Origin of the sequence: Streptomyces sp. NPDC059169 (assembly GCF_042755225.1) — a bacterium.
Classification (GTDB): Bacteria; Actinomycetota; Actinomycetes; order Streptomycetales; family Streptomycetaceae; genus Streptomyces.
This window is the reverse complement of the sequence record NZ_JBHZCF010000004.1, coordinates 292677-349708: the sequence shown is the minus strand read 5'-3', so window position 1 is coordinate 349708 and position 57032 is coordinate 292677. Positions and strand designations below refer to the sequence as shown.

The 57032-nt window shown below is 70.2% G+C and carries 48 protein-coding genes and 1 tRNA gene (2 of these 49 cut by a window edge); 18 read left to right on the top strand and 31 right to left on the bottom strand.

Annotated features, from left to right (window positions below):
- A protein-coding gene (locus ACFXOM_RS10100; protein ID WP_384934308.1) for a class I SAM-dependent methyltransferase crosses the window boundary here: on the bottom strand, positions 1–595 show its 5' portion. The gene continues 119 nt to the left of window position 1, outside the view; 595 of the gene's 714 nt are visible here — the first part of the coding sequence; it begins with the start codon at positions 593–595; its stop codon lies beyond the left edge, outside the window.
- A 222-nt stretch (positions 596–817) separates the two neighbouring features.
- Positions 818–1129 (bottom strand): DUF5955 family protein, encoded by a 312-nt coding sequence (locus ACFXOM_RS10095; protein ID WP_384934305.1) that lies wholly within the window; start codon positions 1127–1129, stop codon positions 818–820.
- Between the two features lie 820 nt (positions 1130–1949).
- Here ACFXOM_RS10095 and ACFXOM_RS10090 point away from each other — a divergent pair.
- Both ACFXOM_RS10090 and aceB read left to right on the top strand, forming a co-directional pair.
- A complete protein-coding gene (locus ACFXOM_RS10090) occupies positions 1950–2561 on the top strand; it encodes an NTP transferase domain-containing protein (protein ID WP_384934302.1) in 612 nt (203 codons plus the stop codon).
- A gap of 378 nt (positions 2562–2939) precedes the next feature.
- Positions 2940–4562, top strand: a complete 1623-nt coding sequence (gene aceB, locus ACFXOM_RS10085; RefSeq protein WP_384934299.1) for a malate synthase A — start codon at positions 2940–2942, stop codon at positions 4560–4562.
- A 346-nt stretch (positions 4563–4908) separates the two neighbouring features.
- Here aceB and ACFXOM_RS10080 read toward each other — a convergent pair whose 3' ends face one another.
- Both ACFXOM_RS10080 and ACFXOM_RS10075 read right to left on the bottom strand, forming a co-directional pair.
- The gene (locus ACFXOM_RS10080) at positions 4909–7194 is read right to left on the bottom strand and encodes a bifunctional polysaccharide deacetylase/glycosyltransferase family 2 protein (protein ID WP_384944352.1); all 2286 of its coding nucleotides are present in this window, start codon (positions 7192–7194) and stop codon (positions 4909–4911) included.
- 19 nt (positions 7195–7213) lie between these two features.
- Positions 7214–7516, bottom strand: coding sequence for a hypothetical protein (locus tag ACFXOM_RS10075; RefSeq protein WP_384934293.1), 303 nt, complete (start codon positions 7514–7516; stop codon positions 7214–7216).
- 406 nt (positions 7517–7922) lie between these two features.
- On the opposite strand from ACFXOM_RS10075, the gene ACFXOM_RS10070 reads away from it, so the two are divergent.
- The gene (locus ACFXOM_RS10070; protein ID WP_384944350.1) at positions 7923–8939 is read left to right on the top strand and encodes a chitinase; all 1017 of its coding nucleotides are present in this window, start codon (positions 7923–7925) and stop codon (positions 8937–8939) included.
- 414 nt (positions 8940–9353) lie between these two features.
- Here the strand turns inward: ACFXOM_RS10070 and ACFXOM_RS10065 are convergent, their stop codons facing one another.
- Complete coding sequence (locus ACFXOM_RS10065) at positions 9354–11468, bottom strand: hypothetical protein (RefSeq protein WP_384934288.1); 2115 nt, start codon at positions 11466–11468, stop codon at positions 9354–9356.
- 236 nt (positions 11469–11704) lie between these two features.
- Between ACFXOM_RS10065 and ACFXOM_RS10060 the strand changes: the two genes are divergently transcribed.
- Positions 11705–12304 (top strand): TIGR03086 family metal-binding protein, encoded by a 600-nt coding sequence (locus ACFXOM_RS10060; RefSeq protein ID WP_384934285.1) that lies wholly within the window; start codon positions 11705–11707, stop codon positions 12302–12304.
- Positions 12305–12985: 681 nt separating this feature from the next.
- Positions 12986–13807 carry a chitosanase gene (locus tag ACFXOM_RS10055; RefSeq protein ID WP_384934282.1) on the top strand — a complete coding sequence of 274 codons (822 nt, stop codon included), beginning with the start codon at positions 12986–12988 and terminating at the stop codon, positions 13805–13807.
- Positions 13808–14252: 445 nt separating this feature from the next.
- Here the strand turns inward: ACFXOM_RS10055 and ACFXOM_RS10050 are convergent, their stop codons facing one another.
- The 6 genes from ACFXOM_RS10050 to ACFXOM_RS10025 form a co-directional block, all read right to left on the bottom strand.
- Complete coding sequence (locus tag ACFXOM_RS10050) at positions 14253–15644, bottom strand: 8-oxoguanine deaminase (RefSeq protein WP_384934279.1); 1392 nt, start codon at positions 15642–15644, stop codon at positions 14253–14255.
- A 422-nt stretch (positions 15645–16066) separates the two neighbouring features.
- Positions 16067–17014, bottom strand: coding sequence for a factor-independent urate hydroxylase (gene pucL / locus ACFXOM_RS10045; RefSeq protein WP_384934276.1), 948 nt, complete (start codon positions 17012–17014; stop codon positions 16067–16069).
- Positions 17015–17019: 5 nt separating this feature from the next.
- Positions 17020–17418, bottom strand: coding sequence for a hydroxyisourate hydrolase (uraH, locus tag ACFXOM_RS10040; protein ID WP_384934273.1), 399 nt, complete (start codon positions 17416–17418; stop codon positions 17020–17022).
- The gene (uraD, locus tag ACFXOM_RS10035; RefSeq protein ID WP_384934270.1) at positions 17415–17927 is read right to left on the bottom strand and encodes a 2-oxo-4-hydroxy-4-carboxy-5-ureidoimidazoline decarboxylase; all 513 of its coding nucleotides are present in this window, start codon (positions 17925–17927) and stop codon (positions 17415–17417) included. The genes uraH and uraD overlap by 4 nt, the downstream gene beginning before the upstream one ends.
- Before the next feature lie 156 nt (positions 17928–18083).
- Positions 18084–18404, bottom strand: coding sequence for a helix-turn-helix domain-containing protein (locus ACFXOM_RS10030; RefSeq protein WP_384934525.1), 321 nt, complete (start codon positions 18402–18404; stop codon positions 18084–18086).
- A gap of 59 nt (positions 18405–18463) precedes the next feature.
- Positions 18464–18712 (bottom strand): hypothetical protein, encoded by a 249-nt coding sequence (locus ACFXOM_RS10025; RefSeq protein WP_384934522.1) that lies wholly within the window; start codon positions 18710–18712, stop codon positions 18464–18466.
- A gap of 642 nt (positions 18713–19354) precedes the next feature.
- Between ACFXOM_RS10025 and ACFXOM_RS10020 the strand changes: the two genes are divergently transcribed.
- The 3 genes from ACFXOM_RS10020 (at position 19355) to ACFXOM_RS10010 (ending at position 22930) form a co-directional block, all read left to right on the top strand.
- On the top strand, positions 19355–20215 hold the full coding sequence (locus ACFXOM_RS10020) for a TIM barrel protein (RefSeq protein ID WP_384934267.1): 861 nt from the start codon (positions 19355–19357) through the stop codon (positions 20213–20215).
- A 70-nt stretch (positions 20216–20285) separates the two neighbouring features.
- Positions 20286–21209, top strand: coding sequence for a 2-hydroxy-3-oxopropionate reductase (locus ACFXOM_RS10015; RefSeq protein WP_384934264.1), 924 nt, complete (start codon positions 20286–20288; stop codon positions 21207–21209).
- A 254-nt stretch (positions 21210–21463) separates the two neighbouring features.
- Positions 21464–22930: a catalase gene (locus ACFXOM_RS10010; protein WP_384934261.1), complete on the top strand. Its 1467-nt coding sequence runs from the start codon at positions 21464–21466 to the stop codon at positions 22928–22930.
- A gap of 1056 nt (positions 22931–23986) precedes the next feature.
- Here the strand turns inward: ACFXOM_RS10010 and ACFXOM_RS10005 are convergent.
- Both ACFXOM_RS10005 and ACFXOM_RS10000 read right to left on the bottom strand, forming a co-directional pair.
- On the bottom strand, positions 23987–24499 hold the full coding sequence (locus ACFXOM_RS10005) for an SMI1/KNR4 family protein (RefSeq protein WP_385037601.1): 513 nt from the start codon (positions 24497–24499) through the stop codon (positions 23987–23989).
- A 20-nt stretch (positions 24500–24519) separates the two neighbouring features.
- Complete coding sequence (locus ACFXOM_RS10000) at positions 24520–24903, bottom strand: hypothetical protein (protein WP_385037598.1); 384 nt, start codon at positions 24901–24903, stop codon at positions 24520–24522.
- A gap of 296 nt (positions 24904–25199) precedes the next feature.
- Between ACFXOM_RS10000 and ACFXOM_RS09995 the strand changes: the two genes are divergently transcribed.
- A complete protein-coding gene (locus tag ACFXOM_RS09995; protein ID WP_384934253.1) occupies positions 25200–25598 on the top strand; it encodes a hypothetical protein in 399 nt (132 codons plus the stop codon).
- A gap of 155 nt (positions 25599–25753) precedes the next feature.
- Here ACFXOM_RS09995 and gcl read toward each other — a convergent pair whose 3' ends face one another.
- Positions 25754–27541 carry a glyoxylate carboligase gene (gcl, locus tag ACFXOM_RS09990; RefSeq protein ID WP_384934250.1) on the bottom strand — a complete coding sequence of 596 codons (1788 nt, stop codon included), beginning with the start codon at positions 27539–27541 and terminating at the stop codon, positions 25754–25756.
- Positions 27542–27802: 261 nt separating this feature from the next.
- On the opposite strand from gcl, the gene ACFXOM_RS09985 reads away from it, so the two are divergent.
- Positions 27803–28747, top strand: coding sequence for a hypothetical protein (locus tag ACFXOM_RS09985; RefSeq protein WP_385037595.1), 945 nt, complete (start codon positions 27803–27805; stop codon positions 28745–28747).
- Between the two features lie 163 nt (positions 28748–28910).
- Here the strand turns inward: ACFXOM_RS09985 and ACFXOM_RS09980 are convergent, their stop codons facing one another.
- Together ACFXOM_RS09980 and ACFXOM_RS09975 are read right to left on the bottom strand one after the other, a co-directional pair.
- Positions 28911–30515 carry an AMP-binding protein gene (locus ACFXOM_RS09980; protein WP_384934244.1) on the bottom strand — a complete coding sequence of 535 codons (1605 nt, stop codon included), beginning with the start codon at positions 30513–30515 and terminating at the stop codon, positions 28911–28913.
- Positions 30512–32188, bottom strand: a complete 1677-nt coding sequence (locus ACFXOM_RS09975; RefSeq protein ID WP_384934242.1) for an AMP-binding protein — start codon at positions 32186–32188, stop codon at positions 30512–30514. The genes ACFXOM_RS09980 and ACFXOM_RS09975 overlap by 4 nt, the downstream gene beginning before the upstream one ends.
- A gap of 104 nt (positions 32189–32292) precedes the next feature.
- Here ACFXOM_RS09975 and ACFXOM_RS09970 point away from each other — a divergent pair, with 104 nt between their 5' ends.
- Entirely contained in the window at positions 32293–33141 is an 849-nt protein-coding gene (locus tag ACFXOM_RS09970; protein WP_384934240.1) for a response regulator transcription factor, read from the top strand.
- 99 nt (positions 33142–33240) lie between these two features.
- Here the strand turns inward: ACFXOM_RS09970 and ACFXOM_RS09965 are convergent, their stop codons facing one another.
- The gene (locus ACFXOM_RS09965) at positions 33241–34392 is read right to left on the bottom strand and encodes a winged helix DNA-binding domain-containing protein (RefSeq protein ID WP_384944346.1); all 1152 of its coding nucleotides are present in this window, start codon (positions 34390–34392) and stop codon (positions 33241–33243) included.
- A gap of 150 nt (positions 34393–34542) precedes the next feature.
- Here ACFXOM_RS09965 and ACFXOM_RS09960 point away from each other — a divergent pair, with 150 nt between their 5' ends.
- The 3 genes from ACFXOM_RS09960 to ACFXOM_RS09950 all read left to right on the top strand — a co-directional run bounded on the left by ACFXOM_RS09960 (position 34543) and on the right by ACFXOM_RS09950 (position 40131).
- Positions 34543–35703, top strand: a complete 1161-nt coding sequence (locus ACFXOM_RS09960) for a magnesium and cobalt transport protein CorA (protein WP_384944344.1) — start codon at positions 34543–34545, stop codon at positions 35701–35703.
- 190 nt (positions 35704–35893) lie between these two features.
- Positions 35894–37546: an alkaline phosphatase D family protein gene (locus tag ACFXOM_RS09955; RefSeq protein WP_384934231.1), complete on the top strand. Its 1653-nt coding sequence runs from the start codon at positions 35894–35896 to the stop codon at positions 37544–37546.
- 1109 nt (positions 37547–38655) lie between these two features.
- Positions 38656–40131: a LuxR C-terminal-related transcriptional regulator gene (locus tag ACFXOM_RS09950; RefSeq protein WP_384944342.1), complete on the top strand. Its 1476-nt coding sequence runs from the start codon at positions 38656–38658 to the stop codon at positions 40129–40131.
- A gap of 124 nt (positions 40132–40255) precedes the next feature.
- Here ACFXOM_RS09950 and ACFXOM_RS09945 read toward each other — a convergent pair whose 3' ends face one another.
- From ACFXOM_RS09945 to ACFXOM_RS09895, 11 genes are read right to left on the bottom strand one after another with little or no spacing between them, the layout of a single operon-like run.
- Positions 40256–41794, bottom strand: a complete 1539-nt coding sequence (locus ACFXOM_RS09945) for an MmgE/PrpD family protein (protein ID WP_384934225.1) — start codon at positions 41792–41794, stop codon at positions 40256–40258.
- A gap of 41 nt (positions 41795–41835) precedes the next feature.
- On the bottom strand, positions 41836–42384 hold the full coding sequence (locus ACFXOM_RS09940; protein WP_384934222.1) for a flavin reductase family protein: 549 nt from the start codon (positions 42382–42384) through the stop codon (positions 41836–41838).
- Positions 42381–43325, bottom strand: coding sequence for a diacylglycerol/lipid kinase family protein (locus ACFXOM_RS09935; RefSeq protein ID WP_384934219.1), 945 nt, complete (start codon positions 43323–43325; stop codon positions 42381–42383). The genes ACFXOM_RS09940 and ACFXOM_RS09935 overlap by 4 nt, the downstream gene beginning before the upstream one ends.
- Positions 43322–44743 (bottom strand): cytochrome P450, encoded by a 1422-nt coding sequence (locus ACFXOM_RS09930; protein ID WP_384934216.1) that lies wholly within the window; start codon positions 44741–44743, stop codon positions 43322–43324. The genes ACFXOM_RS09935 and ACFXOM_RS09930 overlap by 4 nt, the downstream gene beginning before the upstream one ends.
- Entirely contained in the window at positions 44740–46101 is a 1362-nt protein-coding gene (locus tag ACFXOM_RS09925) for an NAD(P)/FAD-dependent oxidoreductase (protein ID WP_384934213.1), read from the bottom strand. The genes ACFXOM_RS09930 and ACFXOM_RS09925 overlap by 4 nt, the downstream gene beginning before the upstream one ends.
- Complete coding sequence (locus tag ACFXOM_RS09920) at positions 46098–47267, bottom strand: flavin-containing monooxygenase (RefSeq protein ID WP_384944340.1); 1170 nt, start codon at positions 47265–47267, stop codon at positions 46098–46100. Before ACFXOM_RS09920 ends, ACFXOM_RS09925 begins: the two co-directional genes overlap by 4 nt.
- 12 nt (positions 47268–47279) lie before the next feature.
- A complete protein-coding gene (locus ACFXOM_RS09915) occupies positions 47280–47756 on the bottom strand; it encodes a hypothetical protein (protein WP_384934208.1) in 477 nt (158 codons plus the stop codon).
- A gap of 13 nt (positions 47757–47769) precedes the next feature.
- A complete protein-coding gene (locus ACFXOM_RS09910) occupies positions 47770–48288 on the bottom strand; it encodes a type II toxin-antitoxin system RatA family toxin (RefSeq protein WP_384934205.1) in 519 nt (172 codons plus the stop codon).
- Positions 48281–49561, bottom strand: coding sequence for an aspartate aminotransferase family protein (locus ACFXOM_RS09905; protein ID WP_384934202.1), 1281 nt, complete (start codon positions 49559–49561; stop codon positions 48281–48283). The genes ACFXOM_RS09910 and ACFXOM_RS09905 overlap by 8 nt, the downstream gene beginning before the upstream one ends.
- A 6-nt stretch (positions 49562–49567) precedes the next feature.
- Positions 49568–50704: an acyl-CoA dehydrogenase gene (locus ACFXOM_RS09900; protein ID WP_384934200.1), complete on the bottom strand. Its 1137-nt coding sequence runs from the start codon at positions 50702–50704 to the stop codon at positions 49568–49570.
- Positions 50691–52322 carry an aldehyde dehydrogenase family protein gene (locus tag ACFXOM_RS09895; protein WP_384934197.1) on the bottom strand — a complete coding sequence of 544 codons (1632 nt, stop codon included), beginning with the start codon at positions 52320–52322 and terminating at the stop codon, positions 50691–50693. The genes ACFXOM_RS09900 and ACFXOM_RS09895 overlap by 14 nt, the downstream gene beginning before the upstream one ends.
- A gap of 183 nt (positions 52323–52505) precedes the next feature.
- Between ACFXOM_RS09895 and ACFXOM_RS09890 the strand changes: the two genes are divergently transcribed.
- The 4 genes from ACFXOM_RS09890 to ACFXOM_RS09875 all read left to right on the top strand — a co-directional run bounded on the left by ACFXOM_RS09890 (position 52506) and on the right by ACFXOM_RS09875 (position 54443).
- Entirely contained in the window at positions 52506–53510 is a 1005-nt protein-coding gene (locus ACFXOM_RS09890) for a bifunctional lysylphosphatidylglycerol flippase/synthetase MprF (protein ID WP_384934195.1), read from the top strand.
- Between the two features lie 41 nt (positions 53511–53551).
- Positions 53552–53636: transfer RNA gene (locus ACFXOM_RS09885), tRNA-OTHER, on the top strand.
- Between the two features lie 80 nt (positions 53637–53716).
- Positions 53717–54202, top strand: coding sequence for an SRPBCC family protein (locus ACFXOM_RS09880; protein WP_385037593.1), 486 nt, complete (start codon positions 53717–53719; stop codon positions 54200–54202).
- Positions 54203–54257: 55 nt separating this feature from the next.
- A complete protein-coding gene (locus ACFXOM_RS09875) occupies positions 54258–54443 on the top strand; it encodes a hypothetical protein (RefSeq protein ID WP_384934189.1) in 186 nt (61 codons plus the stop codon).
- Between the two features lie 432 nt (positions 54444–54875).
- On the opposite strand, the gene ACFXOM_RS09870 is transcribed toward ACFXOM_RS09875, so the two are convergent.
- The 3 genes in view from ACFXOM_RS09870 to ACFXOM_RS09860 are tightly spaced (each overlapping or abutting the next) and all read right to left on the bottom strand, a layout consistent with a single transcriptional unit that may run on beyond the window.
- Positions 54876–55841 carry an alpha/beta hydrolase gene (locus ACFXOM_RS09870; protein ID WP_384934186.1) on the bottom strand — a complete coding sequence of 322 codons (966 nt, stop codon included), beginning with the start codon at positions 55839–55841 and terminating at the stop codon, positions 54876–54878.
- Entirely contained in the window at positions 55838–56701 is an 864-nt protein-coding gene (locus ACFXOM_RS09865; RefSeq protein ID WP_384934183.1) for an SDR family NAD(P)-dependent oxidoreductase, read from the bottom strand. The genes ACFXOM_RS09870 and ACFXOM_RS09865 overlap by 4 nt, the downstream gene beginning before the upstream one ends.
- Positions 56698–57032: the end of a flavin-containing monooxygenase gene (locus tag ACFXOM_RS09860; protein WP_384934181.1), read on the bottom strand. Its footprint extends 1213 nt past the window's final position; 335 of the gene's 1548 nt are visible here — the last part of the coding sequence; the start codon falls outside the window, past its right edge — the gene reads right to left on this strand; it ends in the stop codon at positions 56698–56700. The genes ACFXOM_RS09865 and ACFXOM_RS09860 overlap by 4 nt, the downstream gene beginning before the upstream one ends.

Here is a 57032-nt window from a genome sequence, read left to right as displayed (position 1 = left end):
CCTCGCGGAGCGCGAAGGTGCGGTAGTACATGACGAAGGGGGGCCGCCACAGCAGGTTGCGCACGCGCATCGCCGTGTCGAACCCGAGCGTCGCCCAGTACCCGGGGGATCCGGGGCGGGGCGGGGCGCCGACCGGGAAGGCGAACAGGCCGCCCGGCCGCAGCGCCGCGTGCACCTGCGCGAAGAGCCCGGGCCGCTCCTTCGGCAGGAAGTGCCCGAACGCCCCGAAGCTCACGGCCAGGTCGAAGCACGGCCGGAACGGGAGTGACCGTACGTCGGCCCGCACCCAGTCCGCCGACGGGTGCGCGGACCGGGCCTCGGCGAGCATCCCCGCGCTGAAGTCGACGCCGACGACCCGCCCCGTGCACAACCGGCCCAGAACACCAGTGCCCGCACCCGTCCCGCAGCACAGGTCGAGCCCCGCGACGAACGGCCCGGACGGCTGCAGCGCGCCGACGAACTCGTCGAGGATCCGCTCAGGCGTACGGAAGGGAGTCTGGTCGAACTTCGGTGCGAGAAGGTCGTAGCCGTGCTCGACCGATGACAGCGCCTGAACGGCGAGTTCGCGAAGGGTGGGTCCCTGGGAGGTGAACATCGCCTCCAGCGTAGCCACGGGGCGAGCCGTGCGGTGATGCCGTTCGTCTCTTCCGCGACGGTCGCGTGACCGGCCGGCATGCGAACGCGCGCGCACGCCGGCACCGGATCGCGCCGCGGACCCTGGGCCCGCAGCCCCGGCTTTCGCCGGGCGGCGACGGGCCGTACGGAGCTCGCGGGCGGCCGTCGTCCGGAGCTGCCGTCCGGCGTGCAGGAGCCGGGGTCAGGACCTCGGCTCGCCGAACAGTTCCACCGCCTTCCTCACCTTCGACAGTCCGCCCGCCAGTGCACTCACCGAGCCGATGGATCCGGCGACCAGCAGGAGCGAGCGGCTGAGGCGCCGGATCTCCGGCATCCCGCTCACCGCCATCTCGGCCATCGCCGCGAGCTCGTCCTCCGCGATCCCGCGGTCGGCGAACTCGGACGGAAGACCCGCCAGTTCACGGCGGAGCCGGGAGACGGCAGCGCGCAGCTCCGTCACCCTCGGGTCCTCACCGCTTTCCGTCACCCGTGTCTGCCCCACGCTCCGCAGCAAGCTTCTCCCCCCTCGCTCGTCGTAGTTCCGCCTGGTGCGCGACCCGCGGGAAAGTGGTCGATTCCCCGGGGGCGCACGCGAGTTGCGGGTCAGTTAACGTCATGGCGTAGCCGCTTCGCTACTCCGCGGTACGAAATTCAGTTGGTCGTGTCCACTTCCCACGCCTGCCGCCCGAGCCGTGGGGTCGAGCACCACGTACCTGGTGGGGCCGGATGCGTCGCGGAATGCCCCCACCGCGAAGAGCCCGGCGCGCCCGGCGTTCGTCAGCACGAGGAGACGGGATTTGGCGGCAATCGTGCCCCAGCGGACCTACGTCGCGGAGGGTGTCTGCGACGTGCAGGTGTCGGACGACCCCGGTCGCCCGCCGTGAACAGCAGGGCCCCGGCCGCCGCCGGTCGCGAAGCCCGGGCGGTCACCGGATGTCGCCGTCCGCCCCTTCGTCCCGACCGGATCACCATCGAGCGGCTGCCGTACCGGTCCGCCAGGTCGACACCCCCGGCGCCGGCACCGGGCTCCCCGGGCGGCGCGGAACCGCGGGACGGGGACGAGACAGAGGCGGGAGGCGACGCCTCGGCGGAGACGGGCCCGGGCGCACGGTCGCGGGGCCGCGACCCGGCGGCGGGGCCACCCGAGTCGTGCGGCGATCAGGTAAACGGCGACCGGCTGCGGTTCGTCACCCTCCAACGGCGGGAAAGTGCCGTCGGGTTCCGGCGACGCCGACCGTGCGCACGAGGTCCCCCGTAGTGAACTCCGATATCGGAACGGCACCCTGCCCTAGGTCATCACCCCATCCGGCGGCTCGATGGGGTAAGCAGGGTACATGGCTCACACTTCACAAAAACCGCAGGTGGCTGGGCTGGTTCTGGCAGCGGGCGGGGGCCGGCGCCTGGGTGGCCGTCCGAAGGCCCTGCTGGAGCACCGCGGCCGCCCGCTGGTGGAGAACGCGGTGCGGGTCCTACGGGCGGGCGGCTGCCGGTCCGTGCACGTCGTCCTCGGGGCGGCGGCCGACGAGGTGCTACGGCTGGCCGACCTGTCGGGCTGCGTGGTCTCCGTCAACCCCGAATGGGAAGAAGGCATGGGCTCGTCGCTGCGCGCGGGGCTCGACTCCCTGACGGCGGCGGGCGGCGGTCCGGACGCCGTGCTGGTGTACCTGGTGGACCAGCCGGGCATCGGTGCCGCGGCCGTGGCCCGGGTGGTCGCGGCCTGTGACTCCTCGTCGGCCCTCGTGTCCGCGGCGTACCGGGGCGAGCGGGGCCATCCGGTGCTGTTCGGCTCGCGGCGCTGGGACGCCGTGGCGCGCAGCGCGTCGGGGGACCGCGGCGCCCGGGACTACCTTCGGGAGCACGAGAAGGACATCGTGCTCGTCGAGTGCGGGGACGCGGCCGAGCCGTACGACATCGACACCCCCGAGGACTTGGCGCACCTGGAGTGAGTCCGAGTCGCCCCGCGGGGGCGGCTCCCCGGGGGACCCGGTGATCGGCTGCCCACTCCCGCCACCCTGGATCCGGCCCCTCTCCCCCGCACCCCGGCCCCCTCTGCCGGTCGTCCGGTGCAGCAGCCACCACCACACACTCGCGGGGCGTGAACGGGCTGGCACCGAGCGCCACGATATGTCGACTCGGAGATTCTCGACATCAACAAACCATTGAACTTCCACTATGCGGTAACTATTATCCACAGATCAGAAGCGCACCCAGACGACAAGGCGCCCCCGGCCACATCCCGGAGCCCATGGCACCGAGTGCCGATCGACGAAGACCGGCGGCCGTCCGGCACCGACCGCGAAGCTCGCTGAAGGAAGTGACAGCTCATGTCCGCACCAGCGCCGTCCCCGCTGGCCACCGTCGAAGCCGACCCGCTGCCGCGGCAGGACGAGGTCCTCACCGACGCGGCCCTCGCCTTCGTGGCCGAGCTGCACCGGCGGTTCACGCCCCGGCGCGACGAACTCCTCGCCCGCCGGGTGCAGCGCCGCACGGAGATCGCCCGCACCAGCAGCCTGGACTTCCTTCCGGAGACCGCCGGGATCCGCGAGGACGAGGGCTGGCGGGTCGCGCCCGCGCCGGCCCCCCTCGACGACCGCCGCGTCGAGATCACCGGTCCGACCGACCGCAAGATGACCATCAACGCCCTGAACTCGGGTGCGAAGGTCTGGCTTGCCGACTTCGAGGACGCGTCCGCCCCCACCTGGGAGAACGTCGTCCTCGGCCAGCTCAATCTGATCGACGCCTACGAACGGCGCATCGACTTCACCGATGCCCGCACCGGCAAGTCGTACGCCCTCAGGCCCTCCGAAGAACTGGCGACGGTGGTGATGCGGCCCCGCGGCTGGCACCTCGACGAACGCCACGTCCGTGTCGAAGGACGCGCCGTCCCCGGCGCGCTCGTCGACTTCGGCCTCTACTTCTTCCACAACGCCCAGCGATTGATCGACCTCGGCAAGGGACCGTACTTCTACCTCCCGAAAACCGAATCCCACCTGGAAGCCCGCCTCTGGAACGACGTCTTCGTCTTCGCACAGGACTACGTGGGCGTCCCCCAGGGCACGGTCCGCGCCACGGTCCTGATCGAGACGATCACGGCGGCGTACGAGATGGAGGAGATCCTCTACGAGCTCCGCGACCACGCCTCAGGACTCAACGCGGGCCGATGGGACTACCTCTTCTCGATCGTCAAGAACTTCCGTGACGGCGGCACCAAGTTCGTCCTCCCGGACCGCAACGCGGTCACCATGACGGCCCCGTTCATGCGCGCGTACACCGAGCTCCTGGTCCGCACGTGCCACAAGCGCGGCGCCCACGCCATCGGCGGCATGGCGGCCTTCATCCCGTCCCGGAAGGACCCCGAGGTCAACAAGGTGGCCTTCGAGAAGGTCAAGGCCGACAAGGACCGCGAGGCCGCCGACGGCTTCGACGGCTCCTGGGTGGCCCACCCCGACCTGGTCCCGATCGCCATGGCCTCCTTCGACGCCGTCCTCGGCGACCGCCCCAACCAGAAGGACCGCCTGCGCGAAGACGTCTCCGTGGCCCCCGGAGACCTGATCGCGATCGATTCGCTGGATGCGAAGCCCACGTACGAGGGGCTCCGCAACGCCGTCCAGGTCGGCATGCGGTACATCGAGGCATGGCTGCGCGGACTCGGCGCCGTCGCCATCTTCAACCTGATGGAGGACGCGGCCACGGCCGAGATCTCCCGCTCGCAGATCTGGCAGTGGATCAACGCGGGCGTCGTCTTCGAGAACGGCGAACGCGCCACGCCCGAGTTGGCACGCGAAGTCGCCGCCGAGGAACTGGCGGCGATCCGGGAGGAGATCGGCGAGGACGCCTTCGCGGCGGGCAGCTGGCAGCAGGCCCACGACCTGCTGCTCCACGTGTCCCTGGACGCTGACTACGCCGACTTCCTGACCCTCCCGGCGTACGAACAGTTGGTGGACTGACCGTCTGCCCACGGCCCTCGGTTCCCCCCGTCCGCCCCCGGTACCGCCGCACAGCGCCGGGGGCGGATCGCCGCCCGCCCGCCGGGACCGGTACCGACGACCGCGCGACCGTCGCATTTCGTTGACGCCAACGGGTGAACGGCGGGTGCGCGGTAGTTGATCTCCCCGCCACACCTGTCCACCGGTGACCTGCTCGGCGGCGGTCTCCCGTCCCCGCCGTGTTTCCCGTGCCCATGTCTTCCAGTCCCCTGTGTCGCTGTCCACGAGCGCTGTCAACCACCTCGCCGGCCTGCTGCGGCGCCCCCTGCCCCCGCTCGGCCTCGACTCGCCTCCGACGGAGCCCTCTTCAGCCCGACTTCACCGGCGACCCCACTTCACCGGTGCGCTTGAGCTTCTGCCAGCGCAACCGGCCGCCGGAAAGCGCGGTGACGCAGGAGTGGATGAGGACGAGGTACATCATCTGGCGGTAGGCCAGTTGCTGCAGCGGCATCATCAGCAGATAGCGGTACTGCTCCCGATCCAGGCGGAACGCGTAAGCGGCGCACGTCATCTGGACGGTCAGCACCGCCAACCACGCCAGCAGGGCGGCCCGGAAGTCCACGAAGATCATCGAGTAGACGGTGAAGACGTCGATCAGCGGGGCGAAGACCGGTGTGACGATCTGGAAGAGGACCACGAGAGGCATGCCCACCCGGCCGAATCGGCCCGAGGCGCCTTTGTCCGTCAGGCATCTGCGGTGCTTCCACAGGGCCTGCATCGTCCCGTAGGACCACCTGTACCGCTGCGACCACAGCTGCCTGAGCGAACCCGGCGCCTCCGTCCAGGCCCTGGCGTGCTCCTGATAGACGATCCGCCAGCCCGCGCGGTGCATCGCGATGGTGATGTCGGTGTCCTCGGCGAGCGTGTCCTCGCTCATGCCGCCCACGCCGAGCACCGCGTCCCGGCGGAACGCGCCGATCGCGCCCGGGATCGTCGGCATGCAGCGCAGCAGGTCGTACATGCGCCGGTCCAGGTTGAAGCCCATCACGTACTCGATGTGCTGCCAGGCACCGATGACGGTCCTGCGGTTGCCGACCTTGGCGTTGCCCGCGACCGCGCCCACCTCAGGATCGGCGAAGGGCTGCACCAGGAGCCGCACCGTGTCCGGCTCGAAGACGGTGTCGCCGTCCATCATCACGACGATGTCGTGTCGCGCACTGCGCACGCCGTTGTTCAGCGCGGCCGGCTTGCCCGCGTTCTCCTGGCGGATGACGCGCACGTTCGGAAGCCCGAGGCTCTCGGCGATGTCCGCGGTGCCGTCGGTCGAGCCGTCGTCGACCACGATGATCTCGATCGGATGAGTGCTCCGGGCGAGGGAGCGGAGCGTGTTGGCGATGCATTCCTTCTCGTTGTACGCGGGCACGATCACGCTCACCGGCCGGGTCACCGGTGACCCCCAGGTGAATCGGCGGCCGTTGCGGCTTCTGTCGTGGCGGCGGGCCAGGACCAGCATCATCGCGAACCGGCCCAGCACGGCGACCCCGACCACCGCGAGACCCGTCGCGAGGACCGGCACGGTACGGTCGGCGACGGCGACCGCCCATACGAGGGCCTTGCCTTCGTAGAGCATGACGCCGGTGGCGGTGCGGTGCGCGGCCTGGGCGGCCGTTCGGCCCGGCCCCGCCCGATGGACACCCCCGCCACCCGGCGCGGCATCCTCGGCCGGCTGCGTGCCGGTTGTGGCCCCGAGGTCTCCGCCGGCCCCCCTGCGTGCACCGGTCTTGGCGAGGGCACCGCTGATGGTGGTGAAGGTGTACCCCTTCTCCTTCATCATCTCGATGTACCGCGGCAACGCCTCGATGGTCTGCGAGCGTTCCCCACCGGCATCGTGGAAGAGGACCGAGGCACCCTTCCCCTCCTCTGGCGTGGCCCCTTCGATGATCTTCGAGACGCCGGGTCGCTTCCAGTCGCCGCTGTCATTGTCGATGAAGGCACTGGTGTAGCCCTGCTCGCCCAGTTCCTTGTAGACGGGCCAGCTGTAGTCGTCGATGGCGTCCGGTCGTGAGGAGTACGGCGCACGGAACAGGGTCGTGGTGATGCCGGCCGCCCCCGCGAGGGCGAGCTGCGTCTGCTCCATCTCGCGATGGATGCGGCTCGCGCTCTGATACGACAGGTCCACGTGGGAGAAGGTGTGAACACCCACCTCGTTACCCTGCTCGACCATCGTCCGCACGATGTCCGGATACCGCGAGACCATGGTGCCGGTCACGAAGAACGTGCCCGGGACGTCGTTCTCCCGGAGGATCTCCAGGACCTGGGGTGTCCACGTCGGTGTGGGCCCGTCGTCGAAGGTGAGTGCGATCGTCTTGTCGGGCAGGGACCGTGCCACTGCCTCTCCGTCCCGGAAGGTGAGGACGGGACCTCCGTCCAGTACCGCGTCAGGGACGGTGTCGGAGTCCGCGCCGGTGCGCACACGCTGATCACCTCCCACCTCCGCTCGTAGATAGCCGTGGAGCAGCATCACGCTGGTCAGGGCAAGCAGGATCATTCCTGCCAGGGCGACTCGTGGCTTCTGGATCGCGGCGGCCCTGCCCGCGGCTCGCTCGATCCTCGAGGGAGCACGTCGGCGGCCTTTGGTGGAGGTCTTCGTCATGACTGTGTCCGCGCTCCGGTCAGCCGGCTTCGGAGGCGGACACGGACGCGGACAGGGACGGGGAGGAAGACGGGGGCGCGTTCGGAGGCCTGGTGGCGGCGGGCTTGCCGGCCGGCCTGACCTTGCCGAGGTGGCCCCGGGGGCCGTGGCCACCCTCGGGAGTGCTCTTCTCGCCCTGGACCGGCAGTACCGACGACGGGGCGAGCCACGTGCCCCAGCCGAGGAACACCAGGCCGAGTACGGCCGCGTATCCGAGGCAGAGAACTCCGACGAGGATGCCGGCCCGGCGCAGGGTCTTGGCCCTGCGTCCGGAGGCGTCCACGAACACGGGTCCCTTCGCGGCCCTGCGTCCACGCCTGCGGCGGCGACCCTGAGCGGCAGCTGGGGAATCAACGCTTTTTTCGATGACGGTTCGGGATGGCATTCCCCGGATGCTAGTGGTGCTTCATAGAGGAACCTCTCGTTTTCCTGTGGGCCACCTATGAGAAACGCGCGAAGCTGTGAAGTTGCTGAGATTTTCCCCGAGGGGCTGCACAGCACGGCCTGACCATAACGCCCGGAAATGCCTGACATTCCGCATCGCAATGCCCCTTATACCCCCTTCCTCTGGGGTGTGCATGGACAATATCGCCGACAGGAAACACATCCTGAATGTGTTTCCTTTCTTGCCGGAAAACACCTTCGACCTCCGCCCTCGACGGGACGTCTCGAAAGCAGGTGCATGTGCAATGAGGAGTTTCCTGAGGCCGATGGTCGGGCTCATCTGCCTGTCCGCCCTGGTCGCCACGGGCTGTTCGCCGGCCATCGGCAGCTCCTCGAACGCGGCATCGTCGGTCCCGTCGGCGAAGCCGTCGGCAACGGCACTGTCGACCGCCTACCAGCCCTACGTGAGTGCCACGGATTCCTCGGCAACGGACACGGCCGGCTCACCGTCGGTGTACAACCTCGCCTTCGTGATCTCGGACGGCACCAGCTGCACTCCGAAGTGGTACGGCAGCGAGGCCGTGGACGACCCGGCGGTGACGGCCCGTATCGCGGCGCTCACAAAGGACGGCGCGTCGGTGCGGGTCTCTTTCGGGGGCGCCTCGGGAGAGGAGCTGGCGTCGGTCTGCGGCAGTCCGAGTACGCTGGCGGCCGCGTATGCGAAGGCACTGGACACGGCGGGCTCCGCCCAGGCCGACTTCGACGTGGAGGGCAGCCAACTGGCGGATCCGGCCTCGGTCGCGTTGCGCTCCGAGGCGATCGCCCTGTTGCAGCGCGAGCGCGCCGGCCTGGAGGTGTCGTTCACGCTGCCTGTGATGCCCTCGGGCTTGGACGCCCACGGCAGGGCGCTGCTGGAATCGGCGAACGACCACGGGGTGCGGGTCTCCACCGTGAACATCATGACGATGAACTACGGAGAGTCGTACGCCGGGGACATGGGCGACTACGCGATCACCTCTGCCGAAGCGACCCATGACCAGCTCGCTGAACTCTTCGGTCTGAGCTCCCAGGGTGCGTGGCAGGGGATGGCGCTGACCTCGATGATCGGCGTGAACGACGTCCCGGGCGAGACGTTCACCCTCTCCGACGCCGCCCAGGTGCGGTCGTTCGCGGAGGCGCGGGGACTGTCCTGGGTGTCGATGTGGTCGACGTTCCGCGACCGGCAGTGCGCGGACGACGACCCCTCAGGCGGCGACGCGGCGACGAACTGCAGTGGCGTGCAGCAGGGACCGGGAGCGTTCGGACGGGCGCTTGCGGGCTGAGGTGCCGGCGCCGGTGCACGGCCGCGGTTCCGTCACTGAGTCTCCGCCATCCTGATTGCGGCTGGTCACGGCCGCGTCGAGCAGCTTCGTCCGGACGTGCTCCTGCAAGACCCAACAGCGCATGGTGGCCGCCCCACCGTCCGGAGTCCTCACCGGGACGTCGGCGGCCCGGCACATCGCGCTGGGCGAGTGCGCCGGACATGTGGGCGGGATCGACGACATGCCGTCCCGGGCGTACCGGGGTGCCCCGACCGTCCGGCCGGAGCCCCGGTGCCGTGCGGCGACCGGTCGGTGCGAGTCGTTGCCGGGGTGGCACGGGCCGCAGTCGGCGGCGTCCGCCCGCAGCGACGGCTCATCTTCCCGCACCTGGCGGGAAGGCGTGGCGTACACCGTCCGTGCGTACGGCAAGACGGTTCAGCGGCGGCGCCTGGCCCGGCCTCCCGACCGCACCGAGGCGGCTGCGCGAGCCGCCAGATCCGCCACCCGGCTGTCCGGATGACGGTCCCTCAGTGCATCGAGGACGCGGCGAGCGAGGGACGGGTCGGCGGCTGCGAGGGCGGGGAGCAGGGCGGCGGCACCACCCGGCCAGCCGGCGGCGGCCGCGTCGAAGGCGGCGGGGAGGGACGCGGGAGCGGGCCCGTGCTGCGCGGCGGCGGTATCCGGAGAGACGCGCAGGTCCTCGCTCGCACGGGTCGCCAGCTCGTCGAGGACCAGTGCTGCCCGGGCCGTCAACGGCACGTGGTCCTCGGGAACGTGTTCGCCTCGGGCCAGGAGCACCCTGCGGGCACAACCGCCGGTCTTGGGATCGTTGAGGGCGGCGCGCAGGACGGGTACGGGAACGGCGGCACGGCCGAGGTGGGCGAAGAGCACCGGGGCGGACGTGGCCGGGAGGGCGGTGGAGACCGCGGCGACGAGCTCGCTCCAGGACGCATCGGTGGCGCCGCGTGCTGCTGCCCAGTGGCTGAGGGACGCTGCCGCGATGTCCGGCGGCCAGTGTTCGGCCGCGGCCACGATCTGCGCGGCGTCCCAGCCCGTCACCGTCTCCCCGTCGGGCGCGGCGACGTGCCCCACGGACAGCGCGTGGCGCACGACGGCGTTGCCGAGCGGCGTGAGGCCGTAGGCGTCGCCGGTGCGGAAGACGCACCCGGTCGGCGCCAGCCGATCGAGGACCGCGGCGAGGGCGAGGGCGTGGCTGTCGAGGTCCGCGCGATCGGCCTCGGTCAGGCCCGGCAGTCCGAGCAGGTCGGACAGCTCGGCCGGAACGGGGGTGGTGTACGCGGCAGGGGCCGTTTCGGGGACGGGGACGGGAGCGTCCTCGAGTTCGGGGGCGATCTTCCAGTCGGCGTGGTCCGCGGCTTTGCGAGCCACCGAGTCGGGGGTGCCGCCGCGCTCGTACAGCGCGTAGAGCACGTGCGCGGCATCGAGCGCGTACTCCTCGTCCGGGCCGGAGCCGGAAGCGATCCGTTCGACGACCGCGGCCAGCACGTCGGCCCCGAGTTCGAGGAGTTCCCCGGGCGTCCCGTCCGTCCAGACGGCGTCGGCGGGCCCGGGGAATCCGCACTGTTCGGCGAGCTCCCGCACGTCGTCCGCCTGTGCCGCGAGGGCTGCGGGCAGCGGCGCGCCGTGGAGTAGGCCCTTGATGTCGCCGGGGTCGGGAAACGCGGCGGGGGGAGGCAGGGGTACGGCGGGGTCGCCGTAGTAGTCGAGGTGTTCGTCGAGGAACCTGTCCGCGAGGACGACGTGGGGCAGGGCCTCCGGCCCCGGGGCGAGTCCTTCGTGGGGGCCCGCCAGGGCCGCACTGAGGCCCTCGGCGGTCCAGCGGTCGGTCAGGTCGGCGGCGAGGTCCTCCAGCTCGGCGGTGAGGGCCTCCTCCGGGCGGGCGGCGGACAGGGCGGGCGTCGCGGGCAGCAGCGGACCGGTCGACGACGGGCCCTGGACGTCGCGGGCGAAAGCGGCCAGCAAGGCTTCGGTGAGCCGGACGCGTGCCGCGAAGGTGCAGGCCGTGACATCGGAGCGGTGCAACGGTTCGGGGAGCACGGGGCGGTCGGCGCGCGGTGCGGCGTCCAGCGCGCCGAGCCACTCCCGTACGGCCCCGGCGTCGTCGGCGTCGACGCCGTCGGCGCGGAGCAGCGACGCGTACCAGCGGGGCCACGTCAGGTTGCGGGGGTCGTTCATGGCCCGCTCGAACTCCGGCATGGCGTCGTCGACGGCCGCGGCGAGCCGCGCCTGCCGCTTGGCATTGAGACGCCCCGCGGTGCGCACGTAGTCCGCGAGCGCGGTGAGCACGCCCGGCACCGCGGCGAGCTCGGTCGGACTCGCCCAGAGCAGGATCGGCAGGTCCTCGACGAGGACCCGACGCAGCAGCTCCGGGGTCGGTTCGGGCACGCCGGCGCGGCGGTCGGCACCGCGCAGGGCCAGCAGCGCGAGGAGTGCGTCCGCGGGCCGTGCGGGCAACGCGGCCCCCCGCTCCTTCTGCGCCCAGGCGAGGAAGTCGTCACGTCCGGTGTTCAGGGCAGTGGTACGGGTCACCCCGGGAGCGTATGGTCGCCCCGCGCGGGGCACCGGCCTTGCCACGGACGGAAGGCCCGATCGGGCGATCGGCCGAACGGTGCACGTCTCGACGTGCCGTCGGGTCCGGGGCCCGTGCCCGCGGGCCCCGAGGGGTCGCACGGGGCGGCTTCCCCCGGCAGACGGGGCATGGTGTCGCCGGGGCCGCGGTGCCGGGCGACCGATGAGTTTCCGGCTCCGGACGAGTCCGCACGGTCATGGAGACGAACACAGGAGGAATGCCGGACCTGGGGCCCGTGGCCGCAGGCATGGCCCGGCTCGCACGACACGTCGACGACGCCCGGCTGGGGGACCCGACTCCCTGCCCCGAGTACGCCGTACGGGAGCTGCTCGCTCATGTCGTCGGGCTCTCCGCAGCCTTCCGCGACGCCGCGCGCAAGGACTTCGGGGCGACGACGGACAAGGACCCCGGCACGGTCACATGGGTGCTCGGGGAGGACTGGCGGTCACGACTGCCCGAGCTCCTCGACGACCTGGTGGCGGCCTGGCGCCACCCGGAGGCGTGGGACGGCGACACGCGTGCCGGGGGCATCGCGCTCCCGGCCGCGCTCGCGGGCCGGGTCGCCCTCAACGAGCTGCTGGTGCACGGCTGGGACCTGGCCCGTTCCACCGGGCAGTCCTACGATCCGGACGAGCGGGAACTCCGGGTGTCGTACGCCCTGATGGCCCCGGCGGCTCAAGACCCGGGGCGGGGCGGCATGTTCGGCCCGGTGGTTGCGGTACCGGATGACGCGCCGCTGCTCGACCGGGTGGTGGCACTGAGCGGCCGGCGCCCGGACTGGACGCCCGGACCCTGACGCCCGCCGGGCGCGTGCCGACGCCCCGACCGGCCGGCCCGGCAGGCGGCCGGCACGGGCGGGGTGACCTGGTGTGCGGTGGAAGATCCGCACACGGAAGCCTTGGTGGGCGGGCTGGTCGCGAGTCGTACCGGATGCGGCTGACCGAGCCGGGGTGAGCCCTCAGACAGTGCCGAGCCGGGGTGAGCCCCCAGCACAGTGCCGAGCCCGCGAACAGGCCGAAAGTCTCGGAGTGATCCAACGACCTGGGAGATCATTTTGTTAGGAGTTCTTGCTGAACGCCAAGGTGAAAAAGATTCCCCCACCCCGCACGGCAGGCTCCATCGCAGGCCGTTTGCCGCGCCGGAGCAGCCGATGAACAACGCAATGAACACTCCGGTCGCGATAGCTACCCGAACCACCTGAGAAAGAGTCAGATATCGAACGACCCCTTCGCTCAACCGGATAGACGGTCGCTTCACTTGTCTCTCCACTCATGTGGTCACCTCGAAGCCCATTCGCGTGACCTCTGGCTGACGTTTCCTCCACCTGACCATGAGCTATGCACCCCGAACGCCGACAGAAACAGCCACGTCCGCAGCCGGCGGCGCCTCCTGCGCCGACGGCGACAATTGCCGCGCATCCCCCATCAGATCGCTCACACCCCCCAACGCCCCAGAGCCAACAGTTTATGATCAACAGGTGCATCCTCACCGAAGCGTCACCGCACGGCTCTCGGCCCTCGCCGCGGCGGTGCTCGGGCTCGCCGGCAACGCCCTGTCGGACACCGCGGGCGGGGCCGAAGCCCCCTACTCCGCGGGACTCGACTCCCCGGCCAAGAAGGAGATCGCCATGAAGCTGGTCTCCAGTGCCGAGAACTCCTCGCTGGACTGGAAGGCCCAGTACGCGTACATCGAGGACATCGCCGACGGTCGCGGGTACACCGCGGGCATCATCGGCTTCTGTTCCGGCACCGGTGACCTGCTCGACGTCGTCGAGCGCTACACCGACCGGAGACCGGGCAACGTCCTCGCCCCGTACCTCCCCGCCCTGCGCCGGGTGAACGGAACCGCGTCGCACGAGGGGCTCGACCCGCAGTTCCCCGCGGATTGGCGTCGGGCTGCCCGGGACGCGGAGTTCACCAGGGCGCAGGACGACGAACGCGACCGCGTCTACTTCGACCCCGCCGTGAGCCGCGCGAAGGGCGACGGCCTCGGCGTGCTGGGACAGTTCGTCTACTACGACGCCTTCGTCATGCACGGTGACGGGGATGACAGCGCGAGTTTCGGCAGCATCCGCGGGAGGGCGGTCTCCCGGGTCAGGCCACCGGCCCAGGGCGGCGACGAGGTCGCGTACCTCCACGCGTTCCTCGACGCCCGGGTGTGGGCGATGAAGCAGGAGGCAGCTCACGAGGACACCAGCCGCGTCGACACCGCTCAACGGGTCTTCCTCGAACGGGGCAACCTCGGGCTGGACACCCCGCTGGACTGGGCGGTGTACGGAGACCGTTACCGCATCGAATGACCCGGCGTCGCGAGGCGGATCGGACGGCGTCCCGTACGACACCTGCGGTCCTGGTGCCGCACGGGACGCCCCTCGCGTCAGTGGACGGCGGCGGGCTGTGCCTCCTGCACGGTCGGCTCCGGACTGCGGCTGCCACCGAGGTGGTCGAAGGCCAGGTTCAACACGATCTCCTCTCGGCTGCCACGGCGGTTCCTCCGGACGGTCGACACGTCGGCGGAGACGTGAATGTCAGGGAGGCGCTGCGGAACGGTGCGTGATGCAGGTTGTTGTGGTGCGTCGTGCGCCCGAGAACCGTGTGCCGTTGGGGTGGCCGCACACTCACACCGCCCCGGGAGGTTCGTACGCCGTTGCGTACGCACCTCCCGGCGACGGCTGCCGTGGACCCCGCTCGGGTCCGCGGCGGCCGGTCGAGGGCCGTCCCCCTCGGCCGGACTCCTTGGGGGGGTCAGGCCCGCGCCGCGATCCGGGCGAGGCGCTGGGCCTCCTCCCGGGTGGCACGGGCGATGGCGTCCTCGTCGGCGTGCAGCAGTCGGCCGTGCTCGACGACGGGCCGCCCGTCGACCAGGGAGAGGGTGACCGGCGCGGCCGCGCCGAACACCAGGGCCGTCACCGGATCGGCGATGGAGGCGTGGGCCAGGGTGTCCATCTTCCAGAGCACCAGGTCGGCGAGCTTGCCGGGTTCCAGCGACCCGATCTGGTCGGCCCGCCCGAGGACCTGGGCGCCGCCGTAGGTGCCGAGTCGCAGGGCCTGACGTGCGTTCAACGCGGCTTCGCGGTGTACGGGACTCAGCCGGTTGATCAGCAGTGCGTTCCGCAGTTCGGTGTGCAGTTCGCCGGATTCGTTGGAGGCCGTGCCGTCGACGCCGAGTCCGACCGGGACGCCGGCCTTCAGCATGTCGGGGACGCGTGCGATGCCGGCGGCCAGGCGGGCGTTGGAGGACGGGCAGTGGGCGACACCGGTCTTCGTCCGGGCGAAGGCCTCGATGTCGGAGTCGTTCATGTGGACGCAGTGGGCCATCCACACGTCCTCGCCGAGCCAGCCGGTGGAGGCGAAGTAGTCGGTCGGGCCCATGCCGAACAGTTCGTGGCAGAACTTCTCCTCTTCCACGGTCTCACTGCCATGGGTGTGCAGGCGCACGCCCTTGCGCCGCGCCAGCTCGGCACCCTGCTTGAGCAGTTCGGTCGAGACCGAGAACGGGGAGCAGGGGGCGACGGCGATCTGCGTCATCGAGTCGAACGACGCGTCGTGGTGCTCGTCGATGGTCGCCTCGGTGGCGGCGAGCGCGCCTTCGAGGGTTTCGACGGCGAAGTCCGGCGGAAGCCCGCCGTCCTTCTCGCTCCGGTCCATGGAGCCCCGGGCGAGGGTGAAGCGCACTCCCATCCCGGAGGCGGCCCGGATGATGGCGCCGGACAGGTCACCGGAGCCCTGGGGGAAGACGTAGTGGTGGTCCATCGCGGTGGTGACGCCGCCACGGGCCATCATCGCGAGCGAACCCTGCGCCGCGGAGTGCACCATCTGCTCGTCGATCCGCGCCCACGTCGGGTACAGGGCAACGAGCCACTCGAAGAGGTTGTGGTCGGTGGCGAGACCGCGGGTGATCCACTGGTAGAAGTGGTGGTGCGTGTTGACCAGGCCCGGGGTGACCAGGTGACCGGTGCCGTCGATGCGGCGGGCCACGTTCTCCAGGTTCCCCGGTGCCCTGCCCGCGCCGACCGCCTCGATCCTGTTGCCGGCGACGACGACGTACCCGGAGGCGTACTCGGTGTCGTCGGCGTCCACTGTCGCGATCGCGCAGTTCTCGATGACGATGCGCTGGGCTGCTGCCGGTGCTGCCATGGCGGTGCGTCCTTATGTCTGGTGGCGGGAATTCCCCCGGGAGGGGCTCGCGGGGGCCGTCGCGTACGACGGTCTCGCAGCTTCCTCGGGGGAGGGCACGGCAGGACCCTGGGATGTTTTGAGTGCCACAGCCGCACTGCTGTGGGTGCCGAAGTGGTGTGGGTACGGGGGGACCGGGACCGCGGCGCGCGCCGGTGCCGTCCGGGAGGCGGGCGCGATAGGCGCGCCCGACGTGGTGTCAGAGGGACGGGGACAGGAGCACCGCGCCGCGGGGGTGCCGGGAGCGTCCGGGCCCGCCGGCCGGTGCACGGTGTTCGGGGTGGGGGTCCCGGGGCCCCGGGGTGCGGGCTGTCCCATGGTGGTTCCCTCCGGTCCGGGCGGCTCCGCCCGCGTGGGGCGGACGGGGCCGTCACCGGTCCGCGTCAGAGGTTGGTCAGGTCGACCGGGATCTTCGGCTCGACGCCGTCCCGCAGGATGGTGGCCTCGATCAGGCCGTACGGGCGGTCGGCGGCGAAGTAGACCTCGTTGTCGTTCTTCAGGCCGAAGGGCTCCAGGTCGACGAGGAAGTGGTGCTTGTTCGGCAGGGAGAAGCGGACCTCGTCGATCTCCGCGCGGTTGTTGATGATGCGCGCGCCCATCTGGTAGAGCGTCTGCTGCAGGGACAGCGAGTACGTTTCCGCGAAGGCCTGGAGCATGTGCTTCCTGACCTGCTCGTAGGACTTGTCCCAGTGCGGCATGCGCTGCTCGTCGTCCGTCCAGTTGAACCGCCAGCGGCCGGAGACCTCAGTGGCCAGGATCCGGTCGTAGGCCTCGGGCAGCGTCGTGTACTTGTCCTTGACGTAGCCCCAGAACTCGGAGTTCGTCGAGTTCATCACGACCAGGTCCTTCAGGCCGGAGACGACCTCCCACGACGTGCCGTCGTAGGTGATCTGGGTGACGCGGGTCTCCTGGCCCTTGCGGACGAAGGAGTGCTGCACCTCGTCGGCGCCGATGAACTTGGAATGGGCGTCGGCGGCGGCGATGCGCTCCCAGGAGTACTCCTCGATGCGGATGCGGGCCCGGTGGATCGGCTCCTGCGAGGTCACGAAGTGACGAGCGAGATGGATGCCGAACTGCTCGGCGGACTCGATGCCGTGCTCCTTGGCGAACGCGAACACCGTGTTCTTGGTGGTGTCGGTCGGCAGGACGTGGGCGTTGGAGCCTGAGTAGTGGACGTCGTCCATGTCGCCGGAGAGCGCGACCGAGACGTTCAGGTCCTTGATGTGGTGGGTGTCGCCGTCCCGCGTGATCTTTACGACGCGGTTCTCCGCCTTGCCGTACTGGTTCTGTCCGAGCAGCACGGGGCGGCCGGGTCGGGAACGATCTGTCATGTCTGCTAGCTCCCTCGGTAAACGGAGTAGCCGAACGGGTTGAGCAGCAGCGGTACGTGGTAGTGCTCGCCCGGCACGACGGCGAACGTGATCGCCACCTCGGGGAAGAACACACTGGCCGCATCGCTGTCCCGATTCGCGGGGGCGTCCTGCTGCGCATCGGCTTGCTTCTTGGAGAAGTACGCCTCGGTCTCGAATTCGAGGCGCACGTGGGTGGTGCCCTGCGGCAGTGCCGGCAGGTCCTTGCAGCGCCCGTCCTGGTCGGTCGCCGATCCCCCGAGGGCCGCCCACGGTGCGTCGGGCCCGCTGCGCGCCGCCAGGGAGACGGGGACGCCTTCCGCGGGGCGCCCGATGCTGGTGTCCAGGATGTGGGTGGACACGGACGCGGTGGTTGCGGTGCTCATGCGTTCACTTCTTCCACGAGACGGCTCAGCCGGATGCGGTTGATCTTGCCCAGTTCGGTGCGGACGATCTCCCGCTCCTGTTCGGGGGTGTTGTCGAACCGCTCGCGGACGGCGTCCCTCATCTGCTCTCCGGTTCGGCCGGTCGCACAGATCAGGAAGACGTGACCGAACTTCTCCTGGTAGGCCAGGTTGAGTTCGAGCATCTCGGCCTTGAGCTCGGCGGTGGCTCCGGCCATTCCCCGCTGCTCGCGGGAGGAGGTCGGGTCGCCGGGCTTGGGCCGGCCGATCGGCGGGTGACCCGCCATCGCTTCGGCCAGGTCGTCTGCGGACAACGCGGCGGTCGCCGCATCGCCCGCGGCGAGCAGGGCTTCCACGGTGGTGTACGGGCGCTGGGCGAGGAGTCGATTGCCCCACGCCGCGCTGGCGCACACCTCGTGCAGCGCGGCCTGGGCCTCGCTGTCCTCAAGGGTGTTGAACCGGGTGAGGCCCGGAACGGAAGACGAAGTCACGGGAGCCTCCGTGGCTGTGCTGCAAGGTGCGTCGGACGGGCTGCGGATAGCTAACGCCCTCTACCACCACTCCGTCAACACTTTGTTGAATTCCGCTCGGATACAGGAGTCGTCGTCCCGGCATCCGGACGGTGGCCACCCGCGTGGAGCCACCGATCACTCACCCTTCGTGGCGTTCTCGCGGTTCAGGTAGTTGTAGACGGTGAAGCGGCTGACGCCGAGGGCCCCGGCGACGGTCTCCACGCCGTGTCGCACGGAGAAGGCCCCGCGCGCCTCCAGCGTACGCACGACCGACTGCTTGAGCTTGCGGTCCAGGGCGGACAGCGGCATGCCGTGCTGGCGCTCCATGGCGGCCAGGATGTGGTCGAGGGAGTCCCCGAGCTGAGGCAGCCGTACGGCGATGACCTGCTCGCCCTCCCAGGCGAGCACGACGTCATCGGGCTTCGCCTGCTCCGGCGGCAGCACCTGCGCACCCATCGCGTCGACCAGCGGCTTCACCGCAGCGATCAAGGGGTGCTCCCCGGACCCCAACCCCGTCACAGCTCCTCCCCGATCACGTTGACCTGCAACGAGACCCGGGTGGCACCCGCGCCCAGCGCTTGGCGCAGCAGCAGGTCGACCGCCGTGAGCACGGCGTCGGCGGAGCCCTCCGCCGTGTTGCCGAACGGCCCCACGTCCACGGCGTCCAGGTCGGCGGCCTGGATGACCTCGCGGGCGACCAACGCGTGCGCCGGCGCCTCGTCGAGGTCGAACGGCTCGGTCGTGAACTCCACTCTCAGTCGCACCATGCCCCCACGTTAGCCGTGCCCTTCCCCTCGCCCGAGACCCTCCCCGCGGGACGGGACCCGCCCGCCCGGGACGCACCGGACGCCCGGGGAGTCCCGAGCCCGTACGGCGCGACGCAGGAACGGACTCGCCGCGCAGCACCGCAGCCGGAAAGGGGACTGCATCATGACAGGACGGGATCACGACGGGGCAGGGCGGGGCACATCGAGGCGAGGGGCGCGAGGCGGGGCGGGCCCGTGGCGGCGCCGGCCCCGCACCCGGCGTGACGGTCGCACGCACCCCGACCGACAGGGGACCCGCGCCCCGCTGGACGCGTCCGGCCACCGCCGCCCGTCCCACGCGGCCTTGGGCACCCCCGGCCTCCGCGGCCAATCGGCCGACCCGGCAACGGCGAGGCCGTCGCCAGAGCCCGTAGCGGAGGGAGCGTCGGACGTCAGTCGACCGGTAGGCGCGCCACGACCCCCTCGCGGCGAGCCGGCGAGCATCGCCCGGGCGGCGACGGCAGCGTCCTGAACAGGGCTTCTGACCCCAACACGGGAGGTGCTCCGTTTCGAGGTCGCCCTTGACAGCCCGAACCACCACAGGCATTCTTCCATCAAGCAGAAATTAACTTCCGCAATACGGAAGGAGCGTCCCTCCTGATGGCCCCTCCCTTCACCCACAAGCGCGGCACGGACCAGCGCTTCGACGTGAACCTCTCGATCCTCTTCACGGAACTCCCACTGCTGGAGCGACCCGCCGCCGCTGCTGCCGCGGGATTCGCCGCGGTCGAGCTGTGGTGGCCCTGGATCGAGACGCCCACCCCGCCGCAGGCCGAGCTCGAAGCCCTCCGGAAGGCGCTCGACGACGCGGGCACCCAGCTCGTGGGCCTGAACTTCTACGCCGGACGGCTACCGGGACCGGACCGCGGCGCGCTGTCCGTACCCGGCGGGGAGTCGGAGCGGTTCCGCGCCAACATCGAGGTGGCGACCGAGTTCGCGGCCTCCGTCGGCTGCACGGCGCTCAACGCGCTGTACGGCAACCGCATCGAGGGCGTCGACCCGGCGTCCCAGGATGCACTCGCCCTCGAGAACCTGGCCCTGGCGGCCGAGGCGGCACACCGGATCGGGGCCACCTTGCTCGTCGAAGCGCTCAACGCGCCGGAGTCCCCGCACTACCCGCTGGTGAGCGCCCCGTCCGCGATCGAGGTCGTGGACAAGGTGAACGAGGCGACCGGCCTCGACAACGCCAGGTTCCTGCTCGACGTCTACCACCTGTCGATGAACGGCGAGGACGTCAGCCAGGTCATCGAGGCGTACACCGCGAAGACCGGCCACGTCCAGATCGCCGACAACCCGGGCCGCGGCGCACCGGGCACCGGAGCACTGCCGCTGGAGCAGCTGCTCGACGAGCTGCGGAAGGCCGGCTACGACGGCTGGATCGGCCTGGAGTACAAGGCCGGCGACCGCCCGAGTGCGGAGTCCTTCGACTGGCTCCCGGCCGAAGCCCGCGCGGCCCGTTGAACCCGCTCGACCCGTTGAACCCGCTCGGCCCAACCCGCTGACGCACCACAGCCGTGAGGAAGGCACCCCCATGAGCACCACTGACTCAACCCGCCCCACCCTGCCGGACCTTCCCAGGGTCGCCTGGATCGGGCTCGGCATCATGGGCTCCCCCATGTCCGAGAACCTCCTGAAGGCCGGCTACCACGTCACGGGCTACACCCTGGAGCAGGACAAGCTCGACCGCCTGGCGGCGGCGGGCGGCACCACTGCCGGCTCGATCGCCGAGGCCGTCAGGGACGCCGACGTCGTGATCACGATGGTCCCCGCCTCACCGCAGGTCGAGGCGATCGCGTACGGCCCCGACGGCATCCTGGAGAACGCCAGGCCGGGGGCGCTGCTCATCGACATGTCCTCGATCACCCCGCAGACCTCGATCGACCTGGCGAAGGCCGCCGCCGAGAAGGGGATCCGGGTCCTCGACGCCCCGGTCTCCGGGGGCGAGGCCGGCGCCGTCGAGGCGGTACTCTCGATCATGGTCGGCGGCGGCCAGGAGGACTTCGACGAAGCCCTGCCGCTCCTCGGAGCGCTCGGCAAGACCATCGTGCTCTGCGGCCCGCACGGTTCGGGCCAGACGGTGAAGGCCGCGAACCAGCTGATCGTCGCCGTCAACATCCAGGCGTGCGCCGAGGCCGTCGTCTTCCTCGAGAAGTCCGGCGTGGACCTGCGGGCCGCACTGGACGTCCTGAACGGCGGTTTGGCCGGCTCCACCGTCCTGACCCGCAAGAAGGACAACTTCCTGGCACGGGACTTCGCCCCGGGCTTCCGCATCGACCTGCACCACAAGGACATGGGCATCGTCACCGACGCCGCCCGCAACGTCGGAGCCGCACTGCCCGTCGGAGCCGTGGTGGCCCAGCTGGTGGCCTCCCTCCGGGCCCAGGGAGACGGCGGCCTGGACCACTCCGCCCTGCTGCGCGCGGTGGAGCGGCTGTCCGGCCACCAGTCGGCCTGACACAAGTCCCCACAGACCCCGCTCTCCGGTCCCACCGGCCGGACGACTGAGGTCCGCACCCCCATGAACGTCCGGGCCGTGGCTGCGCCGACACCTGTCCTGTCGCGCCCAGGCGCAGCCGCGGTCCGGATCCCCCTCCACTTCAACAAACTGTTGACGTTTTCTCCGGGGCGAACCTACGCTCCAGACACTCCCCCAGCTACCGCTGGGAGGTGCCCCGGCAGCTCCCGCACGGAAGGCCAGACCCGCCACCCATGACACAGCGCGTGCTTACGACCGAGTCCGGCGCCCCGGTCGCCGACAACCAGAACTCCGCCGCCGCCGGTGTCGGCGGCCCGCTCCTCCTCCAGGACCAGCACCTCCTGGAGAAGCTCGCCCGGTTCAACCGTGAGCGCATCCCCGAGCGCGTGGTCCACGCCCGGGGGTCCGGCGCCTACGGCTACTTCGAGGTGACCGACGACGTCACGGGCTTCACCGGTGCCGACTTCCTCAACGCCATCGGCAAGCGCACCGAGGTCTTCCTGCGTTTCTCGACGGTGGCCGACTCGCTCGGCGGTGCGGACGCCGTCCGCGATCCGCGCGGCTTCGCCGTGAAGTTCTACACCGAGGAGGGCAATTACGACCTCGTCGGCAACAACACCCCGGTGTTCTTCATCAAGGACCCCATCAAGTTCCCCGACTTCATCCACTCGCAGAAGCGCGACCCGTTCACGGGTCGGCAGGAACCGGACAACGTCTGGGACTTCTGGGCGCACGCTCCCGAGGCCACGCACCAGATCACCTGGCTGATGGGCGACCGCGGCATCCCCGCCTCCTACCGCCACATGAACGGCTACGGATCCCACACCTACCAGTGGACCAACGCCGCGGGCGAGGCCTTCTTCGTCAAGTACCACTTCAAGACCAACCAGGGCGTCCGCTGCCTGTCGTCCGAGCAGGCCGCCGAGACCGCGGGCAAGGACGCGAACTCGCACCAAACCGACCTGCTCCAGGCCATCGAGCGCGGGGTGAACCCGTCCTGGACCTTGTACGTGCAGGTCATGCCCGCGGCCGAGGCTGCGGACTACCGCTTCAATCCCTTCGACCTGACCAAGGTGTGGCCGCACCGGGACTACCCGCTGCAGCGCGTGGGTCGGTTGGTCCTCGACCGCAACCCCGACAACGTCTTCGCCGAGGTCGAACAAGCCGCGTTCTCCCCGAACAACTTCGTGCCGGGCATCGGTCCATCGCCGGACAAGATGCTCCAGGGCCGGCTCTTCGCCTACGCGGACGCCCACCGCTACCGGCTCGGCGTGAACCACACCCACCTGCCGGTCAACTCCCCCCGGGCCGTTGCCGGAGGGAGTGCGGACAACTACGGCCGCGACGGCTTCATGGCCACGCGCAACGGGTCGCGGACGGACAAGAACTACGAGCCCAACTCGTACTCCGGACCGACCCAGACGGACACCCCCCTGTCCGCACCTCTCGCCGTCCACGGCTGGACGGGCACCCACGCCGCCCCGCAAGCCTCCAAGGACGACGACTTCTTCCAGGCCGGCGAGCTGTACCGGCTGATGTCGGACGACGAGAAGTCCCGCCTGATCGCGAACATCGCGGGCGGCCTGTCCCAGGTATCCCGCGACGACGTCATCGAGAAGAACCTCGCCCACTTCCACGCTGCCGACCCGGAGTACGGCAAGCGCGTCGAGGAAGCGGTCCGCGCTCTGCGCGAGGACTGAACGAGCGGGGACCAATCCCAGGCCGCGTACGGGAGCCGACTCGGAGGTCCGTCTCCCGTACGCCGTCCGAACCGCATGCCCGAATGAGGGGTGGCCTGCGGCGAGGACACGGCGCCGGAGAAATCGTCGGCGCCGGGCGTACGGACCGCGGCGGCGTGCGAGCCAGTGCGGTGGTAAGGGCCACCGGGCCCCTTCCCGACCCGAGGGAAGGGCTCGGCCGAAGCCCATCGCCCCCGCCGCGGTCCCGGCCCACCACCGGGGCACCGGGCCATGACGCCCACCCCCACGACTCCGCCCGGCGGCGCGAACGTCCTGTCGCGCCAGCCTCGCCCGCCGGGCGGCCAGTCCACGGCGTCACGCACCGGACGTGAACGCGGTGCGATGGATGCTCCCGCACCGCATGCCCGGCCGGCTTGACCCACGGGTGCGAACCACGGGGCGGTCTCGCGCGACGTCGTGACGACACCGCCGAACACGGGCGGGACGAAGCCGCCCACGCGTCGGCCCGCACCACCTGCGGACCGTCCCGCACCCAGGACGGCACCAGCGGCGGAACCACGCAGCACTGCGGGGACACAGCGCCCCGATCGCCGTCCCTCCGGCCGCCCCTGGAGCCGATCCCGAACGCCCCGTAGGCAGCAATACGAAACCCGGTAGGCACCGTCCGGCGGCCGCTGCGTCTCGGTGTCACCTTGCAGTGGACTCTCTGCCCCGCCTCAATCGCTGCCGCGACGTGGTTCTCGTAGTTCTTCATGGTGTTGTCGTCCTGCCGAGAACCGGTCTGCCAAGCGTTGGCCCCCGCGCGCACGTTGCAAGGGTCCGCAAGTCGGTTCCGGATCCGCCCAGCCGATTGCCGACAGGACGGCAGACTTGATGTTGGTCTTCGGGTACCTCGACAGAGTGGAGTTCACGTCGCAGGTCACGCCGCAGCAACCTCACGGAGGGCGCCGCCCACGCGAAGCCGGACGCGTCGTCGGGTGCGGGTGAGCCGCCGTCGACCCGGCATGGACCAGAGGGGCGATACTCCGCCCGAGTTCGTCACAGCCTGAATCCAGCTCAGTCCACCGTTTCCCGGGGCGTATACGAACGGGGATCATTCGCGTACCCCAGCAAATCGGCAAAGTTCCCGAAGAACATGCTGTCACCTTCCCCTAGCCACCAAATTCGCTCGGGCAACACATCAGGACAATCGATCATGAAGATCGCTTGAGAGACGTCCCTATTCACCGAAACCGGAAACAGCACGACATCGCCCGGCAGACCTACGTCAGCAGGAGTCCCGTCTTCTCGCGCCCCATCACGGAACTGGAGGGCACCGGTCCCTCTAGCGCCGGAACGGTTCCGGCAACCGAGCACACAATGGGACAGGTAGAAGCCATCCATGCCGTCTGTCACCGAAAGGAAATCCCGGTAATAGCGATCCAGCGACTGCCCCGCAGTCACCTCCAGTCGGGAGACCTCCCGCTGGCTGGCCGGAGGGTAGATACGGGGAATCGCAGATGCCTCGAACGGATCAGCCAGATGCTCGTCGACCCTCCTCGCCATCAACTCACTGACCAGTCGACGCATTTCCATGTGATACCCCACCCCTATGGACGACCGATCCGGCGTATGCCGTGTCTGCCGGACGAAACTGAACCAGTGACACGTTCAGTAGTGTACGTACCAGCTTCACCATCCACTCCCGCATAGGAGAAGCCAGTCGGCTCGTACGCCATGTTGCACTTCAGCGCATAGCGGCCGACCTTGGAGTTGACGAAACCATCCCGCTGATGCCAGCAGTACGGACTATGCCTCCCGGACCAGTTTGTGTCGGGGAGATGTCCGGCCGCATTTCCGGTGTACTGGTACGGGGTGCCGGCAACTTCGCGGATATGACTGGCCTTGATCTTCTCTGCGATCTTGCCAAGCGAATCGACCATACCGTCGGATCCAACAGCGTTCTCGTTCGGCGGTGACACGTCCTCCGCCAAGGCCGACAAGCAACTGGCCGTGAAGAAGTGCGGGACGCGGCGAGTTCCGATCCGGACCGTGGGAGGCGGAGTTGCCCCGCCGCCGGCGCCGGTATCGCCTGCGCGCTCCGACCGCCCGAGCTCCCGTCCACGTCCGGGCTCCCGTGGCGCACCGCCGTGGGCACGGCAGTGCGCCACGGGCAGGGAGCGCCACGCCCACGCATAGCCGAATCCTGTTGCCGGGCCCTCCAACTCGTGTTTGAGTCAAGGAAGTTGTTTGTCCTGTCGACGAACTCTTCGTGAAGAGGGTGGTGCGTGTGGCACGCAGACTGATGAGCGCAGCGGTCACGGCAACAGCGGGTTTCGCACTGGTCGTGGCCGTGCCGGGCTCGGCCTCCGCGGCCTCGGTGTCCGTGTCCAACTCCTACGGTACGGCGCATTTCGAGGCCAACGGAGAAGTTCTCAAGATCACCGATTACGCCGCCGACGGCTACTCCGTGCACGCGAATCTCGAGCGCTACTACAAGCCCAACATCTCTTTCCCCGTGGGCTGGTACAACCTGCGGTCCGGCTGCTATGACACCACGGGCAAGGGCGATCCCGAGACAACCTGCAACTACTCGTTCGACGAGGGCTACAAAGTGCGGATCTACCTGTGGGCGGAGAAGAACGGCCGCCGCGTCGGCACGAAGTACAGCGCGAGCATCAGGTCCTGAGGAACCGCCGCCCGGGCGGGCCGGACGGAACCCCGAGGGCCGGGCGCTCCCTTCGCCGTCGCCCGACGTCGGGCACGCACGTCGGCCCTCGCACCGATCCGTCCATCGGTGCGAGGGCCGTCGGCCCCGGTGGGTTCCTGGGTCCTGACCGGCGGTCAGCCCTTGAGAGGCAGGATCGCGGTGGGGGCGTGACCGGGCTCGGTCGCGACCTCCTCGAACTCGGTGACGTCGCTGATGTCCATGGTGCGACTCATCGAGATGTTGGTGATCCTCTCCAGAATGGCTTCGACGACCACCGGAACCCGGTACTCGGCGGCGAGCTTCTTCGCCTGTTCGAAGGCGGCGCCCAGCTCACCCGGGTCCGTGACACGGATCGCCTTGCAGCCGAGCCCCTCGGCGACCTTCACGTGGTCCACGCCGTAGACGCCGAGCTCGGGTGAGTTGATGTTCTCGAATTCGAGGTTGACTTCGAAGTTGAGGTCCAGCCCGAGCTGCGCCTGGCGGATCAGGCCCAGGTAGGAGTTGTTCACCAGCACGTGGACGTACGGGATCCTGTGCTGTGCCCCGACGGCCAACTCCTCGATCATGAACTGGAAGTCGTAGTCACCGGAGAGGGCGACGACCGGTGTGTCGGGATCGGCTGTGGCGACGCCCAGCGCGGCCGGGATGGTCCATCCGAGCGGCCCCGCCTGACCGCAGTTGATCCAGTGACGCGGCTTGTAGACGTGCAGCATCTGGGCACCGGCGATCTGTGACAGCCCGATGGTGGTGACGTAGCGCGTATCGGGCCCGAACGCCCTGTTCATCTCCTCGTAGACGCGTTGCGGCTTCATCGGGACGTCGTCGAAGTGCGTACGGCGCTGAAGGGTCGCCTTGCGCTCCTGGGTGGCGTCGATCCACCCACGGCGATCGGGCAACCGGCCGGCGGCCTTCAGTTCCCTGGCGACCTCGACGAACAGCTCCAGCGCCGCCCGTGCGTCGGATGCGATGCCGTAGTCGGGCGCAAAGATCTTGCCGATCTGAGTGGGCTCGACGTCGACGTGGACGAAGGTGCGGCCGCGCGTGTAGACGTCGAGCTTGTAGCCGGTGTGGCGGTTGGCCCAACGGTTGCCGATACCGAGGACGAAGTCGGAGTCCAAGAAGTTGGCGTTGCCGTAGCGGTGGGCCGTCTGGAGGCCGACCATGCCCGCGTTCAGCTCGTGGTCGTCGGGCAGGGTCCCCCAGCCCATCAGGGTCGGGATGACGGGGGTGCCGGTGATCTCGGCGAACTCCACGAGGAGGTCCGACGCGTCGGCGTTGATGATGCCGCCGCCCGCGACGATCAGGGGGCGCTCCGAGTCCAGCAGGAGCGAGAGCGCCTTCTCGATCTGCGCCCGCGTCGCGGCGGGCTTGTAGACCGGCAGCGGCTCGTACGTCTCGGGGTCGAACTCGATCTCGGTGAGCTGGACGTCGATCGGCAGGTCGATGAGGACGGGGCCCGGCCTTCCGGAGCGCATGAGGTGGAACGCCTGCTGGAAGACCCCCGGCACCTGCGCGGCTTCCAGGACGGTCGTCGCCGCCTTCGTGACGGGCCCGGCGATGGCGGTGATGTCGACGGCCTGGAAGTCCTCCTTGTGGATCACGGACGTGGGGGCTTGGCCCGTGATGCAGAGGATCGGAATCGAGTCACCGATGGCGGAGTACAGCCCGGTGATCATGTCCGTACCTGCGGGGCCGGAGGTACCGATGCAGACGCCGATGTTGCCCGGCGCGGTCCGGGTGTAGCCCTCCGCCATGTGCGAGGCGCCCTCGACGTGCCGCGCCAGGGTGTGGTCGATGCCTCCGCCCTCTTTGAGGGCCTTGTAGAAGGGGTTGATCGCCGCGCCCGGCACACCGAACGCCTGGGTGACGCCTTCACGCTTGAGGATCTCAACTGCCGCTCGGGCTGCGGTCATACGAGGCATGGTGTGCTCCTGCTTCGGGCCTGGTGGATCGGGCTCTGTCGCGCCACCTGAGAGCGTCGATTCCTGACGGGTTCCCTGACTTCCGCTTGTTTTCCATAATGCGGAATTCATATTCTGCGATTCGGAAGCAATCTACGATGCGTCGCCGAAGGCGTCAAGGGAACGGGCCGCGAGCGATGGCCGAACTCCCTCCCCAAGGAGTCGCGGTTGGTGGACGATGGACCACGTGGCGTGGCCGAGCGCGCCCGAAGGGGGATGGGCATGGGAGATCACGTACCGGTGCGCTGCCCGGTCTGTCGGCGTGCACACACGTTCGCGTCGCCCGTCTATCCGTGTGCGTGCGGGGCGCCGCTCGCGCCGCCGCTGCTCCGGGGGGCTCCCCCCGTGCCGATACGACACCGCAACTGGACCGACGAATGGGTCGGCGTCCGCTGCCAGGCGTGCGGGCGCGAGGGCGAGTGGCCCCAGCCGGAGCTGGGCTGCCCCTGCGGTACGGTCCTGCGCATTCCCGTGCGACCGGTGACAGCGGCACCGACGTCCTCGGCCGGCGCCGCGGCGGCACCGCGGAGCGCCACCGCCGCCTCCGGGAGTGCCGTCCCGGGAGCCGTGGGACCGGGCGGTGCCGGTACGGGACCCGGCGGTGCCGGCTTAGGCGCGCCCGGCTTCGGCACGCCCGCCCCGGACACGGCGGATCCGCTCGCGCAGCCGGCTCGCCCTGCTGCAGCGGACGCGGACCCCGCCGAGCCCTGCTGCCACCCTTCGGGGTGCCCCTCGCACCTCCCGGTGCCCGCAGCGGCGTCCGGTCCGCGGCCGGCCTTCCGCCCGGTGGCGATCCGCACCGCCCGGGACGTGGTGACGGCCGCAGCGCACTACCTGCGCTGGCTCGGCTTCCAGGATGTCGTCCAGCCCGAGGAACAGCCGGAGTCGGGGATCGATCTGTGGGCACCAGGACTGGTCGCCCAGGTCGACCCGAGCACGAGCCCCGCCACCGTGCGCGCCGTCGAATGCCTGTGGCTGAACGGACTGAGCGCGTCCGCGACGAGCGTCTTCTTCGCCCTGGCGGGGTACGAGGACGAGGCTCGGCGCCGGGCGGACGAACTCGTCGTGCCGTTGTTCGTCATGGACCTCACCGGCACACCGCAACCGGTGAACGGTCCCGCCGAAGAGCTGCTCGAGACGGGCGCCCCGCCGGCGACCGCTCCGTAGAGCGGCCACCGGGCACCGACCGCCGATCCGCAACGCCCTCCACGGCCGCGCTCGGCGACGTCCTCCGTACCCGACGTACCCGAGCACGGCGTGACGGGTCCGCTCGCCACGGGTGCGCGGGGCCGGGAGCCGGGGGCGGCCGCGTCCGCAGCGCCCCCTCGTCTCAGCCGAAGCGCTCCCGCAACTCGACCTTGCGCACCTTGCCGCTCACCGTCATCGGGAAGACGTCGAGGACCTCCAGCCGCCTGGGGACCTTGTAGTGCGCGAGTTGCTCCCGGCAGTACGAGACGAGCTCGTCGAGCGTCGGCGGATCGGCCGGGTCGCGGGGGACGACGCAGGCCAGGATCTCCTCGCCGTACTTCTCGTCCGGCACGCCGACCACCTGGATGTCGGCGACCTTCGGATGGCCGTACAGGAACTCCTCGATCTCCCGCGGGTACACGTTCTCCCCGCCCCGGATGATCATGTCCTTGATCCGACCGACGATCTGCACGTAGCCGTCCTCCCGGATCACCGCGAGGTCGCCCGTGTGCATCCAGCGACCGGCGTCGATCGCCTCCGCGGTCTTCTCGGGCTCGTTCCAGTACCCGAGCATCACGCCGTAGCCACGGGTGCAGAGCTCGCCCGCCTCGCCCCGCGGCAGCACCACCCCGGTGACCGGGTCGGTGACCTTGACCTCGACGTGCGGAAGGGCCCTGCCGACCGTGCCGGTGCGACGTTCCAGGTCGTCGTCGCGCCGCGTCTGGGTGGACACGGGTGCAGTTTCCGTCATGCCGTAGCAGATGGAGACCTCCCTCATGTTCATCTCGGACACCACCCGCTTCATCACCTCCACCGGGCAGGGCGAACCCGCCATGATTCCGGTGCGCAGCGAACCGAGGTCGAAGTCGGCGAAGTCGGGGAGGTTGAGCTCGGCGATGAACATCGTCGGTACGCCGTAGAGGCTGGTGCAGCTTTCCTGTTGCACGGCCCGCAGCGTGGCGGCCGGTTCGAAGGACGGCGCGGGGATGACGATGCACGCCCCGTGAGACGTCGCCGCGAGGTTTCCCATCACCATGCCGAAGCAGTGGTAGAAGGGCACGGGCAGGCACACCCGGTCCTGCTCCGTGTAGCCGATCATCTCCCCCACGAAGTAGCCGTTGTTGAGGATGTTGTGGTGGGAGAGGGTGGCCCCCTTGGGGAACCCCGTGGTGCCGGAGGTGTACTGGATGTTGACCGGATCGTCGCTGGTCAACTCCGCTTCACGTGCTTCCAGTTCGTCAGTCCCGGCGTGCTGGGCCGCTGCCAGTAGTTCCGTCCAGCTGGCATCGCCGATGTAGTGGACCGACCGCAGTGATGGGCAGCTGCCGCGGACCTGGTCGACCAGTGCCCGGTAGTCGCTCGACTTGTGGGTGAGGGAGGCGACGAGGACGCTCACCCCCGCCTGGTTGAGCACGTAGGCCAGCTCATGGGCCCGGTAGGCGGGGTTGATGTTCACCATGACGGCACCGATGCGGGCGGTCGCGTACTGGACGAGCACCCACTCCGGACAGTTCACCGCCCAGATGCCGACGCGGTCGCCCCTGGCCACTCCGCGCGCCAGCAGCGCCCGGGCCAACTCGTCGACGGCCGTGCCGAACTGCGCGTACGTCCATCGCCGCCCCGAGGACACGTCGACGAGCGCCTCGCGGTCCGGGTGCTCCGTGACGGCCCGGTCCAGGTTGCGGCCGATGGTGTCCCCGAGCAGCGGCGTCGTACCGGTGCCGTGGAGGTACGAAAGCCCGGTCATCCAAGATCCCCCTCGTCGTACTCGGCGCCCGAGCCCGCGGCTGTCGCTTCGCGCAGCTCGATACGGCGGATCTTGCCCGAGACCGTCTTCGGTAGTTCACCGAACTCCAGCCGGCGGATGCGCTTGTACGGCGCGAGCGCCGAGCGGGAGTGCGCGAAGATCTGCTTCGCCGTGTCGGGTCCCGGCTCCCAGCCGTCGGCGAGCGCCACGTAGGCCTTGGGTACGGCGAGCCGCAGCGGATCGGGCGCGGGCACCACCGCGGCCTCGGCGACCGCCGGGTGCTCCAGCAGCGCGCTCTCCAGCTCGAAGGGGGAGATCTTGTAGTCGGATGCCTTGAAGACGTCGTCGGCACGGCCCACGTAGGTGATGTACCCGTCCGCGTCGCGCGATCCGATGTCGCCGGTGCGGTAGTAGCCGTCCGCCATCGCCTCGGCCGTGCGCTCCCGATCGCCGTGGTACCCGGTCATCAGGCCCACCGGAGCAGTCGACAGGTCGAGGCAGATCTCCCCTTCGTCGGCGCCCGGCTTCCCGCTGGTCGGGTCGAGGAGCTCGACCCGGAAGCCCGGGCTGGGCCGGCCCATCGAACCGACCTTCAGCAGTTGCCCGGGACTGTTCGAGACCTGCACCGCCGTCTCGGTCTGCCCGAAGCCGTCCCGGATCGTCACGCCCCAGGCGCGCCGCACGCTCTCGATCACCTCGGGGTTGAGCGGCTCGCCGGCCGCGACGACTTCCCGCGGCGGCGTGCGCAGGGCGCTCAGGTCCGCTTGGATCAGCATCCGCCACACCGTCGGAGGGGCACAGAAGCTGGTGACGCCCACCGCGTCCATCTCCGCCATCAGCCGGCCCGCGTCGAAGCGCGAGTAATTGTGGACGAAGACGGTCGCTTCCGCGTTCCACGGCGCGAAGAGGTTCGACCAGGCGTGCTTGGCCCATCCCGGCGAGGAGATGTTGAGGTGGACGTCGCCCGGGCGGAGGCCGATCCAGAACATCGTGGCCAGATGACCGACGGGGTACGAGACGTGGGTGTGCTCGACGAGCTTGGGCCGGGCGGTGGTGCCGGAGGTGAAGTACAGCATCAGCGGGTCATCGGCACGCGTGGGGCCGTCGGGCTCGAAGGAGTCCGCAGCACCGTACGCCTCCTCGTACCCGAGCCACCCCCGGGGCGCACCCCCCACGGCCACGCGGGTGTACTCCCCCGGGACCTCGTCGAACTTCCCGACGTCCGCGGCCCGTACGACCACGTGCCGCACCTGGCCGCGCTGCACCCGGTCCCGCAGGTCGGCCGGGCCCAGCAGCGGGGTCGCGGGGATGACGACGGCGCGCAGTTTCATCGCGGCGAGGGCCGTCTCCCAGAGCTCGGTCTGGTTGCCGAGCATCACCAGGACGCGGTCGCCCGCGCGGACGCCCAGCCCGCGCAACCAGTTCGCCACGCGGTTCGACCTCGACGCCGTTTCGGCGAACGTCAGCCGGGTCGCCGTGCCGTCCTCCTCGACGATGTGCAGCGCGGTGCGTTCGTTGCCGGCGGCGATCGCGTCGAACCAGTCCAGGGCCCAGTTGAACCGCTCGAACCGGGGCCAGGCGAACCCCTCGTACGCCGCGGTGTAGTCGTCACGGTGCCGCAGCAGGAAGTCCCGGGCGGCCCGGAACCTCTCCGTCGCGCTGCCAACCGTCATGTGCCCTCCTCATTGCGGGACCGGTCACCGACATCGTGTAATCAGTGACGCAGGTCTCACTACCCCCGTACGGGGGTGCTGTGCTGTCGGGAGGACGGGAACACATGAACCCAACGGCCCAGACGATGGAGATACGCACGGCGCTGCTGCGCCTCCGCCGTGCCACCGGGCTGCCGGTCGCCTTCGGCGGGCTGCTGCACGAACCGCGCCGGATGCGGATCGCCGAGCTGAGCGGCGCGGCCACGGGCGCGCTGCGCGGACTGGCGGTCTGCTCGGGCAGCGGCCTCGGCGGGAAGGCGATCGCCGTGTCGCGGCCGTGTGCGGTGACCGACTACCCGGCGGCCCGGCACATCAGCCACGAGTACGACACGGCGGTGGCGGCCGAGGGACTGAGATCGGTCCTCGCGGTGCCGGTGGTGGTGCGCCGCAGGGTACGCGGCGTGCTCTACGGCGCGCTGCGGCAGCCACTGCCGCTGGGAGAACGCACCCTCGACGCCGCGGTGGCCGCGGCACGGGACGTGGAACAGTCCCTCGTCGTGCAGGACGAGGTGCAACGGCTGCTCACGGTGGTGCGCGAGCCCGTGACGGGTCCGGGCGGGCTGCGGTGCTGGGAGGAGGTGCGGGAGGTCCACGGCGAGCTGCGCGCACTGGCTGCCCGGGCCTCCGACCCGTCGGTCCGCGACGAGCTGCTGGCCGTCTGTGTGCGGCTGGCCGCCGCGGGCGACCCGGGCCGTGGTCCGATGCCGACGGCACCGGACGTCGCCCTGGCCCCGCGGGAACTGGACGTGCTGGCCTGCGTCGCCGTGGGCGCGACCAATGCGGCCGCGGCCGAACGGCTGGGCTTGCGCCCGGAGACGGTCAAGGGCTACCTGCGCGCGGCCATGCGCAAGCTGGGCGCGCACACCCGGACGGAGGCCGTGGTGGCGGCCAGGCGGGCGGGGTTGCTGCCGTAGTCACCGTGCGCGCGTCACGGGGCGCCGACGGTGACGCGATCGAGGTCCCCCTTGGCGTGCCCGCCGGTCCGTCGTACCGTGACGCGTCGTCGCAGCGGGTCACTGACCGGCGGCGCGTCGGGCGCGTACCGGCTGGGCGAACTGCCCGAACCGAACCTGGCGGTTCGTAGCCGGGGCCATGCGCGTGAGGAGCCGCTCGCCCTCTTCGGCCAGGGCCGCCCGCTCCGCCCGCGTGAGCGTGCCGAAGCTCTGCACGGTCAGCACGGCCGCGTCCGCGGTCTCGTCCAGCTGCCAGATCCCGGCGAGGAAACCGTCGACGAGGAAGACGCGGTAGGGCTGATTCCCCTTCCACGTGCGCCCCTTGGCGTCCCCGGGGACGATGCGGGAGCGGTCGGCATGGGAGAGCAGCACGTTGTCGAATTCCGGGAGGAAGCGCGGCGGTGCGGGAGTGTCGGGGTCGGGGCGGGGTGCATCGGGGAGGTCGAACAGGTCGACGCCCTTCTCGTCCTGGAAGGTGAGCAGTTCGGGGCGCAACCGGTCGAACGCCGGGCGCAGTCTGGTGAGTCCTGACCAGGTCTGCATGTCCTTGACCGAAGCGGGCCCGAAGGCAGCGAGGTAGCGCAGGACCATCGTGTCGGAGGAGGGGGCCTGTTCCACTGCCCGGCCGAACCACCGCTCCGCGGTGGTCAGCGTGACCTGGCCGCTCCTGCCCCAGAGCCCTCGCGGAGTGACCTGCACGAGTGGCAGGAGGCACCGTGCGGCGACGGTGAGGGCGAGCGGGTCGGCGTCCGGCCACTGGGCGACCAGGGCCGCCCTGAGGTCACCGATCGGGCGGGGACGCTCGTCGAGGAGCTCCCGGGTGACGGCTGCGAGCCTGTCGAGGTCGACGCCGTCCAGCCGCTTGGCGAATACCGCCAGCTCCCGCTCCGGGCCTCCTGGCTGGGCGAACGGACGCAGGGACAGGCAGTCGTCCGCGGTGTGGGTGTGGATCGTGGACCTGAGGGTGACCGTGCGTGCGACCTCGCGCGCTTCCATGAGCGCCGCGAGCTCCTGCGGATCGAAGTCGTGCAATCGGGCGGCGAGGGCGTAATAGGGAGGCTTCACGTTCTGCGCCTGCAGCCCGACCAGGCGCGCGACGGCCGCCCGTGCGGTGGTCCGGTGCTCCGCGTCCCGGTACAGCAGGAGCTGACGGGCCAGGGTGGCGCGGTTGAGGGCACGGAGTCCGAGTACGGGGGACGTCTGCGAGGCCATGACGGTACGCTATCCCTGGTTGCGGACAGTTTCTGTCCGCAACCAGGCCGCGGGCTGCGATGCCGGTGGGATCCGGCCCGTATATCCTGCTCCGTGGCCGATCAGGGCCGCATGCACGCATGCGAGGACGTCGCGCGGGAGGTGACCTGGATGTCCGACCGACGAGCGCAGCCGGCCCCCACACCGAAGAAGCACGCGTGGCGCCACCGCTTCACCGCTTCCGGATCTCCGCCCGCCCAGCCGGGCCCCGAAGCCACGCCCGCCGCGTCCGGGCGGGTACAGAAGGACCAGGGCAGCATCGTGCAGGCCGCGCTCTACCGCGACGGCCGCCGGGTCTCGTCCCCCGCCTCGCTCGCCGAGACGTTCCGACAGCTGCGCGAGCAACCGGCCGGCATGGCCTGGATCGGCCTGCACCGACCGTCCGAAGCCGAGCTGGTGTCGCTGGCGGAGGAGTTCGACCTGCACGAACTGGCGGTCGAAGATGCCATGGAGGCACATCAGCGGCCGAAGCTGGAACGTTACGGCGAGACCCTCTTCGTCGTCCTGCGTGCCGCCCGGTACCTCGACGCCCAGGAAGAGGTCGACTTCGGCGAGCTCCACGTCTTCGTCGGCAGCGACTTCGTCATCACGGTCCGCCACGGCGCCGCCCCCGATCTGTCGGCGGTCCGTCGCCGGATGGAGGACACCCCGGAACTGCTCGCCCTCGGTCCCGAGGCCGTGCTGTACGCCATCCTCGACGCGGTCGTCGACGGGTACGCCCCTGTTGTCGCGGGCGTACAGAACGACATCGACGAGATCGAAACCGAGGTCTTCGGCGGGGACCCCGCGGTGTCCCGGCGCATCTACGAACTCGCCCGTGAGATGGTCGAGTTCCAGCGGGCCACCCGCCCCCTGGTCGGCATGCTCCACGGGCTGATGGCCGGCTTCGCCAAGTACGGGACCGACGAGGAGCTCCAGAGCTACCTCCGCGACGTCGCCGACCACGTGACCCACACCAGCGAGCGCGTGGACGGCTTCCGCCAGGCCCTGGCCGACATCCTGACGGTCAACACGACCCTGGTGACGCAGCAGCAGAACGCGGAGATGCGGGCGCTGGCGGAGGCGGGCTTCGAACAGAACGAGGAGGTCAAGAAGATCTCCGCGTGGGCCGCCATCCTGTTTGCACCCACTTTGGTGGGAACGATCTACGGCATGAACTTCCAGGAAATGCCCGAGCTGCACTGGGCGTTCGGCTACCCGTTCGCGATCGGCTTGATGGCAGTGGTTTGCGTCAGTCTGTACGTGGTTTTCAAGCGTCGGGATTGGCTTTAGGGGTCGGCCGACTCCGCCCGCGCGGCACGCTTGGTTTGCTCGCGCATCCTCCGAGTGGACCGTCATGAGGCGTGCTGCGGAGTCCCCGGGAGAAGTGACGCAAGGGGTCTCGTCCACCACACGCCCCGCAAAGTGAACTTCCGTGCACACGTCTGCCCGTTTGCCGAACCAGTCAGTAGTCTGACGGGCCGTGACTAACAGAGTCCGTACGACTGCCAGCCGGCGCTCGGTCGTCAAGGCTGCTGCCGCCACCGCTCTCGCCGGATCCGTGATGGCCGGCACCATATCCTCCTCTTCCGCCTCCGCCGCCGAGCAGGCTCCCGCCTTCCTCCACGGTGTCGCTTCGGGTGACCCGCTCCCCGACGGGGTGCTGCTCTGGACGCGGGTCACCCCCTCCCCGGACGCCGTGCCGGGCTCCGGCAGGGGCCCCGCCACGGAGGTGAACTGGGAGGTCGCCGAGGACAAGGGCTTCTCCCGGATCGTGGCCGGCGGCCAGACCACCGCCACCGCCGCGAACGACCACACCGTCAAGGTCGACGTGCGCGGTCTGCACCCCTCCACCGCCTACTACTTCCGCTTCAGCTCCGGCACCGCCCTCTCCCCCGTCGGCCGCACCCGCACCGCCCCCGCCGTGGAGGCGAGCGCGTCCGGCGTGCGCTTCGGCGTCGTCTCCTGCGCCAACTGGGAGAACGGCTACTTCTCCGCGTACCGTCACCTGGCCGCCCGCGCCGACCTGGACGCGGTCCTCCACCTCGGTGACTACATCTACGAGTACGGGACGGGCCGCATCCCGGAGGCGAAGTACGTCGTACGCCAGCACGAACCCAAGCACGAGATCCTCACCCTCGCCGACTACCGCACCCGCCACGGCACGTACAAGACCGACACCGACCTCCAGGCGATGCACGCCGCCCACCCGGTCATCGCGATCTGGGACGACCACGAGATAGCCAACAACGCCTGGTCCGGCGGCGCCGAGAACCACACCCCGGGCACCGAGGGCGACTACGCCACCCGTGCCGCAGCGGCCAAGCAGGCGTACTTCGAGTGGATGCCGGTCCGCACCGCCACCGAAGGCACCGTCTACCGCCGCCTACGCTTCGGCAAGCTGGCCGATCTGCACCTGCTGGACCTGCGGTCCTTCCGCTCGGAGCAGGTGAAGGTGGGCAGCAGCAAGGTCGACGACCCCGACCGCACCATCACCGGTCGCGCCCAACTCGACTGGCTCAAGTCCGGCCTCGCGGCGTCCGACGCGGCCTGGAAGCTGGTCGGCACCTCGGTGATGATCTCGCCGGTCGCCTTCGGTTCCCTTCCTGCCTATCTGTTGGGGCCACTCGCCGAGCTGCTCGGTCTCCCCAAGGAAGGCCTCGCGGTCAACGTCGACCAGTGGGACGGCTACACGGACGACCGCAAGGAACTGCTGCACCACCTGACGGACCGGGGCATCAAGAACACCGTCTTCCTCACCGGCGACATCCACACGGCCTGGGCCAACGACGTTCCGGTGACGGCCGCCACGTACCCGCTGTCGCAGTCGGCCGCCACCGAGTTCGTGGTGGCGTCCGTCACCACCGACAACCTGGACGACATCCTGCATGTCCCCCCGGGCACGGTGTCCTTGCTCGCGCAGGGCGCGGTCAAGCTCGCCAACCGCCATGTGAAGTGGGTCGACATGGACCACCACGGCTACGGCGTCCTCGACGTGACCGCCGAGCGCACTCAGATGGACTACTACACGCTGTCCGACCGGACGAAGCAGGACGCGACGTCCACTTGGGCCCGTTCCTACCGGACCCTGAACGGGACCCAGAAGGTCGAGAAGGTGAACCAACCGGTGCGCTGACGTCGCGTCCCGGCCGCCCAGCGGAGACCGGCACCCGGCCCGACCGGGCCGGGTGCCCACACCGAGGACGTCTCCGCCGAGACCCAGTCCGGCCGGGTCACCGGATTCCGGCCGGACTGGCCGTTCCTGGTCGAGGTGCGACCTGGCTGGTCCGTGTCCGGGTACCCGTACGCGCCTCACGGGCGCACGGACCGCAGGGGAGGACCGGTGCCCCACTCGGACCGCGCGGGCTTCCTGCGCGGCCCCCGGGGATGGACGGCGCAACGTCGCACAGGTTGGGCACCACCGTGCCGATCCTCCCCGGCGAGCGCTGCTTCGCGAGGCGCATCGCACGAACCGGGGGCTCGTGGACGATCAACTCCCGGGCGCCGGCGTTCCATGGACAATCAGCCAATAACACCTATGACCCACGTCACATACGCCTCGCCCTCGCCCGGCGCTCCGCGCACCGACCGACCGCGTCGCGCGGCTCGTTCCCAGCCAACCGGGCCGGACGTGCGCGTCCCCCGCGTCGCAGGAAGCCGGAAGCATCCACTCGCCCCGGGACCCCTCGCACCACCCGCATGGGACCGCAGTCCGTCGAATCCCGAGGAGGAAGTGGTGCATTGATACACAAGTCGACATAGATGGAATGTTGACAAATCTATGCGGACGAAAGCAGCTGACTCCGTATCTCCGGCCGATGGCTCGAACACGTGGGCGCCTTCTGATAGTCCTGGCGAGGGCAGGTGGGCCCGATTTAACCTTGCACCGGAAGTGAAGACGACGGGGGGTCGGCCATGCACATGAGGAGCCACTGTGCTTCCGCCGGCTCTCCGGGGCCGCCCCGACGCACTGACGACGAGCAAGGGGAACGGAGTCCCCGATGACGGTGTTCGACCCCTGACGACGTTCCCTCGCGCCCGCTCGCGCATTCCCTGCGACCAGCGCCCCCGTGCTGCCCGGAGCACACTTCCCCGCGGCGCCGATCAGACGTTCTCCAGACGCACGAGGGCCGACCGGAAAGCGGCCCGACATGTGTACCATCCCGCCCGCACAGGGGTTGCGCCACGCCCTATCCCTGACGACGGATCACTTCAAGCTCGACATGCGCTTGCACGGGGGAGAAGATGAACAGCTCCATGATCAAGGGAGATCGCGGTTCCAGGAGAACGCCCGAGTGGCGCGTGCCGAGAATCACCACCGTCGGCGACGTGCTCTACCTCATCAGTTCCCAGCACTCATGGGAACTGGGAACCGATGCCCTGAGGAAACTCGACGACGCCAAGATCTGGTTCATCCGCGGCCACAGCGGCCCGGCCCTGGACTCCATCGACGCAGCGCTCCGGGAACTGGACGACACGACGGCCGCCCGCCGTGACGTGATCGCCTTCCGCCACCTGGTCGCGACCCTGGCCGGCGAGGACGTCCTGCGCTCGCTGATCGAGGCGGATGCAGGGAGCGTTTCCCCACCCGACGCGCTCAGCGTCATGTCGCTGTGCCTCAGTTCGGTCGAGCGCTGGCACTCCGGGGACCTGACCCAGGGACTGTGGCTCAACCAGTCGGCGGTCCAACACGCCAAGGACGCGGCGCCGATGTGGCGGTTCTACGCCGACTTCCTGCTTGCGAAGAAGCTGATCGACATTCATGTCTCCTACCAGGCGGAGCGCGTCATCCGCGACATGCGCGGGATGGTGCGGAGTGCCGGGCTCCTCGCGTTCGGGTCGGTGCCGGAGGCCCTCAATTCACTCCTCCAGTGGCAGACGGGCCGTTTCGACGAGGCCATGCACTCGATACGCCTGGCCATGAGGATGAGCCAGCAGTACGACTCGGCCTTCGGGATGAAGATCGCCCTGTCGGTCGCGGCGATGGTGCACGTGAGCCGGGCGGAGTGGGACGAGGCCGCCGAGGACCTCGAGCTGTTCCACGCGAGATCCGACTACTACTCCATGCCGGACTCCCACTTCCGCGCCGCGTTCGCGGAGGTCGTCCTGCTCCTGGCTCGTCAGGGCCCCCGTGCGGCCGCCGACCGCATCCGCGCCAAGTGGCACTTGCTGGGCACCCGTTCAGGGTCCTTCATCGAGGATCCGGGCCGGCCGGCCTGGCTGGTCAGTGTCGCGCGGCAAGCCGGCGACACCGACTTGGCCGAGCGGTCGGTGCGGGAGATCGAGCAGTTGGCGGAACGCAATCGCGGCGTCGCCCTGCTGGAGGTGGCCGCGCTCCACGCACGCACGGCGCTGGCCGGCGGAACCCCCGACCCGGCGTCCTCCTGCGAGTTCGGCCGGCCACTGGTCGCCGTGCCGGAAGACCCCCCGGGGCCGGCGGAGTCCACCGCCACGGTGCCCCGGCCGGACGTTCCACCCGACGACGCGGGCACGACGCCCCCGGCCCGTCCGGCCTCGCTGGGATCACTCACGCTCCGGGAGACCGAGATCGCCCGTCTCGTGGGGCAGGGCATGACGAACGAGCAAGTGGCGCAGCGGCTCGGACTCTCTCCGCACACGGTGAACTTCCACCTGCGCAACATCTTCCGGAAACTCTCGATATCGACGCGCGTCAAACTCGGTTCGATCATCGGGCAGCTCGAGCGCGGGCGCGCGGTGTGAGGCGGAGGCGGAGGCGGGAACGGCGGGTACGGTCACGGCCGAAGGAGGGCCCCTCGCCCCACCGGACGGCGGCTTCGGGTACCGGCCCCGCGTCCCGTAGGCACGGGGCCGCCCGCACGAACCGTCAGTCCGCGCCGCCGCGCACCGCTCGGCCCAGCACGTCGGCCGTCCGAGCCGGGTCCAGGTGCTCGATGCGTTCGAGCTCGGACAGGACCTCTTCGCAGCCGCCGACGGCGAGGAACTTCCGTCGCACGAGGGTCCCGTGCCCCCGTCGGGTCTGCGGACCCGCAGACCCGGTGAACGACTCGCACTCCTCGCTCATCACGGTGCCGTCGGAGCATTCCAGGTCGACCCGTGCGCCGATGGCCATCGTCGCGTCCTCGAAGGTCTCCTCGGGCTCCCCCAGGGAAGCCAGGATGTGGGGCGCGTCCCGGCCCGTCCACGTCAGCAGCTCGGGCCACTCCAACGCCCGTCGCCCCGCCTGGCGCAACGCCTCGCCCAGGGGGGACGTGGCCCTGGCCATGCGCAACGACAACTGCATGTCGTGCTCCACCGCCACCTTGTCCGCCAGGGCCCACCGGGCCTCGTCGGCCAGCGCCCCGGGGGTGAAGTCGGCCACCCCGAGCTCCCCCGTCAGCAAGAGCGTCGCCACCCCGTACCCGACCGAGAGCGTGGCTGCCGAGACTCCGGTGCGGGGGCCGTCGAGGGCGGGGGCGACCTTCCGTTGCATCTGCCAGGTGAGCAACGAGCCGTGGACGGTGATGCGCCGCACCCGTGAGGCGTCCACGGACCCCAACCGTGCGTACAGCCGCTCCGCGCAGTCGAAGGCGGCGTGCAGGTAGGCGCTTCCCGGGAAGCGCTTGTAGGTCAGCGTGTCGGTGTGCCAGCGGCGCCCGAGGCCCTCGGTGACCGCGTCGGGAAGCGGCACCGCGGACAGGTGGGCCAGCAGGCCTTCCGGGTGTTCCAGGATCGCCTCGGGACCCCGGAGCCCCTGCGCCGCCGCATCGCACGCGTCGAGCGCGAGCCGGACGGGTGCGGCCGCGCTGAGGGCCTTGCCGTCCCCGGCCACGACGCCGTGGTGCAGCGGCACCGCCAGGATGCCGAGAGCCAGGCCGAGCCCCGCCGTCCACTGCTCCAGCGGCGCACGGCGGGCGTGCAGCCGGGCGACCGCGGCGCTCGCGAGGTGGCAGTGGGTGTTGGTCTGCCCGCGGAAGAAGGGGCTGAGGATCGTCGCGGCCGAGATGCGCGCCGCGCACTCGTTGGCGGTGACGATCGTCGTGAGCAGCGACCTGCCGTCGAGCCCGCCGCGCAGCGCCTCCGCCACCGCCACGTTCACGGCGCCCGTCGACACGTGCCCCGAGTAGGCCACCTCGTCGAAGTCGAGGACCGTCGCCAGCGCCGCCAGGACGTGGCCGGCTTGCTTGGGGTCCGTCTGGTCCGGTGGCCCGAACGCGGCGACGACGCGCCGGCCCACCGGGTGGTCCAGCGACCCGCGGACCGCGGCCAGGTTCGAGATGAGCTGGCTGCGTGCCGCCGCCAGGGTGTCCGGAGGGATGTCGTCGTGGGTGACCGACCGCGCCCAGCCGGCGAGCTCGGCCGTCAGACTCGGGGTGGGTTCGCCGGCGGGGTGCACCGGTGCGTCGGCGGACGTGGTGGTCGTCATGGCGGACTTCCTCGTTGGGCGACGGTGGTCGGGGGCCGGCGTCATGCCAGGGCGCTCATCGCAGCAGCCCGTTCCTCGACGGTCCGGTAGGAGCGGTCGTGCCACAGCAGCGGGCGCCCGCTGGCGACCCGTACCGCGGTCAGCCGCCCGTACACGACGACGTGGTCGCCCACCTCGTGCAGGGCCGCCACGTCGCACCACCCCAAGGCCAGCGTTCCGGTGATCGCCGGGACACCGCGCACGAGGCGGACCTCGTGTCCCAGGTCCTCGAAGCGCGCGCCGTCACTGGGCGGCCGGCTGAAGCGGTCGGCCAGGTGCGCCTGGTCTTCGGACAGCAGATGGACCCCGAAGCGTCCGGCGTGCCGGACGGCCGCCAGGGTCCGCGAACCGCGCGACAGGCAACACAGGATCACGGGCGGCGACAGCGACACGCTCGTCAGGGTGCTCACCGTCGTTCCCGACCACCCCGACGCGCCGCACGCGGTCACCACGGCGACACCGGCGGCCAGCCTGCGGTAGTACGTCCGGCAAGCGGCCGCGTCCGGCGCCCGCTCGCCCGTGCCGGGAGGAGCGACATCGACCACGATCATCCCTCCCCGAACCACGGCGGCGCGTCCTTCGCCGTGAGCACGGTCAGTGCCCCGGGCAGGACGCGGACGTCGTACGCGGGCGTGTCCTCGGGCATGACCTCGCCGTCGTGCTCGTACAGCACCGGCTGTCCGTCGGTGCGCTCGACGGTGATGCACCGGCCCCGCCCCCACCGGATGCCGGGAACGGCGTACACGTCGCCCTGCACGGCCGCCGCGGCGAACGCGTTCATGTCCGCCGCAGACGTGACGACGGTGATGTCCAGCAGCCGGTCGTCCAGCACGGATCGCGGCACCAGGTTCAGCAGCCCTCCCCGGTAGCGGAATCCGCCCACGATCGTCTCGACGATGCCGCCTTCGTACAGCACGTCACCGTCGATCGAGACGCGCCCCGGGTAGGGCTCGTGCGACTCCATGGCGGCCAGCGCGGCCGCCATCAGCAGGTCGCGCCCCCGCTCCGGGCGGTTCCTGGCGGCCACCAGCGTCGCCGCGAACAGGCCGCTTCCCGAACCGAGTACCACCAGGTCGCCGGTCTGCTCGACACGGGCCAGGTCGATCGTCCGGACCTCGGTCTGCCCGGCCAGCACGCGTCCCGCAACGTCGTCCCACGGTGCGTCGTCCCACAACCCGCGGTAGACCGAGTTGCCCGTGCCGCCGGGTGCGACCAGCAGCGGCGGCACGGCGGGGGTCGCCGACGACTCCCCGGACCGGTGCAGGCCGGTGACCACTTCGAGGACCGTGCCGTCGCCGCCGACGGCGACGATGACGTCCGGCGGCTCCGGGTCGGACGCCAGCTTGTACGCGATGTCGGTGGCGTCGCCCGGGGCCGCCGTCCTGAAGGTGTGCATCTCGGTGGCCGCCGCCTCCAGCACGGCGACCATCCGGTCACCGTCGCCGCCGGCCGCCGGGTTGACGATGGCGGCCACGCGCTGACCTCGTGTCACGTTTCCTCTCCCTCTGCCGATGCCGTTCCTCGAACGCGTCCGCCCCGCGCCCCGAGCCGACGCACGGCGACGACCCGGGCTCCTCGCTTGGGGACCATGGTGATGTGGTTCATGGCGCTGCCCTCGTCGCCCGGGTCGACGGCCCTGAGTTCAACGGCGCGCAGCACGCCCGCGAGCACCGTCTCGACCTCCACCTGGGCGAACATCGCACCCAGGCAACGCCGTGCTCCGCCGCCGAAGGGGATCCAGGCGTTCTGCGGCGGGGTGGACTCCAACCAGCGCTCCGGGCGGAACAGCCGGGCGTCGGGGCCCCACAACCGCGGGTCGGACTGGACCGCCCCGACGGAAGGGAGCACCGAGACACCTGCGGGCAGCCGGTAGCCCCCGAGCTCGATCGGCTCCGTCAGTCGCCGCGCGACGTTGTGGATCACGGGCCGGACCCGCAACGCCTCCTTGAAGACCGCGGTGCGGTACGGGTCCTTCGGCTCGTCGATGCCCTCGCGCACCCGGGCCAGTGCCCGGGGATGGCGCAGCAGGCGCTCGAAGAGCCAGGCCAGCGCGACGGCTGTGGTCTCGTGGCCTGCCACCAGGAGGGTCATCACCTCGTCGCGGACGATCTCGTCGGAGGGCTGGTCCGCCAGCAGCATGGACAACACGTCCGATCGCATCGCCCGCTGCGGGTCCTTACGGCGGCGGGCGATCTCGGCGTAGATCAGCTCGTCGGCGTGCTCCAGGTTGCGCACCACGTTGCGCCAGGGCCACACCTTGCCCAGCTCCGGGCGGATCCACACCAGGATGTCCGTCAGTCCGATGTCGGCGACGCGGCGCAGGGCACGGCCCAGAGCGGCCGCGCGGACCGGGTCATCGACGCCGAACACCACCCGGATCATGATGTCCAGGGTGAGCGCGTAGGCCCGGTCCAGGAGTCTGACCGGTGTACCGAGGGGCCAACTGCGTGCCTCCTGCTCGGCGATGTCCCGCATGGTCGCGGTCAGGGCCGCGATGCGCTCGTGGTGGAACGGCGGCATCATCCGCTTGCGTGCCGGCCGGTGCTCGGGCGCGTCCAGGGTCAGTACGGAGTGGCGGCCGACGATCGGTACCAGGAGCGCGTTGCCCTCGCCGGCGTGGAAGACTTCCGGCGCGCCCTTGAACACCTCCTTGATGTGCTCGGGGTTGCGCAGGATCACGAACGGCCCGCCGGGCACCACCCGGAGGGTGACGATGTCCCCGAACCGGTCGTGCATCTCGGGCAGGTAGTGCTGGCGGCCGCGCCGGAAGCGGATCGTCTGCCGCAGTACCGACTCCGGCGGCCCGGGCGGCATCCCGTCCATCGGCTCGGAGATCGACACGCTGTTGATCGACGCCGATGTCGCCAGCCGCTGGTTGGCGTTCGCGGTGTCCCGTCCGACGCCGCTCATGGTCGTCCCTCCGTCGGTCGTACGTGGCTGCCGGTCGCCGCCGGCTCCGTGTCGGTCACCCGACCCGGTGCGTGACGCGGGTCGGACTCGTCCGCGAGACGGGCGAGGTAGCGGTCGAGCACGCGGTCCACGAGGCGCCCGCGCGGGATCCACGGGCCCTTCGGGCGCATCCAGGGCAGCGCGGAGGTCAGCGGGTCCCTGTCCCCGTCGGCGATCCACCGCGCCAGATAGGCGCCGTGGTGGACGGAGATGGCGAGCCCGTGACCGTTGCACCCCGCTGCGTGGAACAGCCTGGGGTCGTCGGGGTGGTGGCCGACGACCGGGAGGCCGTCGCGGGTGACGGCGACGGGTCCCGCCCAGGTCGCCTCGACCTGGGCGTCGGACAGTGCCGGTGACAGCGCGCGTACCGCCGCGCCGAGCCTGCCCGGACTGGGCGCGAGCGACCCGTGGGGACCGCGCCGTACGTCGCGTCCGCCGACCACGAGCCGCCCGTCAGCCGTGAGCCGGAAGTACGGTGACAGCTCACCGTGCTCGATCAGTGGTTCGGTGTGCAGCCCCGCCAGCGCAGCGAGGGCGTCGTCGGTGAGCTTCCGCGTGACTCCGGCTTGTACGCGTACGCCGACCACGCCCGTCGGCGCCTTCAGCGCCCCGCCGTACGCGTTGACGGCGACGACGACGTGATCGGCGACGACTTCGCCGTCGTCCGTGGACACCGTCAACAGCAGGCCGCGCCGCACGCCGCGCACCCGGCTGCGTTCGAAGACGGTCAGGCCGCGCTGTTCCCCGATCCGTGCGAGCTGTTCCGTGAGCGCGGCGGGATCGAGGGTGGCGGCGTGGGAGTAGCGCAGGCCGCTGGCGTACCGGGCCGCTACCGGTGGCAGCGCGTCGGGGCCGACGAACGACACGGGTACGCCGAGCGCACGGGCGGCGTCCGCCTCCCGCCACTGCTGCTCGGCGGCCCTTTCGCCGGTGGCGACGACGAGTTGGCTGCCGGGGGTCAGGTCGCAGCTGATCCGGTGGCGCTCCACGAGGTCGAGCACGTGCTGCACCGCGGCGAGCGACCAGAGGTAAGTGGCACGCGCGAGGTCGTCGCCGTACCTGCGGCGCACGGTGGTGAGTGCCGGGCCCAGCCTGGGGCCGAGCAGCCCGGTTCCCCGGCCGCTGGCACCCGCCGCCACGTGGTCCGCCTCCAGGACCGTCACCCTCAACTCAGGCTTGTGCTCCAGCAGTTCGACCGCGGTGGACAAGCCCGCGAGACCTGCGCCGATGACCGCGACGTCGCAGCGGTGGGTACCGTGCAGCCGGGGTCGGGGCGCGGTGAAGCCGCTGCTCGCCCAGGGCGTTCCGGGTGCCGTCATCGCCTGCTCCTGAGGACGTGGGGCAGCGCGAACCGGCGGCTGCCGGTGATGTCCCGGGCGATCGCCCGGGCGTCGACAGCCATGTCGGGCAGCTGTCCGGGCGGCAGCCGGTAGCCCTGGAAGTAGAGCCCGGGGGCGTGCGGCACGGTCCGACCGCCATGGACGATCGGCCGGCCGCCCGGCTGCGACAGGACACCCAGGTGTCCTACGAGCGGCTCCATGCCCGGCCGTTGTCCCGTGGCGGCGATGACGACGTCCGGCTTGATGCTCGTGCCGTCCTCCAGCAGTACGGCCTTCTTGTTGAAGCCCGTGACCCCGGGCACGATGCCGATGGTCCCTTCGCGGACGGCGGGCACCAGCCCCCGGTCGATGGCGCCGTAGGCGTGGCCGATGCGGGCCGTGCCCGCCATCGTGCCCTCCTTCGGCATGGGCAGCCCGTACCGCGACAGGTCGCCCCACTGCATCCGGTGCATCAGCAGGCTGGCGCGGTTGACCAGCCAGTGCGGCAGCGGGCCGTGCTTGATGGCCTGGCACAGCAGTGACGTGGACGGACTGAGCTTGAACAGCACCGGCATGTTGCGGATGGACATGCGCACGCGGGAGGCTCCCGCGTGCGCCATCGCCACCGCGATGTCGATCCCCGTCGGCCCGCAACCGACGACGAGGACGTCCTTGCCGACGAACGGGTCCGGCACCTCGTAGTCGCGCGCGTGCAGCAGTTCACCCTCGAACTCGTCCAACCCCGGCCAGTCCGGGATGAAGGGCTTGCGGTGCAGGCCACTGGCGACGACGACGTGCCTGGACGTCAGGTCCCCGATGGAGGTCCGCACCACCCATCGGCCGGCTTCGCGGTCGACGCGGTGGACCTCGGTCTCGTAGCGGACGTCGGGATCGAGGACCTCGATGTACTTCTTCATGTACGCGAGGAAGTCGTTGCGCATCGGCCACGGGCCGTACTCCGAGGACAGCCGCATGCCGGGCAGCGAGCTCAGCCGGCGCCACGAGTTCATCCGCAGCGACGGGTAATAGGAGTGCCAGCTGGAGCAGGCGATCTTCTCCCGGTCCAGGAGAAGGGGGTCGAGGCCGGCTTCCTTGAGCGTCCACGCGACCGCGAGACCTCCCGGGCCCGCGCCGATGATGATGGGGCGTTCCGTGTTCCCGGACATCAGTTCCTCACCTCAGACCCGCTCGGGAAGCGGGTGATCTCCGTGACTGCGCCGGGCGGCACGTTCGTCGAACTCGACGAACGTCGGCAGTGCCACCGGTTCGAAGCGCACCCGGAATGACTTCAGGAAGTTGCCGAACAAGGCCCGGTCGCCGCACAGGTGGATGGGCACGGCGAGCATGGCCCACTCGAAACCGTGCACCGCCGCCCACGCGGCGAGGACCACCGCCTGCGTGACGAGGCTGTGCATCGTGTTGTAGAGGACGTAGTAGACCTTGGGGATGCGGCCGTCCTCGGAGCGCCGGTAGGCGATGGCGCCCGGGATGTAGCCGATCACGTCGATGTAGGCGAAGAGCACCAGCGCCGGCAGCCAGCGCACCTCGGAGAGGTGCAGCAGGAAGAGCGCCGAGCACACGACGAGCGCGACACCGTACTCCAGGCGCAGCAACCGGAACGTCACCTTGCTCTCGAAGCGGTTCAGGTGGTCCATCGTCAGCCCCGTGTCACGCCGAGAGGACGGTGTCGGCCTCCCGGGGGCGGCCGAGTCGTGCGTTCATCGCCGCCTCGGTCGCCGGGTCGCCCACCACGGTCGCCCCTCCGAGCAGGCGGTACACGATGGTGGCGATGGCTTCCTTGAGTACTTTCGTCGCAATGGGTTCGAGCACGCCGGCGAGGCTCGGGATCCCGAAGTCGAAGCTGGCCTCGAAGGTCACCTCGCAGCCGCCCGGAACGGGTTCCACCCGCCACGAGCCGCGGAAGACCTCGAAGTCCCCCGTCTTCTGCTCGAAGACGATGCGTCGTTGGCCGGGCTGGAGGTAGTCGACTTCGGACCAGCGCAACGGGCCGTTCCGGAAGAGGATGTCCCATTCGCTGACCAGGGGACCGTCACCGTCGTTGGGGTGCACCACGACGGATCGGACCTCGTCCACGAACTCCGGGTAGCTCGCGAAATCGGTGATCCGCTGGTACGCCAGATCGGCGTCCGCGGTGGAGGAACGCAACGTCAGTTCCAGACTACGCATCGGCAAGCACCTCGTGTTCGGGGTTCCGCTCGGCGACCACGCTGGCCGCCTGTTCGAACCGGTCGACAAGAAACTCCACGTCGGAATCCGTCATCGTCGCGGGCGGCGTGAGCCGGACGACGTGGTCCGAGTTGAGCGAAAGGTTCGCGACGACGCCGTTGGCGACGAGCGCGATGAACAGGTCGGCCGCCATGGCCGGATCGGCGAACTCGATGCCGATGAGCAGGCCCGCTCCGCGCACCTCGTGCGGATGGTGCGCCAAGTGCGTTCCGACGATGCGCTCCAGCGCCGGCGTGAGCAGGGCCCCCAGCGCCGCGGCACGTGCGACCAGACCGTCCTCCTGGATGGCTCGGATCGCCCCGCACACGGCGGCCATGGCGATCGGCGCCGCCGAGAACGTCGAGGTGTGCAGGACCGGGTCGCGGTCGAGCACCGCGAACACCTCTGATGTGGCGATGGTCGCGGCGACCGGCATCACACCGCCGCCGAGGGCCTTCCCGGAGCACAGGACATCGGGGCTGACCCCGGCGGCTTCGCAGCCCCACCAGGAGCCGAGCCGGCCGAGGCCCGTCTGCACCTCGTCCACGACGAGCAGGGCACCGTACTGCGAACACACTGCCCGTACGGAGGCCAGGTACCCCGGTGGGGGGATCACCACGCCGCCCTCGCCCTGCACCGGCTCGACGATCACACAGGCCTCGCCCGGATGGCGCTCCAACTCGGCTGCGAGCGCCGGGACGTCGCCGAACGGCACGTGGCCGACGTCGGGCAGCAACGGCTTGAACGGATCCTGGAACGTCGGCTTCGCGGTCACCGACAGGGCGCCCAGCGTCTTGCCGTGGTAGCCGCCGACCATGGACACCAGACGGCGACGCCCGTTGAGGCGGGCGAGCTTGATCGCGGCTTCGACCGCCTCCGTGCCCGACCCCGAGAAGTGCACGCGTTCCAGGCCCGGCGGCATCACGGAGGTCAGCAGTTCGCCCGCTCGCGCGGCAGCGGGATCGAGGAAGATCCGGGTGCCGATCGGATGCGTGTGCAGTTGCCGCTCGACCTCATGCACCACGGTGGGGTGGCGGGCGCCGGTGATGAAGACGCCGTACCCGCCGACGTTGAGGATCTTCTCGCCGGTGCTGGTGGTGATCCACGCGCCGGAGGACTCCACTTCCACCTGGCCACCGAGTACCTCGGCGAGGCGGGCGCGCCCCGAACTCATGGTGCGCCGGTACGCCGCCGAGACGCGCGCGTCGTCCGTCACGAACTCCTCACGTTTCATCGGGCCTCACTCGAATCGCAGGACGTCACCGGCGAAGTTCGCTGCGAGCGCACGGCCGGAGCTGGACAACGACGGTGGGTGGAAGTTGACGCAGTGGCAGGCCGCGGCGAGGTAGGCGACGTCGGGCGATGAGATGAAGCCCATGCCACCGATCGCCTCGACCGCCGTGCGGGCGGCGTCCACGATCGCCTCCTGAGCGCCGTACCGCGCGATCATGGCCTTGGTGAGAGCTGCGTTGTCGCCCTCCTTCACCATCAGCTGCCGGGCGATGCCCTCGAGCAGCAGCGTCGCCGTCTCCAGTCGGACGCCCAGCTCCGCAGTCGACCGCGCGTCGGTCCTCCCGCCGGCGAAGGACCGCTCCACCAGCGCGCTGGCCATGCCCAGGTAGCAGGAGGTGATCAGCATCTCGAACCACATGAAGCCCACGGTCTGCAGTTCGTCCAGCTCCCCCTGCTCCCCCACCTCGGTGGGCACGAGCAGTCGGTCGTCGACGAAGACGTCCGTGAGTCGGACCTCGTCGCTCTCCGCTCCCGCGAGCACGTTGCTACGCCAGAACGGGTGGACGGACACGCCCGGGGTTTCCGCCGGTACGAGCATCAGGACCGTCTCGTTCCCACCGTCCTCCCGCGGCACCGAGACGCTCGCAGACAGCAGGTCCATGGAACGTGACATGCTGCACGGACGCTTCGAGCCGTTGACGACGATGCCGCCGTCCTTGCGCACGCCGCCGACGGTCGGGGACAGGATGCCCTGCCCGGGGTTGCCCTCGGCGAATCCGGAGGACACCAGAAGGTTCTGGGTGGCGATGCCCTCCAGCAGCGCCCACTCGACACCACTGGACCGCAGGCTCTCGGCGAGGGTGAAGACGGTCGCCACCGAGAAGTGGTGCATCGTCGAGGCGACGGACAGGGAGGGCGCTGCAGCGCCGATCGCGCGGGTGACCTGGATCGCCTCCAGGGGGCTCGCGCCGGCGCCCGAGTAGCTCTTGGGGATGACCAGGCCGGGGCCGCCACTGGCCCGGAAGAGTTCGAGGCCGCGGTTGCCCGGCTTCTCGAGCTCGGCGAACGGGACGCCGGACAGCTCGGACAACAGTCCTGGCAGGTACGTCTCGCAGACCGCGCGTGCTTCGTCAAGAGTGCGCATCGTGCCCGTCCTTTGCCGAGGGTCGCGAGGAACCGCTCGCAACGATGGAGATTCCCTGGAGGTGAGTGGTGCGCAGCAGCGGGTAGTTGGCCTCGCCGAACGCGCCGCCGGTGAGGCCGGTGCCCCCGTGCGAGGGCAGCGGTGCGGTGAAGGCGATGTGCGAGTCGTTCACCTTGAGCAGCCCGCCGGTGACGGTCTCCGCGACGAACCTGTCGATCACCGAGGGGTCCTGCGCCCACACGGAGTTGCGCAGCCCGTAGAGGTTGGTGTTCACGAACTCGATGAGGTCGTCGAGGAGCGCGTCGTCGTCGGCAGGTGCGGGGACGATGACGGGCAGCAGCGGGAAGAAGGTCTCGTGCTTGACCGCGTCGAGGTCTCGGGCGCCGGCCAGGCCCTCGACGCGCAGCACCGTCGGCTCCAGGAAGAACCCGGAGCTGTCCCGGGTCCCGTCGAGCTGCATCCCGTGGCCGCCGGTGACCAGCGTGGCACCGCCGTCGACCGCGTCGGTGAGGAACTGGTTGAACTTGTCGTGGCGCAGGACGGGAGAGAGCAGCACACCGTCCTCGTCCGGGTAGCCGGGACGCAGGGCAAGGGCCCGCTCGGTGAGGCGCTCGATCAGGTCCTCCGCCACGGCCGGATGTACGACCGCCTGGTTGGGGATCATGCAGAGCTGGCCCGAGCCGTAGAAGCTCTCGGCGAGCGCATCGGCGGCCCGGTCGAGATCCGCGTCCTTCCAGACCACGACGACGTCGTTGCCGGCGAGTTCGAGGATCGGCTTCTTCCCCGCCTCGACGCACCTGCGCTCCAGCTTCAAACCGCTCGGTACGTCACCGAAGTACATGATGTCGTCGACGAGCGGGCTGTTGATCCAGGTATCCAGCATCGGGCCCGGGTGGCCGCACACGATGTTGAGCAGACCGGGTGGGGCGCCGAGTTCGTCGAGGATCGGCACGATGAGGTGGCGCAGCGCGTAGGTCACCCCGTAGGGGGCCGTGCGCGGTGCCCGCACGACGACGGCGTTGCCTCCCGGGAGGCACATGGTGCCCAGGAGCGCACTGACCAGCGGCGCGTTCGCGGGCGGGGTCACGCAGACCACTCCGTCGGCCTGCCGGCGGATGATGTTGCGGCGGCCGTCGACGGAGAACTCCTGCCACAGCTGGCCGCGCAGGTAGTCCGCCGACTCCTTCCTGGAGAGCTCGAGCATCCCCGAGATCTCCCACTGCGCAAGCTCCTGCGGGTGACCTTCGAGCATCAGTAGGTGGACGAGCTCGTCCCGGTGCTCGGTGACGGTCCGGCGCAGCAGCTCCATCCAGCCGTCGAAACGGGTGGAGAGGGGGGCTGCGCGCCAGGTCTTCGTCGCTTCGGCGGCGGCGTCGAGTGCGTCCTCGACGGTCTCCGGTTCGGCCACGGCCACCCGGCCGACGACCACGCCCTCGGGCGCGTCGGCGGGCGAGAGGGTTCCGGACTCCAGCTTGCGCTTGAGGCTGAGGCTGGCGAACGAGTCGTCCAGGACCGCCCGTGCGGACAGCACGTAGACCCACTGGCCGCTCTCCACGTCCTTGCCCCGGACGTAACTGCTCAGCGAGGGTATTCGATGGGCTCCGTCGTTCAGTGTCAAAGTGACCCCTGCAATCTCGATTCCGATTCTGGTTGGGCGGGCCGCACCGTCACCAGGTATGCCGACGAGTATCGACAGCGGCTCTGAAACGGCGCTGACGTCGCTCGGGGTGTGGAATCGGTCCGATGTCAGACGGGACCGCTAGCGTCTGCACCACTGAATTCCGAACGTGGGGGACAGCGCATGAAGGTGCCCGATTCGCTCCGCACGGAAGGCCCTGCCTCGGTGGTGGCCGCTCTTCAGCGGTACGCGGACAACCCGAGTGGATTCCTCGCCCTCAACGAGGGGAACGAGTACTTCACCCATCCCGGGGTCGACGGATTCGTCTGCTACCGACGCCAAGGTCGGCGGCTGATCCAGTTCGGAGGGCCGTTCACCGGTGGGGACAGCAGGGAACGGTTGCAGTCGGCGTTCCTGGCGCACGCGCACGACCGCAGGTTCCGCATCGTGGGGGTGCAACTCCAGCGTGCGGACGCGGAACTCTTCGCCGGTCTCGGACTGACCGTCAATCAGGTGGGTGCCTCGTACGCCGTTGACCTCACGGACTTCAGTCTCCGCGGAAAGAGGTTCGTCCGGCTGCGGAACAAGATATCCAGGGCTCTTCGGGCCGGCCTCGACGTTTCGGAGGCGGACGCCGGGGAGGTCGCCGACGACATTCGGCGGATCGACGGGCAGTGGCTGCGGGACAAGGGCCGGCACACCAAGGAACTCGCCTTCCTCATCGGTGAGATCGGCGGTTCCTGGCAGGCGCTGCGCAAGCTCTTCGTGGGCAGGATCGACGGCCGGGTGGTCGCCTACATCTCCTTCGTGCCCGTGTACGGTTCACGGCCCGGCTGGCTGCACGACCTGAGTCGACGCCTGCCCGACTGCCCTCCCGGTGTCATGGAGGCCATCAACTCGCGTGCCATCGAGCACATGCGGGAGCTGGGGGCGACCTGGCTGCACTTCGGGTTCACGCCCTTCACCGGACTCGACGAGGGCCACCAGCTGGCCACCGCGAGCGGGACGGCCACACGCATCGTCCGGCTCGTCGCCGACCGCGGAGACCGCCTGTATCCCGCGAAGAGCCAGCTCGAATACAAGTCGAAATGGTGTCCGACGGAAGTGATGCCGGAGTACTTCGCCTTCGACGGCGGGATATCGCCCCGCTCGTTGTGGAGCGTGGCGAGGGCCACGAACATCATCTGAGCGGACCGGATCCGAGCATCGCGCCGGAGAAGCAGGAACCAGGAAGGGTACTCGAAGCGGCCTAACGAGGACCGGGTGATCCCGGTCGGGTTCACGCCCGCGCAGGTTCGAATCCTGCCCCTTCCGCTCCACCCGTATCGCATGAGGGTCGATGGACCCAGCGTGGCCGTGGAGGCCACGAAATCGAGCACAGAACGGATCTCGACATGACCGAAGTGCGTTTCGTCGCCACGTGCAGTGCACCACTCGACATCACCTTCGAGTACCTCGACGACCACCGCAACGTGACCGACTACTGGCACGGCATGGTGAGTTACCGGCCGGTGGGCGATCCGGAACACGGAGTGGGCGCGAAATTCCAGGCGGTTTCCAAGGTGGGCCCCTCCTCGGTGAAGTCCACGATCCAGACGGTGGAATGGGAGCGCAACGTACGCGTCGCCTACAAGTCGATCTCCGGTATGGACTCGTACACGAGCTTCGACTTCGCTGCCGTTGACGACACGCACTGCACGGTGGAGTTCCGCGTCGAGTTCCAACTGCCCGGCGGAATCGCGGGCCGGATGATGGAGAAGACCCTCGAGCCGTTCGTGAGCACCGCCGCCAGGAACACCGCGAACAACATCTCCCACGGGGTCGCCGCCCACTACGCGTCACGGCTGGCCGCCCTGGAGCGGGACGCTGCCGACTCCTAGCGGGGGCGGGACTTGCCACCGCTCCGTCGGACGGCGTGACGGAAAGGGGTCGTACGTGATCGAGGACGCTGCGCCAACGCTCAACCCCGGGGTCCGCCGGCCGGCCGAAGAGGAATCCGGGGCGAGCGCCGAGGGCATCCGCTCCACCACCCGTCGGTACCGCACCGAAACGGCTGCCGGTTTCGGCGAACGACTGGTCGCGCTGTGGTCCGCGAAACTGGGACTGCCCACCGAACCGTAGGCCCCCGTCTCGTCCCGGGCACCTCGGTTGGCACCAGACCCTCGGTGCGGGGCGGGAACGCCGGGCGCCGGGGCTGCGGCCGGCCGGGGCACCGCGGTGTACGGACCCTCGTGGACGGCACACCGAGTCGGCGCGTCGAGTCACGGTGCTCCGCCCGGGCTCGCTCCTGCGCCCCGCGCGGTGACGCAGTGCCGCCTGAATCACGCCCCCGACTGCTCGTCGAGCGGGCCCGCGACGCTGCGCCCGACGGGTAGGTCGGTGAACAGGGATGCGGAGCAGCGGGTGTTGCGGGTCGAGCCCGGGTACGACCTGACGGACACCGAGGCCGTGCCGTGAGCCGAACGGCGACCGCGCGGGAGCCCTCCCCGAGGTGGAGCTCTTCACCGGCCGGCCACGGCGGTCCAGCGTCGCCGCCGCAGCCGTCTGATCCGCTCACGCACCCGGCGACGTGACCTCGACGGATTGGTCCCGCTCCCCCGGACCCGGGCGTGCCTGCGCCGACCACACCGTCATCAGGAAGTTGCCCACGTCCCGCAGGGACTCGGCCGCCTCCCGCACCAGCCCTGCCTGGGCCTGCGCGGCGTGCCACAGCGAAGGGCTCTCGACGTAGCGGACCGGGACGCCGGCCCGTCTGAGGGCCACGCCGAGGGCCTGGCACTGTGCGTACAGCAACTCTCGGGTGTTGGTGTGCAGGTACGTCGGGGGAAGTCCTTCCAGCGGGCCCAGCAGGGGGGCGAAGCGCGGGTCGGCGGGATCCCCGTCGCCCAGGTAGGCAGCACCGCAGGCCAATCCCCACGAGCGGTTGACGACGAGGTCGCGTTTCTGGTCCGCGGTTTCGTTGGGGTTCGCCCAGGGCGAGATGAGGGCGAGTGCCGCAGGCCGCTCCCCCCGCTCGGCGAGGAGTTGCTGGGCCGTGGCGAGCGCGATACCGCCGCCCGCAGAGTCTCCCGCGAGGGCGAGGGAGCCCGCTCCGGTGCCCTCGAGGCACGCGAGTGCGTCGAAGGCGGCGATGGTGTCCTCCACTGCCGCGGGGCACGGGTGCTCGGGAGCGAGGCGGTAGTCCAGCAGGTAGACGGGGCGGCGGATGGCGCGGGACAGGTGGGCGGCCAGGGAGCGGTGTGTGACCGGTCCGCCCACCGTGTACCCACCGCCGTGCAGGTACAGCACGGCCCCGTGCGGGGCGCCATCGGCACGGTCCGCGGCGCCGACGCTGATGCGCTCGGCAGGCCGCTCACCGAGGCGCAGGCGGTACACGGAGGTGCCCCGGGGGAGCGGTTGGAGACGCGATCCCGCACTGAGCAGCACCCGCTGTACCGGCCACGGCACCCGGTGGTGGAAGGTGAGGCGGAAGTACGGGTGCAGCAGGACCCGGGCGAGGGGGATCGGCAGCTGCGTCATCGCACCGCCCCCGGGCGGGGAGCGATCCTGACGAGCCGCGACATCCAGGCACCGAATCGCTGGGAGCCCGTGGGGGCGAGCCTGCCCAGCCGGTCGAGTGCCTTGGCCTCGGCACCGACCAGGATGCGGGCCCGACGCTTGCGGACGCCCTCCACGATCGTGCGGGCTGCCATCTCGGGGCTGTGCAGGGCCAGTCGGCGGTCGAAGGCCCTGGCGATCCCTGCCGCGTCCAGCCCTTCGGCCGCGGTCGCGTTGCGGGCGACCGCCGTCTTGATCCCTCCGGGGAAGACGCAGGACACCTGGACCGGATGCCGGGCCAGGAGCATTTCCTGGCGCAGGCACTCGGTGAACCCGCGCACAGCGAACTTGGAGGCGTTGTAGGCGCTCTGCCCGGGGAAGGTGACCAGCCCGAAGAGGCTGGAGACGTTGACGACGTGGCCGTCTCCCGACTCGATCAGGTGGGGCAGGAAAGCCTTGGTCATGTTGACCACGCCCCAGAAATTGACGTCGAGGACGCGCTCGAGGTCCTTGAACGACTCCCGGGCCACCTCCCCGTAGTGGGCGATGCCGGCGTTGTTGTAGACCTGGTGCACCCGGCCGAAGTGGGCGCGCACGTCGCCCGCGTACCGCAGCACCGTCGCGCGTTCGGTCACGTCCAGGGTGTCGGTGAGTACCTCCGCACCGGCGGCCTCGCACAGCAGGGCGGTCGCCTCGACGCCCTCGGTGTCGAGGTCGGACAGCGCGAGCCGGGCACCGAGCCCGGCGAGGTGTACGGCGAGGGCTCGGCCGATGCCCGATCCCGCACCGGTGACGACGGCGACCTTCCCGGCGAATCCACCGGTGTCCTTGGTGTTGGTCATGCTGGTCCTCGGGTCGTGACGTGGTAGGCGTCGAGGTCGAAGGTCCGGGTGATCCGACGGAAGTCGAAGGAGAAACCGGGCCACATCGTCGTGTTGGCACCGTGCTTGTCCAGGTACCAGCTGGAGCACCCGCCGGCGTTCCACACGCTCGAGGAGAGCTCCCGCTGCAGTGTGCGGGTGTAGGCCCGTTGGGTCTCCGCGCGGACCTCGACGGAGCGGATGCGGCGTCGTTCCATGGTTGCGATCGCGTCGGCCAGGTAGTTCACCTGTGCCTCGATGATGAAGATCATCGAGTTGTGACCGAGGCCCGTGTTGGGACCGACCAGGAGGA

Coding starts and splice junctions, on each gene's coding strand:
- ACFXOM_RS09905 (WP_384934202.1), bottom strand. CDS start 49,561: ATGAAACGTGAGGAGTTCGTGACGGACGACGCGCGCGTCTCGGCGGCG.
- ACFXOM_RS09980 (WP_384934244.1), bottom strand. CDS start 30,515: ATGACCGGGCTTTCGTACCTCCACGGCACCGGTACGACGCCGCTGCTC.
- gcl (WP_384934250.1), bottom strand. CDS start 27,541: ATGCCTCGTATGACCGCAGCCCGAGCGGCAGTTGAGATCCTCAAGCGT.
- ACFXOM_RS09985 (WP_385037595.1), top strand. CDS start 27,803: ATGGGAGATCACGTACCGGTGCGCTGCCCGGTCTGTCGGCGTGCACAC.
- ACFXOM_RS09940 (WP_384934222.1), bottom strand. CDS start 42,384: ATGATCGTGGTCGATGTCGCTCCTCCCGGCACGGGCGAGCGGGCGCCG.
- ACFXOM_RS10080 (WP_384944352.1), bottom strand. CDS start 7,194: ATGACGAAGACCTCCACCAAAGGCCGCCGACGTGCTCCCTCGAGGATC.
- ACFXOM_RS09900 (WP_384934200.1), bottom strand. CDS start 50,704: ATGCGCACTCTTGACGAAGCACGCGCGGTCTGCGAGACGTACCTGCCA.
- ACFXOM_RS09930 (WP_384934216.1), bottom strand. CDS start 44,743: ATGAGCGGCGTCGGACGGGACACCGCGAACGCCAACCAGCGGCTGGCG.
- ACFXOM_RS10050 (WP_384934279.1), bottom strand. CDS start 15,644: ATGGCAGCACCGGCAGCAGCCCAGCGCATCGTCATCGAGAACTGCGCG.
- ACFXOM_RS09915 (WP_384934208.1), bottom strand. CDS start 47,756: ATGGACCACCTGAACCGCTTCGAGAGCAAGGTGACGTTCCGGTTGCTG.
- ACFXOM_RS10010 (WP_384934261.1), top strand. CDS start 21,464: ATGACACAGCGCGTGCTTACGACCGAGTCCGGCGCCCCGGTCGCCGAC.
- ACFXOM_RS09890 (WP_384934195.1), top strand. CDS start 52,506: ATGAAGGTGCCCGATTCGCTCCGCACGGAAGGCCCTGCCTCGGTGGTG.
- ACFXOM_RS10020 (WP_384934267.1), top strand. CDS start 19,355: ATGGCCCCTCCCTTCACCCACAAGCGCGGCACGGACCAGCGCTTCGAC.
- ACFXOM_RS10090 (WP_384934302.1), top strand. CDS start 1,950: ATGGCTCACACTTCACAAAAACCGCAGGTGGCTGGGCTGGTTCTGGCA.
- aceB (WP_384934299.1), top strand. CDS start 2,940: ATGTCCGCACCAGCGCCGTCCCCGCTGGCCACCGTCGAAGCCGACCCG.
- ACFXOM_RS09870 (WP_384934186.1), bottom strand. CDS start 55,841: ATGACGCAGCTGCCGATCCCCCTCGCCCGGGTCCTGCTGCACCCGTAC.
- ACFXOM_RS09975 (WP_384934242.1), bottom strand. CDS start 32,188: ATGACGGTTGGCAGCGCGACGGAGAGGTTCCGGGCCGCCCGGGACTTC.
- ACFXOM_RS09920 (WP_384944340.1), bottom strand. CDS start 47,267: ATGTCCGGGAACACGGAACGCCCCATCATCATCGGCGCGGGCCCGGGA.
- ACFXOM_RS10015 (WP_384934264.1), top strand. CDS start 20,286: ATGAGCACCACTGACTCAACCCGCCCCACCCTGCCGGACCTTCCCAGG.
- ACFXOM_RS10005 (WP_385037601.1), bottom strand. CDS start 24,499: ATGCGTCGACTGGTCAGTGAGTTGATGGCGAGGAGGGTCGACGAGCAT.
- uraH (WP_384934273.1), bottom strand. CDS start 17,418: ATGAGCACCGCAACCACCGCGTCCGTGTCCACCCACATCCTGGACACC.
- ACFXOM_RS10070 (WP_384944350.1), top strand. CDS start 7,923: ATGAGGAGTTTCCTGAGGCCGATGGTCGGGCTCATCTGCCTGTCCGCC.
- ACFXOM_RS09970 (WP_384934240.1), top strand. CDS start 32,293: ATGAACCCAACGGCCCAGACGATGGAGATACGCACGGCGCTGCTGCGC.
- ACFXOM_RS10060 (WP_384934285.1), top strand. CDS start 11,705: ATGGAGACGAACACAGGAGGAATGCCGGACCTGGGGCCCGTGGCCGCA.
- ACFXOM_RS09945 (WP_384934225.1), bottom strand. CDS start 41,794: ATGACGACCACCACGTCCGCCGACGCACCGGTGCACCCCGCCGGCGAA.
- ACFXOM_RS10030 (WP_384934525.1), bottom strand. CDS start 18,404: ATGGGTGCGCAGGTGCTGCCGCCGGAGCAGGCGAAGCCCGATGACGTC.
- ACFXOM_RS09925 (WP_384934213.1), bottom strand. CDS start 46,101: ATGACGGCACCCGGAACGCCCTGGGCGAGCAGCGGCTTCACCGCGCCC.
- pucL (WP_384934276.1), bottom strand. CDS start 17,014: ATGACAGATCGTTCCCGACCCGGCCGCCCCGTGCTGCTCGGACAGAAC.
- ACFXOM_RS09880 (WP_385037593.1), top strand. CDS start 53,717: ATGACCGAAGTGCGTTTCGTCGCCACGTGCAGTGCACCACTCGACATC.
- ACFXOM_RS09950 (WP_384944342.1), top strand. CDS start 38,656: ATGAACAGCTCCATGATCAAGGGAGATCGCGGTTCCAGGAGAACGCCC.
- ACFXOM_RS09960 (WP_384944344.1), top strand. CDS start 34,543: ATGTCCGACCGACGAGCGCAGCCGGCCCCCACACCGAAGAAGCACGCG.
- ACFXOM_RS09865 (WP_384934183.1), bottom strand. CDS start 56,701: ATGACCAACACCAAGGACACCGGTGGATTCGCCGGGAAGGTCGCCGTC.
- ACFXOM_RS09965 (WP_384944346.1), bottom strand. CDS start 34,392: ATGGCCTCGCAGACGTCCCCCGTACTCGGACTCCGTGCCCTCAACCGC.
- ACFXOM_RS09910 (WP_384934205.1), bottom strand. CDS start 48,288: ATGCGTAGTCTGGAACTGACGTTGCGTTCCTCCACCGCGGACGCCGAT.